Annotated in this window: 58 protein-coding genes and 3 tRNA genes (1 of these 61 running past the window's edge); 34 read left to right on the top strand and 27 right to left on the bottom strand. The window is 63.0% G+C overall.

Going from position 1 to position 55187, the window contains the following annotated elements; translation table 11 throughout:
- Both CFR80_RS07440 and CFR80_RS07435 read left to right on the top strand, forming a co-directional pair.
- A protein-coding gene (locus CFR80_RS07440) for an AsmA family protein (RefSeq protein ID WP_010514626.1) crosses the window boundary here: on the top strand, positions 1-1434 show its 3' portion. It extends 696 nt beyond the left edge of the window; the window shows 1434 of its 2130 coding nt (coding positions 697-2130); its start codon lies beyond the left edge, outside the window; its stop codon occupies positions 1432-1434.
- Positions 1435-1531: 97 nt separating this feature from the next.
- Positions 1532-1606: transfer RNA gene (locus tag CFR80_RS07435), tRNA-Thr, on the top strand.
- 211 nt (positions 1607-1817) lie between these two features.
- Here the strand turns inward: CFR80_RS07435 and CFR80_RS07430 are convergent.
- Complete coding sequence (locus tag CFR80_RS07430) at positions 1818-2381, bottom strand: DsbA family protein (protein ID WP_042658872.1); 564 nt, start codon at positions 2379-2381, stop codon at positions 1818-1820.
- 223 nt (positions 2382-2604) lie between these two features.
- Here CFR80_RS07430 and CFR80_RS07425 point away from each other — a divergent pair, with 223 nt between their 5' ends.
- On the top strand, positions 2605-3972 hold the full coding sequence (locus tag CFR80_RS07425) for an 8-oxoguanine deaminase (protein ID WP_010514630.1): 1368 nt from the start codon (positions 2605-2607) through the stop codon (positions 3970-3972).
- Positions 3973-4130: 158 nt separating this feature from the next.
- Here the strand turns inward: CFR80_RS07425 and CFR80_RS07420 are convergent, their stop codons facing one another.
- The 5 genes from CFR80_RS07420 to CFR80_RS07400 all read right to left on the bottom strand — a co-directional run bounded on the left by CFR80_RS07420 (position 4131) and on the right by CFR80_RS07400 (position 8515).
- A complete protein-coding gene (locus tag CFR80_RS07420) occupies positions 4131-4955 on the bottom strand; it encodes an SDR family NAD(P)-dependent oxidoreductase (protein WP_042658870.1) in 825 nt (274 codons plus the stop codon).
- Positions 4956-5504: 549 nt separating this feature from the next.
- Positions 5505-5595, bottom strand: a tRNA-Ser gene (locus CFR80_RS07415).
- A gap of 143 nt (positions 5596-5738) precedes the next feature.
- Positions 5739-7544 carry a translation elongation factor 4 gene (gene lepA, locus CFR80_RS07410; RefSeq protein WP_010514632.1) on the bottom strand — a complete coding sequence of 602 codons (1806 nt, stop codon included), beginning with the start codon at positions 7542-7544 and terminating at the stop codon, positions 5739-5741.
- Between the two features lie 84 nt (positions 7545-7628).
- Positions 7629-8300 carry a helix-turn-helix transcriptional regulator gene (locus CFR80_RS07405; protein ID WP_010514633.1) on the bottom strand — a complete coding sequence of 224 codons (672 nt, stop codon included), beginning with the start codon at positions 8298-8300 and terminating at the stop codon, positions 7629-7631.
- The gene (locus CFR80_RS07400) at positions 8297-8515 is read right to left on the bottom strand and encodes a hypothetical protein (RefSeq protein ID WP_010514634.1); all 219 of its coding nucleotides are present in this window, start codon (positions 8513-8515) and stop codon (positions 8297-8299) included. The genes CFR80_RS07405 and CFR80_RS07400 overlap by 4 nt, the downstream gene beginning before the upstream one ends.
- A gap of 302 nt (positions 8516-8817) precedes the next feature.
- Here CFR80_RS07400 and CFR80_RS07395 point away from each other — a divergent pair, with 302 nt between their 5' ends.
- Positions 8818-9327: a hypothetical protein gene (locus tag CFR80_RS07395; protein ID WP_010514635.1), complete on the top strand. Its 510-nt coding sequence runs from the start codon at positions 8818-8820 to the stop codon at positions 9325-9327.
- A gap of 395 nt (positions 9328-9722) precedes the next feature.
- Here the strand turns inward: CFR80_RS07395 and CFR80_RS07385 are convergent, their stop codons facing one another.
- From CFR80_RS07385 to CFR80_RS07365, 5 genes are all read right to left on the bottom strand, one after another.
- A complete protein-coding gene (locus tag CFR80_RS07385) occupies positions 9723-11486 on the bottom strand; it encodes a DEAD/DEAH box helicase (protein ID WP_010514638.1) in 1764 nt (587 codons plus the stop codon).
- A gap of 461 nt (positions 11487-11947) precedes the next feature.
- Positions 11948-12934: a zinc-dependent alcohol dehydrogenase family protein gene (locus CFR80_RS07380; RefSeq protein ID WP_010514639.1), complete on the bottom strand. Its 987-nt coding sequence runs from the start codon at positions 12932-12934 to the stop codon at positions 11948-11950.
- A gap of 106 nt (positions 12935-13040) precedes the next feature.
- Complete coding sequence (locus tag CFR80_RS07375; protein ID WP_010514640.1) at positions 13041-14195, bottom strand: GNAT family N-acetyltransferase; 1155 nt, start codon at positions 14193-14195, stop codon at positions 13041-13043.
- A gap of 77 nt (positions 14196-14272) precedes the next feature.
- Positions 14273-14740: a RidA family protein gene (locus CFR80_RS07370; RefSeq protein ID WP_010514641.1), complete on the bottom strand. Its 468-nt coding sequence runs from the start codon at positions 14738-14740 to the stop codon at positions 14273-14275.
- Positions 14741-14792: 52 nt separating this feature from the next.
- A complete protein-coding gene (locus tag CFR80_RS07365) occupies positions 14793-16388 on the bottom strand; it encodes a TSCPD domain-containing protein (RefSeq protein WP_029329504.1) in 1596 nt (531 codons plus the stop codon).
- Between the two features lie 316 nt (positions 16389-16704).
- On the opposite strand from CFR80_RS07365, the gene CFR80_RS07360 reads away from it, so the two are divergent.
- The 7 genes from CFR80_RS07360 to CFR80_RS07330 all read left to right on the top strand — a co-directional run bounded on the left by CFR80_RS07360 (position 16705) and on the right by CFR80_RS07330 (position 21257).
- A complete protein-coding gene (locus tag CFR80_RS07360) occupies positions 16705-17073 on the top strand; it encodes an NADH-ubiquinone oxidoreductase subunit NDUFA12 family protein (protein ID WP_010514643.1) in 369 nt (122 codons plus the stop codon).
- A 59-nt stretch (positions 17074-17132) separates the two neighbouring features.
- Entirely contained in the window at positions 17133-17675 is a 543-nt protein-coding gene (gene mlaD, locus CFR80_RS07355; protein ID WP_010514644.1) for an outer membrane lipid asymmetry maintenance protein MlaD, read from the top strand.
- On the top strand, positions 17672-17902 hold the full coding sequence (locus tag CFR80_RS07350; protein WP_010514645.1) for a hypothetical protein: 231 nt from the start codon (positions 17672-17674) through the stop codon (positions 17900-17902). Before mlaD ends, CFR80_RS07350 begins: the two co-directional genes overlap by 4 nt.
- A complete protein-coding gene (locus tag CFR80_RS07345; protein WP_110507196.1) occupies positions 17899-18549 on the top strand; it encodes a DUF2155 domain-containing protein in 651 nt (216 codons plus the stop codon). The genes CFR80_RS07350 and CFR80_RS07345 overlap by 4 nt, the downstream gene beginning before the upstream one ends.
- Before the next feature lie 96 nt (positions 18550-18645).
- Positions 18646-19401, top strand: a complete 756-nt coding sequence (gene otsB / locus CFR80_RS07340) for a trehalose-phosphatase (RefSeq protein ID WP_010514647.1) — start codon at positions 18646-18648, stop codon at positions 19399-19401.
- Positions 19389-20741: an alpha,alpha-trehalose-phosphate synthase (UDP-forming) gene (locus CFR80_RS07335; RefSeq protein WP_010514649.1), complete on the top strand. Its 1353-nt coding sequence runs from the start codon at positions 19389-19391 to the stop codon at positions 20739-20741. Before otsB ends, CFR80_RS07335 begins: the two co-directional genes overlap by 13 nt.
- 6 nt (positions 20742-20747) lie before the next feature.
- Complete coding sequence (locus CFR80_RS07330; RefSeq protein WP_082071071.1) at positions 20748-21257, top strand: disulfide bond formation protein B; 510 nt, start codon at positions 20748-20750, stop codon at positions 21255-21257.
- Here the strand turns inward: CFR80_RS07330 and CFR80_RS07325 are convergent.
- On the bottom strand, positions 21211-21387 hold the full coding sequence (locus tag CFR80_RS07325; protein ID WP_010508831.1) for a DUF1328 domain-containing protein: 177 nt from the start codon (positions 21385-21387) through the stop codon (positions 21211-21213). The two genes, CFR80_RS07330 and CFR80_RS07325, sit on opposite strands and share 47 nt — an antisense overlap.
- A gap of 126 nt (positions 21388-21513) precedes the next feature.
- Between CFR80_RS07325 and CFR80_RS07320 the strand changes: the two genes are divergently transcribed.
- The 3 genes from CFR80_RS07320 to CFR80_RS07310 all read left to right on the top strand — a co-directional run bounded on the left by CFR80_RS07320 (position 21514) and on the right by CFR80_RS07310 (position 25781).
- Positions 21514-23574 carry an NAD(+) synthase gene (locus CFR80_RS07320; protein ID WP_010514651.1) on the top strand — a complete coding sequence of 687 codons (2061 nt, stop codon included), beginning with the start codon at positions 21514-21516 and terminating at the stop codon, positions 23572-23574.
- A 167-nt stretch (positions 23575-23741) separates the two neighbouring features.
- Entirely contained in the window at positions 23742-25157 is a 1416-nt protein-coding gene (locus CFR80_RS07315) for a hypothetical protein (RefSeq protein WP_110507195.1), read from the top strand.
- A 354-nt stretch (positions 25158-25511) separates the two neighbouring features.
- Positions 25512-25781, top strand: a complete 270-nt coding sequence (locus CFR80_RS07310) for an HU family DNA-binding protein (protein WP_010514654.1) — start codon at positions 25512-25514, stop codon at positions 25779-25781.
- 56 nt (positions 25782-25837) lie between these two features.
- Here CFR80_RS07310 and CFR80_RS07305 read toward each other — a convergent pair whose 3' ends face one another.
- From CFR80_RS07305 to CFR80_RS07295, 3 genes are read right to left on the bottom strand one after another with little or no spacing between them, the layout of a single operon-like run.
- Complete coding sequence (locus CFR80_RS07305) at positions 25838-26425, bottom strand: LutC/YkgG family protein (protein ID WP_010514655.1); 588 nt, start codon at positions 26423-26425, stop codon at positions 25838-25840.
- Positions 26422-27834: a lactate utilization protein B gene (locus tag CFR80_RS07300; RefSeq protein ID WP_010514656.1), complete on the bottom strand. Its 1413-nt coding sequence runs from the start codon at positions 27832-27834 to the stop codon at positions 26422-26424. The genes CFR80_RS07305 and CFR80_RS07300 overlap by 4 nt, the downstream gene beginning before the upstream one ends.
- The gene (locus CFR80_RS07295; RefSeq protein ID WP_010514657.1) at positions 27831-28574 is read right to left on the bottom strand and encodes a (Fe-S)-binding protein; all 744 of its coding nucleotides are present in this window, start codon (positions 28572-28574) and stop codon (positions 27831-27833) included. The genes CFR80_RS07300 and CFR80_RS07295 overlap by 4 nt, the downstream gene beginning before the upstream one ends.
- A gap of 106 nt (positions 28575-28680) precedes the next feature.
- On the opposite strand from CFR80_RS07295, the gene CFR80_RS07290 reads away from it, so the two are divergent.
- A complete protein-coding gene (locus CFR80_RS07290) occupies positions 28681-29625 on the top strand; it encodes a LysR family transcriptional regulator (RefSeq protein WP_029329506.1) in 945 nt (314 codons plus the stop codon).
- A 109-nt stretch (positions 29626-29734) separates the two neighbouring features.
- Here the strand turns inward: CFR80_RS07290 and CFR80_RS07285 are convergent, their stop codons facing one another.
- From CFR80_RS07285 to CFR80_RS18870, 3 genes are read right to left on the bottom strand one after another with little or no spacing between them, the layout of a single operon-like run.
- Complete coding sequence (locus tag CFR80_RS07285; protein ID WP_010514659.1) at positions 29735-30811, bottom strand: zinc-binding metallopeptidase family protein; 1077 nt, start codon at positions 30809-30811, stop codon at positions 29735-29737.
- Complete coding sequence (locus tag CFR80_RS07280) at positions 30808-31719, bottom strand: transglutaminase family protein (protein ID WP_010514660.1); 912 nt, start codon at positions 31717-31719, stop codon at positions 30808-30810. Before CFR80_RS07280 ends, CFR80_RS07285 begins: the two co-directional genes overlap by 4 nt.
- A 5-nt stretch (positions 31720-31724) precedes the next feature.
- On the bottom strand, positions 31725-31958 hold the full coding sequence (locus CFR80_RS18870) for a hypothetical protein (RefSeq protein ID WP_146221615.1): 234 nt from the start codon (positions 31956-31958) through the stop codon (positions 31725-31727).
- Positions 31959-32003: 45 nt separating this feature from the next.
- Here CFR80_RS18870 and CFR80_RS07275 point away from each other — a divergent pair, with 45 nt between their 5' ends.
- Together CFR80_RS07275 and CFR80_RS07270 are read left to right on the top strand one after the other, a co-directional pair.
- A complete protein-coding gene (locus CFR80_RS07275; RefSeq protein ID WP_010514661.1) occupies positions 32004-33470 on the top strand; it encodes a circularly permuted type 2 ATP-grasp protein in 1467 nt (488 codons plus the stop codon).
- Positions 33452-34507: an alpha-E domain-containing protein gene (locus tag CFR80_RS07270; RefSeq protein ID WP_010514662.1), complete on the top strand. Its 1056-nt coding sequence runs from the start codon at positions 33452-33454 to the stop codon at positions 34505-34507. Before CFR80_RS07275 ends, CFR80_RS07270 begins: the two co-directional genes overlap by 19 nt.
- Before the next feature lie 205 nt (positions 34508-34712).
- On the opposite strand, the gene CFR80_RS07265 is transcribed toward CFR80_RS07270, so the two are convergent.
- The 5 genes from CFR80_RS07265 to CFR80_RS07245 form a co-directional block, all read right to left on the bottom strand.
- Positions 34713-34787 (bottom strand) — tRNA-Gln (locus CFR80_RS07265).
- A gap of 93 nt (positions 34788-34880) precedes the next feature.
- Positions 34881-35522: a TetR family transcriptional regulator gene (locus tag CFR80_RS07260; RefSeq protein ID WP_029329507.1), complete on the bottom strand. Its 642-nt coding sequence runs from the start codon at positions 35520-35522 to the stop codon at positions 34881-34883.
- Positions 35523-35579: 57 nt separating this feature from the next.
- Positions 35580-36416 carry a pyrroline-5-carboxylate reductase gene (gene proC, locus CFR80_RS07255; protein WP_110507194.1) on the bottom strand — a complete coding sequence of 279 codons (837 nt, stop codon included), beginning with the start codon at positions 36414-36416 and terminating at the stop codon, positions 35580-35582.
- Entirely contained in the window at positions 36416-36919 is a 504-nt protein-coding gene (locus tag CFR80_RS07250) for a type III secretion system chaperone family protein (RefSeq protein ID WP_010514666.1), read from the bottom strand. The genes proC and CFR80_RS07250 overlap by 1 nt, the downstream gene beginning before the upstream one ends.
- Positions 36920-37069: 150 nt before the next feature.
- Positions 37070-37366 (bottom strand): accessory factor UbiK family protein, encoded by a 297-nt coding sequence (locus CFR80_RS07245; protein ID WP_010514667.1) that lies wholly within the window; start codon positions 37364-37366, stop codon positions 37070-37072.
- A gap of 165 nt (positions 37367-37531) precedes the next feature.
- Here CFR80_RS07245 and rfaD point away from each other — a divergent pair, with 165 nt between their 5' ends.
- The 14 genes from rfaD to CFR80_RS07175 all read left to right on the top strand — a co-directional run bounded on the left by rfaD (position 37532) and on the right by CFR80_RS07175 (position 50000).
- Positions 37532-38512 carry an ADP-glyceromanno-heptose 6-epimerase gene (rfaD, locus tag CFR80_RS07240; RefSeq protein WP_010514668.1) on the top strand — a complete coding sequence of 327 codons (981 nt, stop codon included), beginning with the start codon at positions 37532-37534 and terminating at the stop codon, positions 38510-38512.
- Between the two features lie 39 nt (positions 38513-38551).
- Positions 38552-39415 carry a prolipoprotein diacylglyceryl transferase gene (gene lgt / locus CFR80_RS07235; protein WP_010514669.1) on the top strand — a complete coding sequence of 288 codons (864 nt, stop codon included), beginning with the start codon at positions 38552-38554 and terminating at the stop codon, positions 39413-39415.
- A gap of 29 nt (positions 39416-39444) precedes the next feature.
- Positions 39445-40434, top strand: coding sequence for a class I SAM-dependent methyltransferase (locus CFR80_RS07230; protein ID WP_042658874.1), 990 nt, complete (start codon positions 39445-39447; stop codon positions 40432-40434).
- A gap of 23 nt (positions 40435-40457) precedes the next feature.
- Positions 40458-41249 (top strand): peptidoglycan editing factor PgeF, encoded by a 792-nt coding sequence (pgeF, locus tag CFR80_RS07225; protein WP_010514671.1) that lies wholly within the window; start codon positions 40458-40460, stop codon positions 41247-41249.
- An 8-nt stretch (positions 41250-41257) separates the two neighbouring features.
- Positions 41258-42760 (top strand): hypothetical protein, encoded by a 1503-nt coding sequence (locus tag CFR80_RS07220; protein WP_258367743.1) that lies wholly within the window; start codon positions 41258-41260, stop codon positions 42758-42760.
- Positions 42761-42914: 154 nt separating this feature from the next.
- A complete protein-coding gene (locus CFR80_RS07215) occupies positions 42915-43904 on the top strand; it encodes a ribose-phosphate pyrophosphokinase (RefSeq protein WP_010514675.1) in 990 nt (329 codons plus the stop codon).
- 67 nt (positions 43905-43971) lie between these two features.
- A complete protein-coding gene (locus tag CFR80_RS07210; protein ID WP_010514676.1) occupies positions 43972-44562 on the top strand; it encodes a histidine phosphatase family protein in 591 nt (196 codons plus the stop codon).
- A gap of 115 nt (positions 44563-44677) precedes the next feature.
- Positions 44678-45298: a 50S ribosomal protein L25/general stress protein Ctc gene (locus tag CFR80_RS07205; protein WP_010514677.1), complete on the top strand. Its 621-nt coding sequence runs from the start codon at positions 44678-44680 to the stop codon at positions 45296-45298.
- A 42-nt stretch (positions 45299-45340) separates the two neighbouring features.
- Positions 45341-45913: an aminoacyl-tRNA hydrolase gene (gene pth / locus CFR80_RS07200; RefSeq protein ID WP_010514678.1), complete on the top strand. Its 573-nt coding sequence runs from the start codon at positions 45341-45343 to the stop codon at positions 45911-45913.
- 6 nt (positions 45914-45919) lie between these two features.
- A complete protein-coding gene (ychF, locus tag CFR80_RS07195; RefSeq protein ID WP_010514679.1) occupies positions 45920-47014 on the top strand; it encodes a redox-regulated ATPase YchF in 1095 nt (364 codons plus the stop codon).
- A gap of 47 nt (positions 47015-47061) precedes the next feature.
- Positions 47062-48345 carry a glutamate-5-semialdehyde dehydrogenase gene (locus CFR80_RS07190; protein WP_010514680.1) on the top strand — a complete coding sequence of 428 codons (1284 nt, stop codon included), beginning with the start codon at positions 47062-47064 and terminating at the stop codon, positions 48343-48345.
- A 54-nt stretch (positions 48346-48399) separates the two neighbouring features.
- Positions 48400-48993 (top strand): nicotinate-nucleotide adenylyltransferase, encoded by a 594-nt coding sequence (locus CFR80_RS07185; RefSeq protein WP_010514681.1) that lies wholly within the window; start codon positions 48400-48402, stop codon positions 48991-48993.
- 95 nt (positions 48994-49088) lie between these two features.
- Complete coding sequence (gene rsfS / locus CFR80_RS07180) at positions 49089-49538, top strand: ribosome silencing factor (protein ID WP_010514682.1); 450 nt, start codon at positions 49089-49091, stop codon at positions 49536-49538.
- 3 nt (positions 49539-49541) lie between these two features.
- A complete protein-coding gene (locus tag CFR80_RS07175) occupies positions 49542-50000 on the top strand; it encodes a 23S rRNA (pseudouridine(1915)-N(3))-methyltransferase RlmH (RefSeq protein WP_010514683.1) in 459 nt (152 codons plus the stop codon).
- Between the two features lie 30 nt (positions 50001-50030).
- Here the strand turns inward: CFR80_RS07175 and CFR80_RS07170 are convergent, their stop codons facing one another.
- From CFR80_RS07170 to CFR80_RS07155, 4 genes are all read right to left on the bottom strand, one after another.
- A complete protein-coding gene (locus CFR80_RS07170; protein WP_010514684.1) occupies positions 50031-50777 on the bottom strand; it encodes a CHAP domain-containing protein in 747 nt (248 codons plus the stop codon).
- Positions 50778-51098: 321 nt separating this feature from the next.
- Positions 51099-51449, bottom strand: coding sequence for a RidA family protein (locus CFR80_RS07165; protein WP_010514685.1), 351 nt, complete (start codon positions 51447-51449; stop codon positions 51099-51101).
- Between the two features lie 79 nt (positions 51450-51528).
- The gene (locus CFR80_RS07160; protein ID WP_010514686.1) at positions 51529-52167 is read right to left on the bottom strand and encodes a nucleotidyltransferase family protein; all 639 of its coding nucleotides are present in this window, start codon (positions 52165-52167) and stop codon (positions 51529-51531) included.
- Entirely contained in the window at positions 52164-53252 is a 1089-nt protein-coding gene (locus CFR80_RS07155; RefSeq protein WP_010514687.1) for an XdhC family protein, read from the bottom strand. Before CFR80_RS07155 ends, CFR80_RS07160 begins: the two co-directional genes overlap by 4 nt.
- Before the next feature lie 129 nt (positions 53253-53381).
- Here CFR80_RS07155 and CFR80_RS07150 point away from each other — a divergent pair, with 129 nt between their 5' ends.
- The 3 genes from CFR80_RS07150 (at position 53382) to CFR80_RS07140 (ending at position 55040) form a co-directional block, all read left to right on the top strand.
- On the top strand, positions 53382-53762 hold the full coding sequence (locus CFR80_RS07150; protein ID WP_010514688.1) for a host attachment protein: 381 nt from the start codon (positions 53382-53384) through the stop codon (positions 53760-53762).
- A gap of 69 nt (positions 53763-53831) precedes the next feature.
- Positions 53832-54491, top strand: a complete 660-nt coding sequence (locus tag CFR80_RS07145; RefSeq protein WP_010514689.1) for an MBL fold metallo-hydrolase — start codon at positions 53832-53834, stop codon at positions 54489-54491.
- Positions 54492-54527: 36 nt separating this feature from the next.
- Positions 54528-55040, top strand: coding sequence for a DUF192 domain-containing protein (locus CFR80_RS07140; RefSeq protein WP_010514690.1), 513 nt, complete (start codon positions 54528-54530; stop codon positions 55038-55040).
- Positions 55041-55187: the final 147 nt, after the last annotated feature.

Genomic DNA, 55187 nt, shown 5'->3' with positions numbered 1-55187 from the left:
CATCACGGTCCCACGCGCCTGACGCTGGTGGGATCGGTGGATGACCCGATATCGTTCCGGGGCGCGCGCCTGCGGCTGACGCTGGCGGGGCCGGACATGTCGCTGCTGTATCCGCTGACCGGCGTGGTGATTCCGCAGACGCCTGCCTACCATGTGGCGGGCAGCCTTGATTACCATGACCGGCGCGTGCGTTTTCATGATTTCGAGGGCATGGTCGGTTCCAGCGACCTTGGCGGCACGTTGAGCGTCGATCCCCATCAGGTCGTGACATTCGTGGATGCCGAACTGCATTCGCGCCATGTGGACCTGGCGGACCTTGGCGGTTTTTTCGGGGCCACGCCGGGGGACCGTCCCTCCACCGCGCAGCAGGCGGCGGAACAGAAGGCGCATGAGGCCAGTGGTGCCGTCCTGCCCACCACGCCCATCAACATGCCCAAGCTGAAGGCCACCAACGTGCATCTGGCCTATCATGGGGACCATATCGAAAACCGGCATGTGCCGCTGGATAACATTGATGCGCTGGTCGATATCCAGGACGGGACGATCGATGTCCACCATCTGAGCTTTGGCGTGGGCAAGGGCCGGCTTGCCAGCAGCGGCACCTTCGTGCCGCAGGGAAATGGCGTTGACGCGCGCATCCGTATCGACATGGAGCAGATCGACCTTTCCCGCCTCATGCAGGCATTGGGCAATTATCAGGGGCAGGGAACGATCGGCGGTCATATCATGGTCCATGGCCATGGGCAGTCGCTGGCCCAGATCGTGGGCGATGGCAATGGCGGCGTGACCATGGCGCTGGATGAAGGCGGGGATATTTCCGCCATCCTGCCTGACCTGCTGGGGCTGGAACTGGGCAAGGCGCTGCTGTCCGCCCTTGGCCTGCCGGCGAAGACCGACCTGAAATGCCTGATCGCGGACATGCCGCTGCGTGACGGGGTGTTCCATACCAAGACCATGCTGATGGAAACGGGCGATACGTCCACGGTGGGCAAGGGGGACATCAACTTCAGTGACAACACCATCAAATATGCCCTGCTGACACGCTCGCGCCATTTCGCCATCGCGTCCTTCCCCGGTCCGCTGCACATTACCGGTCCGCTGAAGCATCCCAGCATCATGCCCGGGGCGGAGGTGATCGGCCGCGCCGTGGCATCCGTGCTGACAGGCTTCGTCTTCTCCCCCGTGGGGCTTCTGCCCACGATCGAGGCAGGCGTGGGCAAGCAGTCGTCCTGCGCCGAGGCGATCAGGGAGGTAAACGAAAACCCCGCAGCAGGCATCGCGCCCCATGCCTCCCGCCCCATGCGTCGCGCTGCGCGCGCACACAGGGCTGCTGCGGCGGCACGACCGGCGGACACAGCGGTATCCGGTGGGCTGAGCCGTGCGGAGCGCGAGCGGATCCGTGCCGTGTGGGCACACCGGATGGCCGCGCATTAAAGGGCGGAATCCCTGCTTGACCATATGGGGCATTTCGGCAAAAAGGGGAAACAGGTGCAGTGAACCGTCGGCATGCCCGACGGGGTTCCGCTGCCATGCCGGGTTAGCACAGTGGTAGTGCAGCGGTTTTGTAAACCGAAGGCCGGGGGTTCAAATCCCTCACCCGGCACCATCTTTCCTTATAAAACAGTGATTTAGAAAAAGCGCACGGGGCGCATGCGACGCATGTTCCGTACACGACCCCGGCAAAAAAGACAGCGTGGGCCAGGCTGTCAGATCAGCCAGACCTGGCGGTGCCGCCTCTGTCTGGAAAGGCGGCGGTGCTGGCGTGCTCTGAAAAAGGCTTCACCGGAAATTTTGATATTCAGGCTGGCGACAGTCCCTCACGCGAAAATACGGTCCATCCAGGCCTCGACCGTATCGCCACTGCTGATGGCGGGATCGATCAGTCCGTCCACCATGAAGGTCGGGGAGACGTGGATACCGTTCTGACGGCTGTATTTGCACTGCCATTTGATGGCTTTCTGCAATTCCGGCACGGCAAAGGCCTTCGCCAGTTGCAGGCCGCTGTAGCGCTCGATCCGTTTGATGATGTCGTTTGGCGTCGCATCCATGTTGGGACCGGCGCAGTGATCGGTAAATTCGAATTCCTCGCGGTGCGCAGCCACCGCCCCCATGACGGTGCGGGCGGCTTCCTTGCCCCCTTCCAGCGTGGAGGCCGCAAGGATGCACCTTACGATGACGCCCGAAAACATGTGCCATGGCTGGGATTGCAGGCGGATCCTGATGGTGATCCGGTCCGCGCCAGCCTTTTCCAGCAGGTCGGGCAGTTTGCTGAAGGCCCGGCACGAGAACGGGCAGGTCGGTTCAAGGAAGGCTTCAAAATTACGCGGGCCATGTCCCCATGCAAGTGGATCGACATGCAGGGGAGCAGGGGTTGCTGGCATGGTGCTGGTTCCTTCATGCTGTGGTGGCGACAGGATTGTCCCGATCAATGGAACATGGGGGAAGCCTGCCGGTTCATCCACTGTCTTTCTACCCTGTGGACCGGATGCATCCATCATGCAGGCAGCGCCTGATTCCGCCATGTGGACATGTTCTTCCATATGGTCAGTATGCGTAAAAACCGGCATATACGGAACGTTTTCCCTTCCCGTATGGTGGTATTGCATGGTCCGCACCCTTTTGCTCAAGAATGCGCTGCGTCTGGTCACGATGGATGCCGCAAGGCGCGAAATCGAAGGGGGATGGGTACTGGTGCGGGACCGGCAGGTCGCAGCTATTGGCACGCCAGCGGACCCGTTGCCCGCCGCGGATGATGTCATGGACATGACGGGGCATGTGGTGATGCCGGGCATGGTCAATACCCACCACCATATGTACCAGACCCTGACTCGTGTCATTCCCGCAGCACAGGATGCGTCCCTGTTCGGGTGGCTGCAGGCGCTCTATCCCATATGGGCGGGCCTGACGCCGGAGATGATCCGTGTGTCCGCCTGTACCGCCATGACGGAACTGCTGTGGTCGGGATGCACCACCACCAGCGATCACCTGTACCTGTTTCCCAATGGCGCGCGCCTGGATGATGAAATTGAGGCGGCAGGGCAGATGGGCATACGGTTCCATGCCGCCCGTGGCGCGATGAGTGTCGGGGAAAGCAAGGGCGGCCTGCCACCAGACCGGGTTGTGGAAGATGAGGACGCCATCCTGTCGGACATGCAGCGCGTGATCGAAACCTACCATGACCCGGCACCGCTTGCGATGCTGCGGGTGGCGGTGGCCCCCTGTTCGCCCTTTTCCGTCAGTCGCGACCTTATGCGCAATGCCGCCGCCCTTGCCCGTGCAACAGGGACGATGCTGCATACCCATCTGGCGGAAAACGCCAGCGACATTGCCTACAGCCGCGAGAAATTCAACATGACCCCCGCCGAATATGCCGAGGACACCGGCTGGATCGGCAGCGATGTCTGGCATGCCCATTGCGTGCAGCTGGATGATGCGGGCATTCACCGTTTTGGCGCGACCCATACCGGCATGGCGCATTGTCCGTGTTCCAACATGCGGTTGGGCTCAGGCATTGCCCCCGTGCGCCGTATGGTGGCGGCGGGCATGCGGGTCGGGCTGGGGGTGGATGGTTCGGCCTCCAACGATGGCAGCCATATGCTGGGGGAGGCCCGTCAGGCCATGCTGCTGGGGCGTCTGCTGCCCACGGCTGACAACCGGCCCATGATGCAGGCGCGTGAGGTGCTGGAACTGGCAACCCGTGGTGGTGCCGCCGTGCTGGGGCGTCATGATGTCGGCTATCTGGCCCCCGGCATGGCCGCCGATATCGTGGCGTTCGACATGCGCGGAATCGACCATGCGGGCGCGCAGTCTGACCCGGTGGCGGCACTGGTGTTCTGTACGCCGGGCAGGGTGTCATGCAGCATTGTCAATGGCCGGGTGCTGATCCGCGATGGCCAGTTCACGGCGCATGACCCGGCCGCACTGGCGCGCCAGCATAATGCGCTGGCCCGCGAACTGCTGGAGAAATCCTGATACGTCGCTGACCGGAAATGAACAAAGGTTTCCATCTGCCGCCTTTTTTTCAAAAAGGCGGTGTTCTTCGAAGCGTTTTGAAAACAGCTTCATTCGAAACGTCTGTTTAATCTGTACGACGATTCATGAACCGGCAGGTTGAAGCAATCCCTGATCCGTCACATGCGTGAGGTGCGTCGTTTATAGGTGCGGTAGCCCATCCGGCCCAGAATCTTCATGACCGGCAGGCTGAGGTTGAGCAGCCCCTGCGACGCCAGGCAGGCATGTGTGAACAGTTTGTCAAAGACGGAACTGAAAATTTCCCGGCTGTTGCGTTCACAGCATTCCAGTATCCGCTGCGCCGTAACATCGGGTTCCTGCGGCTGGTCGATGAAATTGTATATCGACCCGCCAGCATCCATTTCACGGCGCAGCATCGGCGTATTGACGCTGGCGGGATAGATGGATGACACCTGTATGCGCCGGGGCCGCAGTTCCTGTTCCAGCGCACGGGCGAAACCGCGCAGGCCGAATTTGGCGGCCGTATAGACACTGCTGCCTGCCAGCGGGAAAACTGCCGCCATGGAATTGACGAACACGATATGCCCCCCGCGCCGCATGGCGGGCAACAGGGTATTGGTCAGTTCAATCGGCGCGGCCAGGTCAACCGCGATCTGGTCGGCAATTTCCTGCGTGTCCATTTCGCCAACTGCCCGGGGCGTGATGATTCCCGCGCAATGTACGATCACATCCAGCTGCGGGGCATGGGTGAGGATTGTTTCGGCAGCCGTGCGTATGCTGTCCATATCGGTCAGGTCACAGGCAATCGATGTGACGCCGGGCATGTCCGCCTGTACCTGTCGGGATAATATGACAACGCGGTAGCCACTCCCGAGCATGCGGCGCACCAGTGCCTGTCCAATACCGCCGGTAGCCCCTGTTACGACGGCGATCCTGCCTGTTGCTGGCGTACCGGTCCTGTCCTTTAAATTACTATTTTCCAACGAACTACTTACTTCCCTGACCGCAATGCCCTGTCGTAGCGCCTGATACGCGTCCGACCCGGCATTCCGCAAGGGCTTTTCCCTGCGATGAAAGGGAATGTCTACCCCCTGCCTGATCATGTCCATGGTATCTGTCATAAAATGATACGTCGAGAACCGGATCGCTCTCGTCTGATCCATAGTCTCGATGACATTAATTCATAATGCGAACAATTCCCGGACCGGACAGGGGATGTGTCTATCTCATTGCGTATCTTTTCAGGTGCCAATGTGCGGCGGCCCACCGCTTCCTTGCAGTCGGTCGTGCCCAGCAGTTTTGACTGCTTCCGCCTTGTGCCCGCTTCTGGCACCAAAAGCCCTGCCTATGTCCTGGCAGCACTTACGCGGCACATGAAAGCGCATGCTCCATGTCCGTGCACCGGCACGTCGGAAGATGGTGTGCATATCGTTCATATCTTACGATATATAACGATGCACATGTCACGATACCATGCACAACTGCAACGTCGGCAGTATCTAACTGACTGATTTTATAGGGGAAAAGGGACGTGGCGGAGAGAGTGGGATTCGAACCCACGGTACGCTATTAACGTACACACGCTTTCCAAGCGTGCGCCTTAAGCCGCTCGGCCATCTCTCCAGCCGGTACCGGACTGCATGCCCCCATGTCTGGTGGCGGTGTCCGATGCGGCGGAACATATCACCAATTTTCATTGGCGCAAGTAGAAAACGCCATGCCCGCCCGGCCTGTCGCGATTGTGGCGCGGCAGGCCGGGCAGGGGGTTACTGGTCCATCTTCAGTGCGGCGAGGAACGCACTCTGCGGGATTTCGACCTTGCCGAACTGACGCATGCGCTTCTTGCCTTCCTTCTGCTTTTCCAGAAGTTTGCGCTTACGTGAAATGTCACCGCCATAACATTTTGCCGTCACGTCCTTGGACATGGCGCCAATGGTCTCACGCGCGATGATCCGGCTGCCAATGGCCGCCTGCACCGCAATCTTGAACAACTGGCGGGGGATCAGCTCCTTCAGCTTGGCGCAGATGGACCGCCCGCGCGTTTCCGCGGCGGAGCGGTGGGCGATAAACGACAGCGCATCCACCGGTTCCTGATTGACGAGGATGGAGATGCGCACGAGATCGCTCTCCTCATACCCGTCCATCTGGTAGTCGAAACTGGCGTAGCCGCGCGTGACCGATTTCAGGCGATCGTAGAAGTCGAACACGACCTCGTTCAGCGGCAGGCGGTAGACCGCCATGGCCCGGTTGCCGACATAGGTCAGGTCCGCCTGTATGCCACGGCGTTCACTGCACAGGGTCAGTACCGCGCCAAGGTATTCGTCCGGCACCATGATGGTGGCCTTGATCCATGGCTCCTCGATCTTCTCGATCAGGGACAGGTCAGGCATGTCGGCGGGGTTGTGCAGTTCCTCCGTCTCGCCATTCGTCAGCAGCATCTTGTAGACGACGGAGGGGGCAGTGGCGATCAGGTCGAGGTTGAACTCGCGGCTCAGGCGTTCCTGAATGATCTCAAGATGCAGCAGCCCAAGGAACCCGCACCGGAAACCGAAGCCAAGGGCGGCGGAGGTTTCGGCCTCGTAGTGGAAGGATGCATCGTTCAGCCGCAGCTTGGACAGGCTGTCGCGCAGCTTTTCAAAATCATCGGCCACGACCGGGTACAGGCCGCACCACACCACGGGGATGGAGGGCTTGAAGCCCGCCAGCGGTTCACTGGCCGGGCGGCGGTCATCGGTAATGGTGTCGCCCACGTTGGTATCGGCCACGGTCTTGATGGCGGCGTTGATGTAGCCGATTTCACCCGGGCCCAGTTCGTCCACGTTGGTCATGCGCGGGGCGAATACGCCTACCTGATCGACCTGATGCACCACGCCGGTAGACATCATGCGGATGCGCATGCCGCGTTTCAGGCGCCCTTCCTTCACGCGCACCAGCGTGATGACGCCCAGGTACGGGTCGTACCAGCTATCGACCAGCAGTGCCTTCAGCGGGGCTTCGGCATCGCCGGTGGGCGGCGGCAGGCGCTTGACCAGTGCTTCCAGAACGGCCTCGATGTTCAGACCGGTCTTGGCCGACACCTCCACCGCGTCATCCGCCGGGATGCCGACCACTTCCTCAATCTGTTCCTTCACCCGTGCGCAGTCGGCGGCGGGCAGGTCGACCTTGTTCAGGACCGGTACGATTTCATGGTTGGCGTCGATGGCCTGGTACACGTTGGCCAGTGTCTGCGCCTCGACCCCCTGTGACGCATCGACCACCAGCAGCGACCCCTCGCACGCGGCAAGCGAACGGCTGACCTCATACGCGAAGTCCACGTGGCCCGGCGTGTCCATAAGGTTCAGGACATAGGTCCTGCCATCTTCCGCGGGGTAGGACAGGCGCACGGTCTGCGCCTTGATGGTGATGCCACGTTCACGTTCCAGATCCATGTTGTCCAGAACCTGATTGGTCATTTCCCGCTGTGTCAGCGCGCCGCAGGCCTGGATCAGGCGGTCGGCCAGGGTGGATTTCCCATGGTCGATATGCGCGATGATCGAGAAATTGCGGATCAGGGAGAGGGGCGTGTCGGTCATGGGCGAGACATAGTGTAAATCGGGGAGAAAGTCAGCCGCTACCTGTCATGGTAGCACGGAAAATATCACCGCCTGCGCGCAATGTTACATACAGGCCATCGTGATGCGGTGAATGCGGGTCGCGCCATCAACGATGATTTCCTCCCCCTCGATCGCGGCCAGTCCCTTTATGCGCACCAGTTCATGCAGGGGGGCGGTCACGGGGGCGTCGTGCCAGCGTTCCGTCACCAGCCCGCAGCATGAGGTGCCCTGCGGCGTGTGAAGCAGGACACGGTCATTTACCCGGATCGCGGCGGTGGGGGAGACGACCAGCGTCCCCCCCTTGCGGAAGATCGGCTCCATGGTGTCGCAATCCACATGTACGGCATAGGAATGGTGATCGGCCATGCCGTGGAATTCCCACTTTTCCCACCGTTCCCCATCCGGCAGGCCGGTTTCGTCAAACAGTTCAGGGTGGGCAAGCTGTGAGAATGGGGCGATCTTCAGGTGGGAATGATGGGCTTTTGCCATGGCGTCGGGGTCATGGTGCCCGGACAGCAGCCGGCTGAAGCCTTCAAACGAAATGCCCGTGGCCGACAGCGTGCGCGCCAGGCTTTCGGTCCCGGGCCAGCGGGGCCGCCCCGAGGATGTGATGCGCTTGGACGGGTTGAAGGTCGTGCTGTCCAGTCCCGCCGCCCGCGCAAGGCCGGAGGGGGTCAGCCCCCGTTCCGCGGCCAGCCGGTCGATGGCGCGCCAGATGTCGTCATGGCTGATCATGCGGGCAGTTTCAGTATTTCGGTCCGGTGGCGGGCATCGCCCGCCCCGGTCAGGGTGAAGCGGTCGGCCCCAGTGCTGCGGGCCAGTCCCATCTCGTTCAGCCTGCGCAGGCAGGGCCCGTCGGGCACGTTGGCCGGACGGCCGTCATTCCCGCTCAGTTTCAGGCGGTGCAGGGCCGAACGGCAGCATGTTTCAAGATAAGGTTCATTCCACATGGGACAGGGACCGCCAAGGAACAGGAACAGGCACCGCCACCTTTTTACGACGGTTTGTTACCGGGATTTCAGGCAGACGTGCTTTCCCCTGTTCACATAGTGGCATTATTGCGGCATGTCCACCATGCGGGGCGGCCTTCCCTGCGCCTGCAGGAACAGAGGTATGTGCTGCATGCGCTACGCATTGGGGAATTGGTTACTATATCTAGGCATAGAGTGGGCGCATCGTCATATTCCTGACCGATATATGACCTATGCTTGTATAAAGTGCTGTAGAAAACAATCGATCCAAGGTTCTGTTGATGAAATTCCATACGTATCTTCTTGCCCTGTCCGTGGCTGGTGCAACTGTTGCCGGGTCGGTGGGGGCCATGGCGGCTGACTGTAACAACAGCCAGAATACCCCGAAATGGGATGTGCTGGGCCGTGTGGCGCAGCAGAGCGATTGCGCGGATAACCGTCTGCAGTCCTACCGGAACAACCTGAGCCAGCGTGAACAGGCGCTTAAGAATGGTCCGCAGAACCTGAAGCAGGACTACGACAACAAGATGAACAGCCTGCATGACAGCACGGTTGGCCGTTGGGATAGCGCGCGCGATGCCGAAAAGCAGAAGCTGACGGATGAACGCGACCGCGTTGACCAGAAGATCCAGAATGGTCGTGACCGTCTGGATGCGATTCGCAATACCCCGAAAAACCGTCTGGACAGCCTGCGCAATGCCGGGAGCGAAGAGCGCCAGCGCTGGGATAACCTGAAAAGCCAGACCGGTTCCGATGTCAGCAACTTCCTTGGTGGCAGCAACAGCCAGTAAGGCTGTGCTGCAGGGTTCCGTGCCGATGGTAGGGGACCCGCCCGTCAGGGTGTCGCAGGGTCCGTTCCCCTTGGGGACGGGCCCTTTTTCGTAAGGGCTGGCTGAAAAGCTGGCTTATGAAACATCCTGTAAATGTACTGAATGTTCTGGGTGATGCTTTTTTCAGAAAGCTTCGGTGAACGCCGCTTTTTTGGGAAAAGGCGGCACCCACAAACTTTTATTAACGATTTGTTTTTGAATAGTTTTCAAGGACTGTTGTGCCGGGGCGGCAGGTCTGCAAGGCAGCACAGGCAGGGTATGGCAATCCGCTCCTGTCCGGAGGCCGAAAACAGACATGCCCGGCTGGGCCGGGCATGAAAGCAACACGTCGTGTTTTATCGGGGCATGTCCCGCGTTTATGAACGCGGACGCTTGCGTGAGGACGCACCACTGCGTGGCGGTCCGCCAAACCCGCCACCGGGACGGCCCCCGCCGGGCTTGCGCCCGAACGGACGTCCGCCACGCGGCGGTCCGCTACGGCGGGGTGCGCCGCCAGCCGGTGCGCTGGCAGGTGAGATCTGCACTTCGTCATTCTCGATCGCGGCAATGCACGAACGGAATTTCTCGGTCGAATCCGGGGTAATCTCGAACAGGGTCTGGGTATCGTTGATGCGGATCGCACCGATATCCGCCTTGCGCACGCCACCAAGGCGGCAGATCAGCGGAATCAGCCACTTGGGATCAGCCTTTTCCTGCCGGCCCACGTTCATGGCGAACCAGGCACCCGGTTCGGCGCTGGCGTAGCTGTCGCGCGTGGGGCGGGTGCCGTCACGCTCGCTGCGTTCGCGCGGGGGACGCGGGGCGTCAGGGGTGATGTGACGCACGTTTTCCGGCGCAGGCAGGCGGGCGCGGTACATCTGCAGCAGGGCAGCGGCCAGCTGTTCGCTGGTGCGGCCTTCAACCAGCTGGCCAACCAGTTCCTTGTCCGCTTCGGCCACGTCCTCGTTCAGGACGGGATCGGCCAGCAGGCGCTTGGCGTCGTTGGCGCGGATTTCGGCGGCTGTCGGCACGCCGGACCATGTTGCCGTGATCTTTGCACCCTGCATCAGGCGTTCGGCACGGCGACGCTGTGACATGGGCACCATCAGCACGCACACGCCCTTGCGCCCCGCGCGGCCCGTGCGGCCCGAACGGTGCAGCAGGGTGGCGGGATCGGTCGGCAGGGTTGCATGGATCACCAGCGCCAGTGCGGGGATGTCGATGCCACGGGCGGCAACGTCAGTTGCAACGCACACATTGGCCTGACCCTTGCGCAGGCTGTCGATGGCGCGCGTACGCTCGTTCTGCCCCAGTTCACCAGACAGCGCGACGGAGGAGAAGCCGCGTTCCACCAGCGCGGCCTGCATGTGACGCACCATTTCACGGGTTGCGCAGAACACCATGGTGGTCTGGCTGTCGGTGTAGCGCAGTACGTTCACAACGGCGGGGATCAGTTCGCGCGCATCGGCCACGATGGCGCGGTATTCGATATCGGCATGCTGCTTGGCGCCCGATAGGGTGTCGATACGCACGGCGTCGTTCTGGTAACGCCGCGCCAGCGATGCGATTTCCTTGGCGATGGTGGCCGAGAACAGCAGCGTACGCCGTGTCTTGGGCATGGCGTCAAGCAGCTGCTCCAGTTCGTCCCGGAAGCCGAGGTCGAGCATCTCGTCCGCTTCATCCAGCACGACCACGCGCAGCTGTGACATGTCCAGACGGCCACGCGACTGATGATCGCACAGTCGCCCCGGCGTACCGACCACGATATGCGCGCCCATCTGCAGGGCGCGGGCTTCACGCCGTGCGTCCATGCCGCCGATGCACGATACGATACGCCCGCCAGCAGGCGCATACAGCCACGTCAGTTCACGCGTGACCTGCATGGCCAGTTCGCGTGTCGGCGCAATGATGACGGCCAGCGGCGGACCCGCCGGGCCAAAGCGTTCGGCTCCACCCAGCAGGGTATCGGCCATGGCCAGGCCGAAGGCGACGGTCTTGCCCGATCCGGTCTGGGCGGAAACAAGCAGGTCGCGCCCTTCGGCGGCGACATCCAGTACGGCTGTCTGGACGGGGGTGGGGTTATCGTACCCACGCTCGTCCAGCGCGCGTTGCAGGGCGGGGTGGGTTTCGGGAAACGGCATGTATCGGGCAATCCGGACAAAAACATGAAGAACACAGGCGACGCAGGAAGGAAACTGGCCGCCGGCCGTGTTCATGCGTCAGGGGAGAAGGCCGGTGCATAAAGAATGATTGCCCCAAAAGCCAGAATTAATAATGGCCGGGCCGTTTTTGCGACGCTTCCCGATCCCTTTCGGGGGATATTTTCCGCATGGGTGACACCCGCCCCCTTCAGCCTACCTGCGCTGCTATGTGCCGCAGGCTGCCTGAAAAGCCTGCCCGGGGCACATCGGGCAGTCATGGGGAAACTTCCTGCACATTGCTTCAGGGAGCGTTGCCTTTCTGGGCAAAGGCGACGCCTGAAACATTTTAATATTATTTATCAATAAGTTATTTTCAGGTTTCCTGAAAACATGCAGGCGGTTCCAAGGTGGAAAAATACCCGCTCCGGCCATGGCCCCGCCCGCCGGGTTGCGGCGTCCGGTCAGGGTACCAGCACCGCGGCCCCTTCAAACCGGCCATGGCGCAGGTCATCCAGCGCCCTGTTGGCCTCTTTCAGCGGATAGGGGGTTGTCGTGGTGCGTATGCCCACGCGCGGCACCAGTTCAAGGAAATCGATGCCATCCTGCCGTGTGAGGTTCGCGACCGAGACGATCTGCCGTTCCTCCCACAGCAGGTCATAGGAAAAGGCGGGGATCTCACTCATGTGGATGCCCGCGCACACCACACGACCGGCCTTGTGCACGGCCTTCAGCGCCGCAGGCACCAGCGCGCCCACCGGGGCGAAGATGATGGTGGCATCCAGCTGTTCAGGCGGCATCTCGTCCGATCCACCTGCCCAGACACACCCCAGCGACCGGGCGAATTCCTGCGTTTTCGTATCGCCCGGACGGGTAAAGGCATAGACCGAGCGCCCCTGCCACACCGCCACCTGCGCAATGATGTGGGCCGCAGCCCCGAAACCGTACAGCCCGATACTGCGCGCCTCCTTGCCCGCCATGACCAGCGACCGCCAGCCGATCAGCCCCGCGCAGAGCAGCGGGGCCGTTGCCACGTCGTCATCGCCATCGGGCAGGGGGAAGGTGAAATGCGCATCCGCCACCGCCATGGTGGCATACCCGCCATCGCGCGTGTAGCCGGTGAATAGCGGGTGGTCGCACAGGTTTTCGTGGTCGGTTTCACAGTAATGGCAGCAGCCACAGGTATGGCCCAGCCACGGAATGCCCACGCGCTGGCCCATGTGCAGACCTTCCACATTCGGGCCGATGGCATCGATCCGGCCCACGATTTCGTGCCCCGGCGTCAGCGCATGGCCGGGAAAGGGCAGGTCCGCATCCACCACATGCAGGTCCGTGCGGCACACGCCACACGCCCCCACCTTCACGCGGATCTGCCCCGGTCCCGGCATGGGATCGGGCAGTTCGGTCCATTGCAGGGGGGTATGGGGGGCAAGCAGTCGCATTGCGTACATGGGGTCCGCTCCTTGGCTGTCAGGGTGCGGCCTGCGGGCCGCCGATCAATGCGCTACGCTATCACGCCCGCCGTTCAATGCGGCATGACATGCATCATCACATCCATCACAACCCGGAGCGGTATGGGGTCATGGCATCCAGCGCGGGCAGTTCGGCCTGGATGGCGGCGCGTTCATGGTGCAGGAATCCGGCAACCGCCTCGCGCAGGCCGGGATGGCTGATCCAGTGGACTGAATGGGTCAGGCACGGACGGTAGCCGCGCTGCAGCTTGTGGTCGCCCTGTGCGCCTGCCTCCACCCGTTTCAGCCCATGGGCGATGGCGAAGTCGATGGCGCGGTAATAACACAGTTCAAAATGCAGGAAGGGCCAGTCCCCCTCCACCCGTCCCCAGTTGCGGCCATACAGGGTGGTGCGTCCTATGAGGTTGAGCGCACCCGCCACCGGCACACCATCACGTTTTGCGATCATCAGCACCACCCGGTCCCCCAGCCGTTGTGACAGCAGCGGAAAAAAGCCGGGCTGCAGGTAGGCGCTGCCCCATTTGCGGTCCACGGTGGACAGGTAGAACTGATAGAAATCATGCCACAGGGCATCGGTGATGTCCGTGCCGCGACAGGTATGGAACGTCAGGCCACAGGCATTGGCGTCGCGCCGTTCCCGGCGGATGGCCTTGCGCTTGCGCGAGGCAAGCGTGTCCAGGAAATCGTCAAAACTGGTATAGTCGCAGTTGTCCCAGTGGTACTGCACCCCAAGGCGCTGCAACCATCCGGTCTGTCCCAGCAGGTCATATTCATGCTGCGTGCAGAACGTGACATGGACCGAAGACAGGTCCAGTTCCCCACAGGCCTGACGTAACGCACGGCCCGCAAGCTGGCGCAGGACATCGGCATCCGGTGCGTCCCTGTGCACCAGCAGGCGCGGCCCCGGCACGGGGGAGAACGGGACAGCCACCTGCAGCTTTGGGTAATACTGCCCGCCCGCCTGCATGAAGGCCTGCGCCCATTGCTGGTCGAATACATATTCGCCGTAGGAATGACCCTTGGCATATAGCGGGGCGACCGCCAGCAGGCGGCCTGTCCCGTCGCGCAGGGCAAGGTGCTGGGGCATCCAGCCGGTCTGTGGCCCGGTGGACCCGCTGTCTTCCAGCGCGGACAGGAAGGCATGGCTGACAAACGGGTTGTCATCCCCGGCGCAGGCATCCCATTCCTGTGCCGGGATTTCGGCAATCCTGCGGTGCAGGATCATGGTGGTGCCGGTCATGACGGGCGCGCCAGTGGACAAACCGCGTGGGGCGTTGGGGTCATGACAGGCTCCCTTTTATGTTGTGGGGCTTTGTCTCAGCCTATTTCGAACAGGCCTTCCACTTCAACAGCCGAATCGAGCGGCAGCGACGGCACGCCCACGGTGGAGCGCGCATGACGGCCCGCATCACCAAACACCGCCACCGCCAGGTCGGACGCGCCATTCATCACGGCGGCATGCTGCGTAAAGTCCGGCGTGCAGGCAATGAACCCGCCCAGACGCACCACGCGCTTCACGCGCGACAGGTCGCCAATCGTGGCCTTCACCTGCGCGATCACGTTGATCATGCTGTAGCGCGCGGCTTCGACCGCCAGTTCAACGGCGACACTGTCGCCCAGCTTGCCCGTGGTCAGCAGCTTGCCATCCACCAGCGGCAGCTGCCCCGATACCACAAGCGAGGACCCGCTGAGGACGGCCGCGACATAATTCGCCACCGGGGCGGCAGGGGTGGGCAGGACAATGCCAAGCTGCTTCAGGCGCTGTTCGGGGGTGATGTCAGGCATATCGGGTTCATCCTTACGTTGTCAGGGGCGACAGGGCGCACGGGCCGGTGCGTCAGCCGACCAGTCGCAGCCCGCGCCGCCGTGGGGGTGTGTCATCGCCATCGTCATTGCCGGATTCAGGCAGGTCAAGCGGCAGCATGGGGGCGGGGGTGTCCACCATCATGTCCTCATGCGGGGCATCGGGCAGCCTGCGTCCCAGATAGGCATCTGAAAGCGCCCGGAAGGCATAGTCCAGCATGGATGTCGCGTAGGACGCAACCGGGTCGCCTTCCACCGTGCCGGCCGGGCCGAAATGGGTATAGGCGAAGGCCTCGACATAGCTTTCCAGCGGTGCGCCGTATTGCAGGCCGATACTGACAGCCTGCCCCAGCGTATCCATAAGGCCACGTACCATCGGGCTTTCGCGCGTGGGGGTCAGGCTGATTTCCCCCAGCGACCCGTCGGCATATTCCCCCGTGCGCAGGAACAGCCGGTGGCCGCCCACGCTGGCCTTCTGGGTAAAGCCGCCATGGCGTGCGGGCAGGGGACGGCGCACGCCGCGTTCCAGACCTGCGCGGGTGGCCAGTGTGTCGCGCGTGGCGTCGGGGCGTGCGGGCACGCGGTCCACGAACCCGCTGAGCGCGCGGTGCATGGCCTGATGCGACGCGGCACCGGGTAATGGCAGCACGGTCTCCCCCGCCAGTGTCGCGGCAAAGGCGGCCTCCAGCGTCAGCCCCCGGCACGCAAGCCGCGCCAGCGTGCTGGTGGCCAGCCGCCCGTCGGCGCGCAGCGGGGAGAAAACGGGGGCAAGCCCGCACGATTCCACCCCCAGCAGCGCATCGATCGGGCCGGGCGTGGAAAAACCGGTTTCAACGCGCGCGGCAGGGTGGTCGGTCTCGACCGCGGCTTCCTGCCACACCGCGCGGGCGATCTGGCTGACGCCGGGCAGGATGCTGCGCACGGGCGGCAGCGGCATGGCGTCCGCGCCCTCGCCGGAATGGGCGACAAGGGTGGCAAGGGCCACGATGCTGCATGCCGCGTCTCGCCCGGCTTCGCTGTCATAATCCAGCCCCAGCCCGGCCAGGCAGGCATCAAGGTTGGTCAGCAGGATGGCGCCAGCCACCGGCGGACGTTCATGCAGGTCGGCCACGACGGGGGCGGGGACGGCGCGCAGGTGGGGCGTGGCCCCGCCTGACGGGTCGGGCAGTGGCAGTTCGCCATTGCGCATATGCTGCTTCTGTCGCGACACCGCGCGCAGCACGCGGGCCAGCAGGCGCAGGGCCGCGACGAAATCGGTGGCCATGAACCCGTTATCGGCTTCGACAAAGGCCGCAAGGTTGACCACGAAGGCGGGCCTGCGGTCATGGTGCCCGTGCCACAGGCTGTCCGCTGGCGCGGCCTGCCGCATCAGCAGCAGGCACGACAGCGTGCGCGCGACGGGCTGGACCGTGGGGCCGGATATTTCACCGGTACACAGGTCGTCTATCCATCGCGCGGCCTCGACCGGCAGGCTGGCGGGGCCATGGCCGGGGGCCAGCTGGGCCAAGGCCTCGGCTGCCGTGTCATCCCAGTCGGCGGGCAGGGTAATGGAACGTGGCGCGTCGTCGGGGTCCGCTGCGGCCTCTACGGTACGCATGCGCACGCCATTCCAGTGGCTTCGTGCTGTCATGCCTTCTGTTTTACCGGCACGGACAGGGCGCGCGGAACCCGTCTGGACCGGAGTCGCAACTATACATTCCACTGGATACCGTGGATATGGGGGATAAGTACGGACGGGCCGGAAGGGGGGCGAAATCCCACGGTCCCGACAGGGTGATGGCTGTGATCGAGTCCCGCTGTGTCACGCGCATCCCGTCCGTCACGGCGGGGCAGGTGACGTAGGAGGGGGCTGTCGCCCTGCCCGTTTTGCCTGATCGTGCAGATGTGACGGCCGCTCGCGCATATGCGCGTGGACCGCGCGCGGGCAGGCGGACTAGGCTTCGGTCATGGCAAATCTAGGCACCCGTATCTATACCCGTTTCAAGGGGCGGCTGGTCGGCAGGGACGCCGATGGCCGACCCTATTATGAGGCCCGGACCCCCAACCGCACCGGTGGCGGGGAAAAGCGTCATGAACGCTGGGTCATCTATCACCGGGGGGAAGACGCATCCGCCGTCCCGCCCGAATGGTGGGGCTGGCTGCACCATATGGATGATGCCCCCCTGCCCGAAAGCGCGCGCCAGCCATGGCAGCGGCCGTGGCAGCCCAACCAGACCGGAACGGCGGCCGCGTATCACCCCCCCGGCAGCGACGTGCGTGGTGGGCAGCGGGCTTCAACTACCAGCGATTATGAGGCATGGTACCCCGAGGGATGAAACCGGTGGCGTAACCTGCTAGGGTGCGCGCCACTGGATATTGGGGAAGCATTGCCAACATGGTTGCTGCTGTTTCAGGGCGAGCGGGCCGTCAGCCAGCGGAACTTCTTGCCGGATTTGCCGTGCTGGCCGTGCTGGCGGGCATGCTGGCCTATGCCGTGCTGGACAAGGGGCGGCCGCATGAAAGCGGCTACCGGCTGAACGCGGGTTTTGCCCACATAGATGGCCTGTCGGTCGGTTCGGATGTCAGGCTGGCCGGAATCACGGTGGGCCAGGTGGTTGATGAACATGTCGATCCCAAAACCTTTGAAGCCCAGGTCACCTTTACCGTGCGGCCCGATATCAAACTGCCGGATGATACGGCGGCGATCATTACCAGCGACAGCCTGTTGGGCGGTAAATACATCGCGCTGTCCCCCGGTGGGGATGAGAAGATGCTGGCCCCCGGCGGCACGATCGGCCAGACGCAGGGCGCGATCAGCCTTGAACAGTTGCTGAGCAAGTTCATCTTTTCCGTCACCGATACGCTGACCAAGGCCCGGCAGGACAAGGCACAGGCTTCCCGGCCTGCGCAGCCCCCTGCGGACGGAGACACCCCATGAGCCATGATGCGGACGCCAGCGCGGGGATGCCGAAGGTCTGGCCGCAATCCGATGGCACGCCGGTGTCATGCCGGGATAAATTGCTGATATTGCAGGAAAATTATACGGAATTGCAGGGTATTCTACGTGACGCGTTCGAAGATGCGATCCTGATGGGCGTGGATGAGGCGGCAATGCGCCAGATCCTGCTTGACCTTGTGGGTGGATTGCGGAGCCCCAAGGCATGAGGCGTCTCCTGCGCTGCCTGCCCGCCGTCCTGCTGTCCGGACTGCCCGCCTGCGCCCATGCGGTCGAATGGCTGGCCCCGCCCGCGATGTATCCGCCCGATACGTGGCAGGGGCGGTCCATCGCCACGGTGCGGGTGCTGGACAAGCTGGATGCCCATATCCAGATGCTCGACATCCCCACGGGACAGGACGTCACCTATAAAAGCCTGACGCTGCATGCCACGTCATGCCTGCAGCGGCCGCCCACCCTGCCTGCGGACAGCGCCGCATGGATGGAAGTGCACGACGCGCATGAAGGCATGGCGGCCTTTCAGGGATGGATGGCGATCGACGAACCCGCGACCGGCGTGTTCCAGAACCCGCTTTATGATGTACAGCTTGCGGGATGCAGCGGCGATGCGGTAGCCCCCGTGCCACCCCCGCTTGCAACCGTGGCGGCCCCCGGCGTGGGGGCTGATGGCAGCCCGGTCCCGGCGGCTGGCGGCACGGCCCCGTCGCCCGCGCCGGGCACGGCCGTGCCGGATGCGCCGCAGCCGATGTCGCCCACGCAGGCCCCGACCGTGGCGCCCCCGGCCTCGCCGCCGCTGCCCACGCCGCCTGCCCCTGATCCGGGGGATGAGGGGGCAGCCCCGCTAATGCTGCATTAGATAATAGTTTAATTTGTATCGTATCAATGCTGTCCGCCTGTCCGGTATGGTTCCGGGCTTGCGTATTCCCCAGCTTTGCCGGAGGCTAGACCCATCATGAGCAAGATACCTTCCTTTCCTTCGCTCGATCGGCTGCCTCCGCCTGCACGCGCGGCATTCCTGCTGGATTTTGATGGTACGCTGGTTGATATCGCCCCCACGCCTGAATCCGTGGTGGTGGCGCCCGGCCTGCTCGATACGCTCAGGCGCCTGCGTGACAGGTGCGGCAATGCACTGGCCGTGATTTCGGGACGGCCCATTGACCAGATCGACCATTTTCTGGGTGACGTGCCCTATGCCGTGGCGGGTGAACATGGCATCGCCATCCGTCATGCGCCGGGGCAGGCCATTGAACGTGCGCCTTTGCCGCCGGTGCCTGCCGCATGGATCGAACAGGCTGACAGGCTGGCCCATGCCCATCCCGGCGTGCGGATCGAACGCAAGAAGGCGGGGCTGGTGCTGCATTACCGGGGCGCGCCAGATGCGGGTCCGGAACTGGGCAAAATCGCGGATGACTGGGTCGCTGCGACCAATGGCGCCTTTCACGTGCAGGCGGCCAAGATGGCGTGGGAAATCCGCCCCGCGGGCATAGACAAGGGTCATGCGGTGGAAGTGCTGATGAAAAGCGCGCCATTTGCCGGGCGGGCCCCGATTTTCGTGGGCGATGATGTGACGGATGAAGACGGCATCCGCATGGCGGTGCATCTGGGCGGGGTCGGTTTCCGTATCCCGGCTGATTTCCCTGATCCCGCGGCCTTCCGTGGCTGGCTTGCGCAACTGGCACAGGGGGGCGGGGACACATGGGGCGACTGATTATTGTATCCAACCGCGTCCCGTCCCCGCGTGAACGCAGCCAGCCCGCAGGCGGTCTGGCCGTCGGGCTGAAAGATGCGCTGCGCGAAGGGGAATCGCTGTGGTTCGGCTGGTCAGGCAAGCAGGTGCAGCTGCATGGCGGTGATCCGGTGCCCCGGCTGGACCGGGTTGATAACGTCACCTACGCCACCATTGACCTGACCCCGCTGCAGTATGAGGGGTTTTACCAGAATTTCTCCAACGGCATCCTGTGGCCGCTGTTTCACTACCGCGTGGGGCTGATGAACTATTCCCGCACGGACTGGGAAACCTACCTTGCGGTCAACGCCATGTTCGCGCGCACCCTGCTGCCGCTGCTGCGGCCCGATGACGTGATATGGGTGCATGATTACCACCTGTTCCCGCTGGGGCAGGCGCTGCGGGATCTGGGGGTGAAATGCCGGATCGGGTTCTTCCTGCATATTCCCTTTCCGCCATGGAGCCTCGTGCGCTCCCTGCCAGGCGCGGAGCTGCTGCTTGAGGATATGCAGAGCTATGACCTGGTGGGCGTGCAGACCCCCGAGGATGCCGAGAACCTGAATCACTCGCTGGAAGTCAACGGCCTGCCGCCGCGTGGGGAGGCATTTCCCATTGGCATTGATCCCGATGAGTTCCGCGCGCAGGCGGAAAAAAGCATGCAGGGACCGGAGGTCGAGCGCCTGGAAGGCAGCCTGCGCGGTGCCAAGCTGGTGCTGGGCGTGGACCGGCTGGACTATTCCAAGGGCCTGCCCGAACGCTTTCGTGGTTATGAGGCGCTGCTGGCCCGCTATCCCGAACATCGTGGCAAGGTGACGTTTCTGCAGGTCGCTCCCATTTCCCGGGGCAGTGTGGAGGAATACCGCCAGCTGCGCCGCCAGCTTGACGAACTGACCGGGCGGATCAACGGTGCGTATTCCGAATTCGATTGGACGCCCATCCGCTACATCACCCGCCCGCTTCCGCGTGAGGTTCTGGCCGGGTTCTACCGCCGGGCGGAAGCCGCCCTGATCACGCCCCTGCGCGATGGCATGAATCTTGTTGCCAAGGAATACGTGGCGGCGCAGGACCCGGCCAATCCGGGCGTGCTGATCCTGTCGCATTTCGCGGGTGCCGCGCCGGAAATGGACGAAGGCATCCTGGTCAATCCGTATGATCCCGATGAGATCGCCGATGCCCTGCATGAGGCGCTGACGATGGGCCTTGCGGAACGCCGCACGCGCTGGCAGGCGCTGGAGCGCGAGGTCAGCAGCACGACAGCCGTAAGCTGGGCCGCTGATTTCATGCGCGCGTTGCAGGCAGCGCCCGTCGTGGACCGATCGTAGCCAGCCATGCGTTCAACTGCTTTATTGATGGTGCTGGCAGGGTTTGCCGCACTTGGTGTCGCGTGGTGGAGCCAGTACACACTCGGCCACGTCCCCTGCGGGCTGTGCCTGTGGGAACGCTGGCCCTACCGTATCCTGATCGTGCTGGGGGCATTCGCCACCATATTGCCGCGCGACATGGCCCGTGGTGTGCTGTGGCTGTGCATGCCGGTGCTGCTGTGCGCCTTCGGGCTGTCGGTTGTGCATGTGGGGGTGGAACAGGGCTGGTGGGCCAGCCCGCTGCCTGAATGCCGTGCACCCACATTCCACGGCGGCAGTTTTGCCGAGCGCCTGGCCTCCATGCCGCGCCGTCCGGCCAAGCCGTGCGACGCGGCGACCTATCTTGTGCCCGGCGTGCCATTGTCCATGGCCATGATGGACGGGATCTATGCCCTTGCGCTGATTCCGCTTGTACGCCGGGGATTGCGGATCAAGGCGAAGTTCCGCGGCCGCGGCCGAAAAACAATCCAAGGATAAACAGGACGATGAAGACAAAAAAGAGTACCTTGCCAAAATAGGCAAAGGTGTCCGAGATGCCGCCGAAGCCAAAGACCGCGGCGATCAGGGCCAGGACAAGGAATGTGATGGTCCAGCGTAACAGGTCCATGATCCGGTTCCTTCCGATCGTTGTTGTGACAGACGCGGGCATGCCATCCGCTCTATAACAATGCGCCAGACGGCACCCGGTTCATCGGGCGGCATGATTTTGGTTTTCGGGGCGGGAAGGCAGGATATGACAGCACGCGACAGCACGGCCGGATTTTACGCTATGTACACGCACGGGTTTGCGCGCGTGGCGGCATGTACGTTGCCGGTGGTTCTGGCAGACCCGATGGAAAACGCGCGCCGCACCAGTGAAGCAATCCGTGCCTGTCATGATGCAGGGGCCGTGGTTGCGGTTTTTCCTGAACTGGGCCTGTCGGGTTATGCCATCGAGGACCTGCGCCAGCAGGACGTGCTGCTTGACCGCGTGGGCGATGCCATAACGTGGCTTGCAGCGCAGACGGCGGGCTTGCGGCCGCTGGTGCTGGTGGGGGCACCGGTCGTGTGGGGGGATGCGCTGTACAACTGCGCCATTGCCCTGCATGACGGGCGTATTGCTGGCGTCATTCCCAAGTCCTACCTGCCCAATTACCGCGAGTTTTACGAGGCACGGCAGTTTACTGCCGGTGCGGGGCTGCGGGGCGGCCATGTCACGCTGGGTGGTCATGACGTGCCGTTTGGCACCGACCTGCTGTTCCGTGCCCGCGATGTGCCGGGGCTGGTGGTGGCCGCCGAAATCTGTGAAGACATGTGGGTGCCCCAGCCGCCGGGCATTCAGGCCGCCCTTGCCGGGGCCACGGTCATTGCCAACCTGTCGGCATCCAACATCACGGTGGGCAAGGCGCGTACGCGCACGCTGCTGTGCCAGTCCCATTCCGCGCGCTGTATCTGTGCCTATCTGTATGCTGCGGCGGGGGAGGGGGAATCAACCACCGACGTGGCGTGGGACGGGCAGGCTTCCATTTTTGAAAATGGCACGCTTCTTGCGCAAAGTGCGCGTTTTCCATCCGGCCTTGTCACGCTGACGGCGGATGTGGACCTTGATCTGCTGCGGCAGGAACGCCTGCGCATGGGCACCTTTGCCGACAACCGGGCGCATGAAGGTGTGCGGGACTGGCGCTGGATCGATCTGACCATGGCCCCGCCCATGGAAAATATCGGCCTGCAGCGCGCCATTCCCCGCTTTCCCTTCGTGCCCAGTGACCCTGCGGTGCTGGATCAGGACTGTTACGAAGCCTTTACCATACAGGTCACGGCCCTGAAGCGGCGGCTGCTGGCGTCACGGGTGAAAACGCTGGTCATTGGTGTTTCGGGTGGTCTTGATTCCACCCATGCGCTGCTGGTCGCGGCCCGGGCGGCGGATGAAAGCGGGCTGGGGCGGCAGGCGGTGCTGGGCTATACCATGCCCGGCTTTGGCACCAGCAGCGACACGCGTGGCAATGCGCATGAACTGATGGCGGCACTGGGTATACAGGCGCGTGAAATCGACATCCGCCCGGCGGCACGGCTCATGCTGGAACAGATGGGACATCCCTTTGCCGCGGGGGAGGACGTGTACGACGTCACGTTCGAAAATGTGCAGGCGGGGCTGCGGACCGATTTCCTGTTCCGGCTGGCCAACCAGTCGGGCGGGATCGTCATTGGCACCGGCGACCTGTCGGAACTGGCGCTGGGCTGGTGCACTTACGGCGTGGGCGACCAGATGGCGCATTACAATGTCAATTCCGGCCTGCCGAAAACACTGATCCAGCACCTGATCCGCTGGGTCATGGCCAGCGGGCAGGAACAGGCACGGACCTGCGCGGTGCTGGATGCCATCCTGTCCACCGAAATCTCGCCCGAACTGGTGCCCGCCACGGCGGGACAGGCGGTGCAGAGCACGGAATCGCTGATCGGCCCGTATGCATTGCAGGATTTTACCCTGTTCCATGTGCTGCGGTATGGCTTCCGCCCGTCCAGAATCGCATTCATGGCACTGCATGCATGGGGTGATGCCGCAGTCGGGGCGTGGCCGCCGGGTTTCCCCGCTGGTAGCCAGCGGAGCTATGATCTGCCCGAAATCCGTCACTGGCTGGGTGTTTTTCTTAACCGATTCTTTGGTTTCAGCCAGTTCAAGCGTTCGGCCATGCCCAACGGGCCGAAGGTTGTTGCCGGGGGCGCACTGTCACCGCGCGGGGACTGGCGTGCGCCGTCTGATGGCAATGCCCGCATATGGCTGGAGGAACTGGAAAAACAGGTTCCGTCAAACTGAACCGATTTGACCCTGATTCCGAATTTCTTAACCCATTGCTGTCAATTAGCGTCGTGAAAGCATCCCCTTCCCGGTCGTGACGATCATGGCGGCGCGGGTGGCGGGTCATCTGTAGCGACGTCGGGAGACATGCATGTTCCCGCAATGCGTGAAAAGGAACGGAATGCATGGGTGTGACCGTAACCGGGGCCACGGGCCAGACGCTGGGGATCAATCCGGACAGCAGCGTCATAGCGGGACTGCAGCAGGCGGGTGAGGCGGCGGCCCTGCAATCGCTGATCGGCGGCATTCCCGGTGCCGACATCACCGCATTGACGCAGGCCTATGGCGGGGACATCACCAACGTTCCGGCGCAGTCCCTGCGCATGCTGGGCGTGGCCGGGATCGACCGGTCGATCGCGCAGCAGATTGGCGGGACGGCACAGGAGATCACGTCCGACGGGTATTATGACACGACCGCCAGCAAGGTTGTGATTGGCAGTACAACGCCCGCGCCGCTGGATGGCACCGTCGTCCTGGACAGTGGCAGCCAGGCTGTGACCGCCGTGGACGGCGACATGGGCGAGGTGGATTTCATCGCCGGATCGGGCGACGTAAATTATTACGCGGCTGGCGGCAATACCGAGTTCGTCAGTGGCGGCGGGCAGGATGTCATGCATGTCATGGGCGGGACCGACACGGTCTATGCCTTTGACGGCACGCCCACCGTGACCGGAGACTGGAACGCCCCCGGTGGGACGACGGCGTTTGACGGTGGCAATGCACAGTTGCAGGTATTTGATGGTGTCGTAGTGCAGGATGTCAGCAATTCGGGCATCGTTACCTATGCAACCGATGATTATTTTGAAGAACCTGCCCCTGCGCAGGATACCGCAACCATTGATGGGGGCGTGTCCGACACCATTTACGGCAGCAATGACCTTGTTATCAATTCCACCAGCGACAGTACCATCCACGGCGATGACAGCCTGACCGTAAGCGGGGGCGACAGCGATACGATTTCGGCCAGCTATTCCACCCTGCTTGATAATGTCGATGCCAGTTCGATTTCGGTCAGCGTGCCGGGCACACTGACATTCATTGATGGCAGTAAGGGCATTTCCGACACCGTAACCGGAAGCAACGCCACCATTTTCGGCACTGCCGGACTGGACCTGAGCGCGAATACAGCCGGGAACATCACCTATTACGCCAGCGGCGGGAATGAAACGCTTGATGGCGGGCTGTCAACGAATGCGCTCTACGCCGTGGCGGGTAACGGAAACGACACCCTGATCGGCGGGCAGGGTGCTGACACCCTGCAGGCCGGTCTGGGCAATGACCTGCTGCAGGCAGGGAACGGCACGACAGAATTCGATTTCATCAAGGGGCAGGATGGTGGCAACGACATCATTCAGGACTTTGGCAGGTCGGCAGGCAATGCCGTCAAGCTGTCCGGTTATGATGCGAGTGCGGGTGCCATCCAGTCCATGCTGGACAACGCCACCATTGCCGGCGGAAATACGACCGTAAGCCTGGATGACGCGACCCGGATTACTTTTGTCGGCGTGACGGACCTGAAGGCGCAGAATTTCAAAAGCTGAGGCTGGCGGCCCATAACCCGCGCCAGATACTGCTGTCATGTGGATGGGGTGTCTGGCGCGGGAAATATTTTTTCAGGACCAGTTTTTTTTAGCCAGAATGATACGATTTCGATATAAACAATCTGTTATCGCACAGATGGGCCAATATAACTACCGTTTTCGCAAAGGCTTCGGTTCTTGCTGACCACAACAGCAGGAATTTTTATGTGATAACAAAAAATTGCTGGTGTAACCCCATTCATCGGGTTAAAAGCCGCGACCGTTCGGCCCGGATGGGCGGCAATACCCCGTCTGGTTACGCGAACAGGATACTTACGACATTCATTTTTAGCCCGAAAGGAGCAGGCCGTTACGATGAGTAAAGCCTTTATTGCAGCAGTTATTCAGGATTCGATTGATTGCACGGGTGTCGCGGCCAATCAGGCTGCTTCCGACCTGATCGCGGCGATTGTCAAGGAACTGAAGCGTGAGGGTGGCTTTACCCTGCCGTCTTTCGGCACGTTTACGGTCAAGAAAACCAAGGCCCGCAAGGCGCTCAATCCCCGCACCGGCGAACCGGTGAAGGTCAAGGCGGGCAAGACGGTCCGCTTCAAGGCCAGTCCCAACCTGAAGAAAGCTGTCTGATACCCGGCAGCTTCGCGCCATTTCGGGAAAATGGCGCGAAGGGCTGCCTGTCACATTCAGGCAAACCAGACCGAAAGGGATCGCACACCCTGTGCGCCCCGGATCAGCACGCCCTGAATATCCGCCGTGGCGGACGGGCCGCTCATTAGCACGCCATAATTGGCGGATTTGAATTCCGGCCGTTCCTGATAGGCGGTGTGCATGTTCGCCGTAATCGAGTCGGGCGACAGCACCACCACGATGTGCTGCCCCAAGTGGGCGAAGGAATTGATCGGCAGCTGCGACTCGCTCAGGAAGATTGACCCCATTTCCGCAATGCCGAAGGGTGCACGCACCACGGTCACGTCAATGGTCGCCGCGTCCTGCGGGGTCTTGACCTTTTCCACCGGCAGCGTGCCCTTCGCTTCCGGCACATTGGAACAGATCACCTTCGCATCCGGGTGACGGCGCATGATGGCCTGATCCAGTGTTTCGCCTTCAACCGGCTCCAGCACATCGCCGCCCAGTATCTTCAGGCTGGCGATGAAGCGTTCCCGGCTGGCATCCAGATCACCCAGTGTCCTGACCGGCGGCAGCGGATGGTTTTCCGGCGTGGGACGGTTATTGCGCAGGGCCTGCAGGATCTCGTCGCGTGCGGCGCTCATTTCTTGGTCTCCGATGCGGCGGCAGGCTTGGCCTTCTCGCGGTTCTTGCGATACCAGTCATTGAATGTCTGCTTGACCGGATGCGGGTTTTCGCGGTGCTTGCCCCACGGGTTCAGCCAGTTATACAGCACGAAGCGCGGCATGGAGCCCAGCGAGACCTCGGTCATCTTGATGGCGGCGCGGTACATCTTGGGCTGACCCATAAGCTTGCCCGCCATGTGCATGATCTCACGCTTGACGAAGGGCATTTCATGGTGCTGCACCAGTACGCGGCGCCATTTGTACAGCTGTTCGTGGATGTTGATCTTGACCGGACAGACATTGGTGCAGCTTCCGTTCAGCGTCGAGGCATAGGGAAGCGTGCTGTATTTGCGCTCGTTGAAGGTCGGGTCGATGATCGCACCGATCGGGCCGGAATACACCGCGCCATAGGACAGCCCGCCTGAACGGCGGTACACCGGGCAGGTGTTCATGCAGGCGCCACAGCGGATGCATTTGAGCGACGTCCAGAAATCTTCCATGCCCAGACGCGCGGACCGGCCGTTATCGACCAGCACCACATGCATTTCGCCCCCCTTCTGCGGGCCACGGAAATGGGTGGTGTACTGTGTGATCGGCGATCCCAGTGCGCTGCGTGACAGCAGGCGGATGAAAACGCCAAGGTCGGCCATGCGCGGGACAAGGCGTTCGATCCCGATGGTTGCGATGTGCAGGTTGGGCACGGTCGCGCTCAGGTCCGCATTGCCTTCATTGGTGCAGACCACGAACGTGCCGGTTTCCGCCACCACGAAATTGCCGCCCGTCATGCCCGCATCCGCATGCAGGATCACGGGGCGGGCCGCCTGGCGCTGTGCTTCGGCCAGCAGGTGCGGGTCACGGATGTTGGGGTCGGTGTGGTAATCCTTGGCGAAGATCTTGGCCACGTCTGATGTCAGCTTGTGCACTGCCGGCACCACGATGTGACTGGGCAGTTGGTCATCAAGCTGCTGGATGCGTTCGCCCAGGTCCGTCTCGGTTACGGTAACGCCCTGTTTTTCAAGATAGGGCCGCATGTCACATTCTTCGGTGACCATGGACTTGCTCTTGATCAGGTTGCGCGCGTTATGGGCCTTCAGGATCTCGCCCACGATGCGGTTATGTTCCGCCCCATCGCGCGCCCAGTGGACGTGAATGCCATTCTTTTTCGCGTTTTCCTCGAACTGCTCCAGATATTCGGGCAGGCGGGACAGCGTATGTTCCTTGATGCGGGACGCCTCTTCACGCAGATCCTGCCATTCTGGCAGCATATGCATCTGGCCGTCACGCTTCTGGCGCATGTCCCACAGGCGTTCGTCATGGAACTGCAGGTGGGGCGCATCCTCAAGGAAATGCTCGGCTGCGCGGGCGTGGTTGACGGGCTTGTTGCTCATTCTGCTGCTCCGTTAAGGATCTGCGCGATATGAATGAAGCGGATGGGGACGCCCGCGCGTTCGGCACAGCCCTGCTGGTGCATTACGCATGAAGAGTCGGCCGAGACGATGTAATCCGCGCCCGCCTGATAATGGTCACGCACCTTGTCCACGCCCATTTTGGCTGACACGGCTTCTTCCGTGACGGAAAAGGTGCCACCGAACCCGCAGCATTCATCGGGCCGCTTGGGGGTGACAAAACGGATGCCCTTCACTTTCGACAGCAGGTCCATCGGCTTGGAAAACGGCTTTTCCCCCAGTTCGGACATGCTGGCCGTGCGCAGGGCGCGCAGTGTGCCGCAGCTGTTGTGCAGGCCCACGGTGTGGTTGAATTCCGCCCATGGGAAGGCATCGACCTTCAGGATGTCATGCAGGAATTCCACCAGTTCATAGGTGTTTTCACGTACATGGCGGACTTCGTCGGTCTGTGGAATCGCATCGAAATTGTCGCGGACATGATGCGTGCAGCTGCCCGATGGCATGACGATCTTGTCGTATTTGGCGAAGTTGCGAACAAACAGGGCTTCCGCGGCGGCGGCGTCCGAATTGCAGCCGGAATTGCCCATGGGCTGGCCACAGCAGGTCTGGTCCAGCGGATATTCGACATCCTGTCCCAGTTTTTCCAGCAGTTCCAGCGTGGCAATCCCTGCCTCAGGGTAGAACGCGTCGATATAACACGGAATGAACAGGCCAATTTTCATTATGGGATACTCATCCTCAGCACGATTGGCGCGAAACGTGGCGCAAGCCATGTTATTTCGTCAAATATATATTGAAAGACATTCCCATATATAATTTATATGGAACATGGATTTAAGGCATTTACGATATTTTGTAGCCGTTGCCGAGAACGGGAGCTTTACCCGTGCTGCAGAGCAGCTAGGCATAGAACAGCCACCTTTGAGCCAGCAGATCAAGCAGCTTGAAAATGAACTGGGTGTTCTTTTGTTCCAGCGCCTGACGCGTGGGGTCAGGCTGACGGATATCGGTCTGGTCCTGCTGGATCAGGCGCGCGCCCTGCTGGGCATGCAGCAGCAGTTCCTGGCTACGGCACAGGGGCTGGCGCGGGGTGAGAAGGGGCATATCCGCGTGGGGCTGGCGGGTGCGGTCTCGCTACTGCCGATGATTCCGCTGACGGTACGGCGTTTTCGGGAATTGTGGCCCGATGTCACGATCTATCTGGAGGAAAGCAATACCCCCGCCCTGCGCAAAAGCCTGCATGACCGAGCCATAGACATCGCCATTGTCCGCCCTCCGGTGCCCGACGGGGCCGGCCTGCTGGTGTCCCCCCTGCTGGAGGAGGAAACGGTCGTGGCCCTGCCCAAGGGGCACCCGCTTGCCATTCACCGCCACCTTGAGCTGGAAATGCTGGTGGATGAACCCTTCATCATCTTCCCGCGAGAACTGGGGCCGGGGTTTCATGACGCGATCCTGTCTGCCTGCCACAATGCCGGTTTCACGCCACGTATGGGCCAGCAGGCCCCGCAGATCGCGTCCACCGTGCCGCTGGTGGCCGCGGGGCTTGGGGTATCGGTCGTGCCCCGGTCGCTGCACCAGATCCATTCGGGGGGCGTGACCTATCATTCGCTGGGTGCGAAGGCGCCGCGTGCGGAACTGGCCATTGCCATGCGGGCGGGGCAGCATGTGCCGCTGCTGGCCAATTTCATTTCCACCCTGCGGGCATGCTGCCGCGACATGAACGACAGCGCCATTTCCATTGCCCCCCTCACGGGGGAGGAAGAAACGGTCTGACGTATCGACCCGCAGCGCGGTCCGAAAATGCAGGATGTCGCTGGTGGGACTCTGTTCAGGAAGCTCTGCCTGTGTGAAACAGGGCGATACCGGGAAAATTTATTTTATATCATGCCGTTATATTATCCACGCGGCTGTCGCGGATCAGTTCGTGGATGAAGGACAGCTTGCGCAGGATCTCTGGCGCCAGCACGAAGGGGTAGAAATCCGGCAGCCCCATGGAACGGTTGAGGCTGTTGGCGGCATAGGTCAGGGGCAGCCAGCCATCCGTGATTTCGGCAAAGGACATCTCGGTATAGGGATCGCGTTGTATGCTGGCGCGCAGCGGGGGGGCGTGGGCGCCTGACGCGTCAATGGACATGCCGTAGGCCCATGCGGTCTCGAGCGTCGAGATGATGTGCAGGTAATGCGCCCATGTCTCGGCGAAGTCCTCCCACGGGTGGGACGTGGCGTAATGGCTGACATACTGCCCGCGCCACGTATCGGTGGTGGGGGTGGCGTAATGTGCCTTCAGGCTGTCGGCATAATCGCGCCGGTCATCGCCAAACACGTCCCGGCAGGCGGCCAGGCGGTCAGGGCCTGCGTCCCGGATCAGGACATTCCAGTAATAATGTCCGATTTCATGGCGGAAATGGCCCAGCAGGGTGCGGTAGTATTCCCCCATCTCCAGCCGCATCTGTTCGCGTCGTGCATCGTCCGTCTCGTTCAGGGCAATGGTGATGACGCCATTCGTGTGCCCGGTCATGGCGGGGGGGCCGTCGGGCAGGCTGTCGAGGAAGTCGAACGCCAGGCCGCCCTCAGGGTCCTGTCGCCGGTTGCGCAGTGGCAGCCCGAGCCGCAGCAGGCTGTAGAACAGCCGGTGCTTGGCGATCTCGAGCTTCTGCCACCGCGCGATATTGCCCGGTACCGACAGGTTGGGAATGGTGCGGTTGAAACTGCACGCAAGGCAGTATGGCTGTCCCGGCTCGACCAGCCAGTTGCATGCGCTGTAGGCATTGTTGGCACATAGCGCGCGCGGTGGCGCATCCGGTGTCGCCAGCGGCTGCCATAGCCCGTCCCCCATGGCGTCCAGCGCGGACAGCACGGTGCGTTCGGGCACATAACCCAGCGTATGGCCACAGCGTTCGCAGGCCGTATTTTCAAAAAACAGGACCTGCTGGCATGACTGGCAGAAAAACAGTTTCATAAGGGGTGTATCGCCCGGTGCGGCTGGGACGCCATGTCCGCGATCGGGGGCATGGGCACGGTTTCCATTATGGCTTCAAAGGTGGCGACGCACTGGTCCAGCAGGCCACTGACGGGGGCCGCCTGCTGTGGCGTGGGGGCGACGGCAAGCGGGATATGTCCCTGTGTCGCCAGTAGCCCCGATGTCGTATCCAGCCCGATCCATCCTGCGCCGGGTACATGCACCTGCGTCCAGGCATGCAGGTCGCACCCCAGCCGGTCCGGTGCGTTCAGGTCCGGCTGGAACAGGTAGCCCGATACAAACCGGGCGGCAAAGCCCAGACGGCGCAGCACGGCAATCAGCAGCCATGCGCTGTCCCGGCATGATCCGGCGGCATTGCGCAGGGTATCCTCTGGCGACCAGACGCCAGCTTCGGTCCGGATGCGGTAGGTGATGCGCGTGGCGATGGTCCGTGTCAGGTTCACCAGCAGGTCCAGCGTCGGGCAGGGCAGCAGGGCGCGCCATTCCTGCACGAATGCATCAAGTAGCGGGGTTGGGGCGCCGGCTTCGTCTGCTGCCTGCATGTAAGGGCCAAGGGCAGGGTCATTGCATGCCCCGTCCGCAGGCCAGCGGCATGCCGACTTGGCCATGGTGAAGCGGAACGGGTTGACGGGCGTCTGGTCGGTGGCAAGTCGGACGGTAATGTCGAAATGCGTGACACGTTCGGGAAACGTGATGCGTGCGGCATGATTGCCAAACGCATCCAGCCCCCATGTGCGCGTGCAGGGCTGCGGGGCGATGTCCATGCTGTGGGAGAGGATATTCCTGCATGCCGCCACCGGCCGCAGCCGGACGGTCTGCGGGCCGAGGTGAACGGGCCGGTCGTATCGGTACCGTGTGTGGTGGACCAGCATGGCATGCGCGTTCATGTAATCTAAAGCCCCGGAAAACTGTCCCGCATGCCTGCCATCGTGATCCGGCGATGGTGCGGTTCGGACGTGGTGTCTGTATGCCTGTTTACGGTATCAGGATTGGTGGTGGCGGCAATATCGTATTTTTCAGTCATTTGGGTGCGAATGGAAGGGGAATGCAGATTCGTTCTTGGCAAGAGACGATTTTCTTGCTCCGCTAGAAACGGATCGAAACGAAATTGCAGGTGGGCGGACATGATTCCTTCGCGCCTGATCCACCTCCACGCCAGCGGGGGTAGGGCATGAATGATATGAAAACGGCAGTACAGGCCGCCGGGCTGTTCGCGACGTACGACATTCCGGATTATTTCTGTGAACTGCTCAATCGCGGCGACAGCCCGCCCCCGGACCTGCAGCGGGTGCGCGACCGACTGGCCCGTTTCGACCTGGCGGAACTGCGGCGCAGGGCCGCCGCGGTGGAGGCGCAGTTCTACCGCCTTGGCATTACCTTTACCGTCTATTCCGACCGCGAGGCGATCGACCGTGTCCTGCCGTTCGATGTCATTCCCCGCGTGCTGACTGCGGCGGAATGGGATCATGTCGAACGCGGCGTGCAGCAGCGCGTGCGCGCCATCAACCTGTTCCTGCATGACATCTACCACGACCGGCATATCCTCAATGACGGCGTGGTGCCGCGGGATCTGGTGCTGGGCAATGCCAATTACTGTCAGGCCATGGTCGGGCTGGACGTGCCCGGCGGGGTGTACGTGCATATCAACGGCACCGACCTGGTGCGTGACCGCGATGGCCGTTTCCTGGTGCTGGAAGACAATGCCCGCACGCCGTCAGGCGTGTCGTACGTGCTGGAGGACCGGCAGATGATGCTGCGCCTCATGCCCGATCTGGCACGGGGGCTGAACATCCGTCCGGTCGATGAATACGGCCCGCGCCTGCACCGCGCGCTGGCGGAGGTCGCACCCGCGGGCGTGGATAACCCGCAGGTGGTCCTGCTTTCGCCGGGTATCTATAACGCCGCGTATTTCGAACATGTGTTCCTGGCGCGTGAAATGGGTATCCCGCTGGTCGAGGGACGTGACCTGATGGTGGAGGACGGGCGCGTCTACATGCGCACCGTGGCCGGTCCCCGCCCGGTCCATTCCATCTACCGCCGGCTGAATGACGATTTCCTTGACCCGCTGGTGTTCAATCCCGACAGCATGCTGGGCGTGCCGGGACTGGTGGATGCCTATCGTCAGGGGAATGTGACGCTGGCCAATGCCATTGGCACCGGCGTTGCGGATGACAAGGCCGTTTACGCCTACATGCCGCGCATCATCCGCTATTATCTGGATGAGGAGCCGATCCTGACCAATGTGGAAACCCATATCTGTGCCGAGCGCGAGGGGCTGGAGTACACCCTGGCCAACATCGAACGGCTGGTGGTCAAGCCGGTGGGCGAATCCGGTGGGTACGGACTGCTGATCGGGCCCCACGCCACGCAGGCCGAACTGGATGAATTCCGCGCCCTGCTGCGCGCCAACCCGGCCAATTACATAAGCCAGCCGGTCATAAGCCTGTCGGTTTCGCCCACATTATGCCCCGCGGGGGTCGAGGCGCGACATGTGGACCTGCGTCCCTTTGCCGTGACAGGGCGCGATACGTGGGTGCTGCCGGGTGGCCTGTCACGCGTGGCGCTGCGCAAGGGTTCGCTGGTGGTCAATTCCTCGCAGGGTGGTGGGTCAAAGGATACATGGGTGCTGGCATCATGACACAGGCTTCGGTCTTTCCCGCCCCGGTCGTGCCGGGGCTGCGCAACCTGCTTTCGCGCTATGCCGAAAGCACGATGTGGCTGGCGCGCTATATGGAGCGTATCGAGAATCTTGCCCGCCTGATCGAGGTGACCAGCACATCGGTTTCCGCCACCAACATGGATGCGGGATGGGACAGCGTCATACGGATCAACGCGGATGAAGGCCTGTTCTTCCAGCATCATGAGACCGCGACCGAACGCAGCGTGGTGGCTTTTTACATCATCGACGCCAACAATCCGGATTCCATCGTGTCCATGGCCCGTTATGCGCGGGAAAATGCGCGGGTGCTGCGTCCCCTGATCTCGACCGAGATGTGGATGCACCTGAACGTCTTTACGCGCTGGGTCATGGAACTGGGACCCAATGACGTCGGCGCGGGCTATCTGTCCAGCCTGTGCACGCGGCTGAAACAGGATTGCCAGACGCATTTTGGCATAACGGAGGGCACGCTGTACCGCGATCAGGCGTGGCTGTTCTATATCCTTGGCAAGAACCTTGAACGCGCGGATCAGATCACGCGGCTGATCGACATAAAATACCATACCCTGCTGCCCAGCGAGGTCGGAATCGGGTCGGATATCGACATGAGCCAGTGGACATCCGTACTGCGCTCGGCTGCGGCATATCATGCGTTCCGCCGCGTCCTGCCCGAAGGGATGACGCCTGCCAATATCGTGGGGTTCCTGCTGAAAAATGACGGTTTCCCCCGGTCGCTGTCCACCAGCCTGCGCAGTGTCTACAGCGTGCTGGGATCACTGGCGGGGGAATACCGCCTGCGCCACTGCGCCCCGATCATTGAACGGGTGGAGGAACTGCGCGTAACACTGGCGGAACAGACAGTGGAAGACATCATCATGCGGGGCCTGCATGAATACATGGACTGGATCCAGCGCGAACTGCGGCAGATCCAGAATGAAATCGCCCATGCCTTCTGGCCGCCCGTCCTTTCGATCCACTCTACCGGTACGGGCCGGATGGAGCAGGTCCAGAACTGATATTTTGAAATAACGTCGAGATCAGAAACGGATAAACGGTTCTGGATGCCGCCTTCTTTGCAAAAAGGCGGCGTTCCCTGACGCTTTGTTTAAAAAGCCTTGCCAGAAACATCGTCCGGATCTGCGGGATATGCCTTTCCTGACTGGCCGATCTGGCCCGCTGACACACGGCAGGTCGCGATATGATACGATTTTCAGGAATGACTGGCTGGGGCGGGAGGGTTCGAACCTCCGCATGGCGGAATCAAAATCCGCTGCCTTACCACTTGGCTACGCCCCAATAAGCCGACAACCGCACGAATCGTGCGTCAGGGTGATCTTCTAATGTCTAAAGGGCTGTCCCGTAAAGGGGGGACAGCCCGAACCCGTTCATTCAGAAAGATGGTTCCAGCGGCAGGTCCACCAACGGGTCGGTCCCCGCGTCATAGCCACCGCCGGGCGCGGGCGTCTGCGGGGCTGCCGGCGCCAGGCCGATCACGCGCGCGGCACGGTCCAGCGCCTGATCAAGTGCTGCCATGGTGGTGCCCATGTCCTGACTGTCATCCTTGTCCCATGCGCGCAGGGTCATGGTCCATACGCCCAGCAGGGCCTGCAGGCGCAGGCCGCCGACCAGACCGTTCGTTTCCAGTCCCGCCGCGTTGGCGATCCATTTCATGCTTTCAAGCGTCGCCCCCCCCAGCAGGATGGCCAGCGGCGGGTCCATGGGCACCGCGCGCAGCACGCTGCGCACGCCTTCGCGGTACTGCTGGAACACATCCAGCCGGCGCATGAGCATGTCGAACAGCTTTTCGCGCACGCTGCCTTCGGATTCGTCCTCCACCAGTGCCGCTTCATCCGCCAGCCGGCCCAGCGTCAGCAGGATCATCGCCTTGCATGGCGCGCGCCTGCGGGCGGTTTCCAGGCTCAGCCCGGCGTCCCGCGCGGCATCAACGACCGTCATGCGTCGCCATCCGTGCGAGGCGGCACGTTCCAACGCTGAGCGGAGAAGGGTGGCGTCAAACAGGTCGTTATCCATGGAGGGCATAATCTTCCGGGTTAAGGGTATTGGTGGAGGCCACGCAGCACCACGTGGTCATGAAACGGGTTGCGGGCCCGACAGTTCGCGTGCCCGTTCTGCCCCCGCCTTCAGGGCTGCGGCAAGGGTCGCGGGCCATGCATCATCCGCCATCAGCACCTCCAGCGCCTTTTGTGTGGTGCCGTTGGGGCTGGTCACGTTGCGGCGCAGGGTGGCGGCGTCAATGCCGCTCTGCTGCATCAGCGCGCCAGATCCCGCAACCGTCTGGCGCGCGATCTGGCGGGCCAGTTCAGGCGGCAGGCCATCAGCCACGCCCAGCTGTTCCATCAGTTCGGCCAGCAGGAAGACATAGGCCGGTCCGCTGCCGGAAATGGCGGTGACGATGTCGATCTGGTCTTCATGCTCGACCCAGGCGACTTCCCCCACCGCGCGCAGCAGGCGCGTGCACAGCCTGCGCTGCGCGGGGGTTGCGGCGGGCGGGGCATAGCATACCGTCATGCCCTGCCCGATGGCGCAGGGCGTATTGGGCATGGTGCGGATGACGATGGGTGCCGGGCTGCCCGGCGGCTGGTGTGCCGCCAGCGCGTCCGTCAGGCTTCTGACCGTCCGGCCCGCCAGTACGGATATGACGGGCGCATGGGCGGCAAAGGGCGCCACCGCAGGCAGGACGCTGTCCACTTTCTGCGGTTTGGTGGCCAGTATGATCATGCCCGGCCGGAAATCGGCCGGGACATCATCAGGGCTGCGCACGAGGTGGTGCGGGGCTGGCACGGATTCCCGGTGGCGGTCGATGATGAAGGAAGGGGCAAGCCCTTCCTTCAGCCAGCCATCCAGCATGGCCCCCCCCATCTTGCCACAACCGACCAGCAGCAGGGGCGGAAGACTGTCGGACATCAGGCCATCCCCGCGCAGTCAAGCATCGCGGCTTCCAGCGCTTCGGCCGGTTTCCTGCCGCCCCACAGCACGAACTGGAAGGCGGGGTAAAAACGTTCGCATTCTGTCAGCGCGATGTCGATCATGTCCTCCAGGCTTTCCACCGATGCGCCCCGGGACCCGCGCAGCAGGACGGCATGGCGGAAAACCGGCGTGCCATGGTCAAGGTCCATGCCGAAATGGCCGATCCACAACCGTTCATTGGCCAGCGCCACAAGTTCGAACAGGTTGCGGCGCTGTTCCGCCGGAACCTTCAGGTCGAACGTGCAGGTGAAGTGCATGGCGTTCACCTCTTCCGACCAGCAGAAGAACAGGCCGTAATCGCACCATTTGCCCGGTGCCTCGGCGGCCATTTCCGAATCGCTGCGGCGTTCGAAATTCCAGTCATATCCGCCCACGATCCGTTCCATCAGATCGAGTGGATTCGTATTGCGTGCGGTTGCTGTTTCAGTCAGAGCTGGCATGTGGCACTCCCCGAAGCCGTCGTGGAGGAAATCCGGGCATGATCCCGGATTCCGTATCTCTGCATCCGGTCCGTGGCCTGTTGCGGGGAATCAGGGCATGGACCGTCCTGTTACCCTATGACCGGCAGGCACGCGCTGCAAGCGTTGTGCTTACAGGCCCGAACGGGGGGCGGACGGGGGCGCGGTCAGGCTGGCTTCCAGGTCGGATACGCGTTCTTCCAGCCGGCTGATCCGGTTTTCCAGTTCGCCCTGCGCCAGGCGGGCGCGGGTCGCGACTTCGCGCACGACCTCGAATTCATCGCGGCGGACAAGGTTCAGGCTGCCCAGTGTTTCATCCACGCGGGCGCGGACGATAGCGCCTATTTCCTCGCGCACGCCGGCCAGTGCCGAAAACGCGCCTCCGGCCACACCAGCCAGGTCATCAAAAATGCGGGGCCTGTCGGACATAGTGGATACTCCATGACGTTCCGCGCCGCGTCCTGTGCAGTCCACGCGCGTGATGAAAGCGCCTACTATAGACACATTGCCGCCTCAGGGCTATCCGCACGATTGTGGTGGCCGTGGCGACGTCGCAATATCGACTTCCATGCAACAGGAGCGGGGTGCGGGACAGTGATCGTTATTACCGGGGGTGCGGGTTTCATCGGGTCATGCATGCAGCAGGCGCTGCACGCGCGCGGGATCGGGACAGTCGTGGTGGACTGGCTGGGCACTGCAGGCAAGTGGCGTAACCTGCGTCACCATACGCCCACGCGCATCATCGCCCCCGAGGCGCTGGACGCATGGCTTGATACCCGCCCGGACATATCCGCCGTGATCCATCTGGGGGCGATCAGCGAGACGACGGCAACCGATGGCGACCTGGTCTGGCGTACCAATGTGGACCTGTCCGAACGGCTGCTCTCGTGGTGCGCGCATGAAGGGGTGCGGTTCATCTACGCCTCTTCTGCTGCGACATACGGGGCGGCGGACCGGCCGGAGCAGTTCAGTGACGATCCCGCGTTGCTGGACAGGCTGAAGCCGCTCAATCTGTACGGCTGGTCCAAGCAGGCGTTTGACCTCTCGATGCTGCGCCGGGTTGCGGGCGGGGCGATGTCCGGCCTGTCGTGGGCAGGGCTGAAGTTCTTCAATGTCTATGGCCCCAATGAATACCACAAGGGACGCATGATCTCGGTGGTGAAGGTCAAGTATGACGAAGCCCGTGCGGGCCGGCCGCTGCGCCTGTTCCGCTCCGACGTGCCGGGACTGGCGGATGGGGCGCAGGCGCGTGATTTCATCTGGGTGGGGGATGTGGTCGATGTCATGATGTGGCTGCTGGACCACGGCACCGTGTGCGGGCTGTTTAACTGTGGCACCGGGGTCGCGCGCACCTATACTGATCTGGCCCATGCCGTGTGTGATGCGGCGAACGTGCCGCGCCGGATCGAATTCATTGACATGCCCGAAGCCCTGCGCGGGCAGTACCAGTCCTTTACCTGTGCCGACATGCGCAGGCTGCGTGCGGCGGGTTACAGCCGCCCCTTCACGACGCTGGAAGACGGCGTGCGCCGTTATGTCCATGATTATCTCACGACCCCTGATCCCTACCTGTAATCACGCCGCCACGACCACCATGACAATGAAAGTGGGCTGATGCTGCCTGTCCTGATCTTCCCGCAGTTCGATCCGGTAATGGTCCATTTCGGGCCGTTCGCCATCCGTTGGTATGCCATGGCCTATATCGTGGCCCTTGTGGCGGGGTGGCGTATCGCGCGCCATCTGGTGGCGTTGCCGCCGCGGGCCGCCACCGCGCTGCAGGTGGATGATTTCCTGACATGGGCGACGCTGGGCGTGGTGCTGGGGGGACGGCTGGGCTACATCCTGTTCTATCAGCCGGGATATTACCTGACGCATCCGCTGGCGATCCTTCAGGTCTGGCGTGGCGGCATGTCGTTCCATGGCGGGGCGGCGGGCGTGATCATCGCGCTGATCGTGTTCACGCGCCTGAACGGGTTGAGCTTCCTTGCCTTTTCGGATCGCATCACCATGGTCGTGCCCATCGGGCTGGGGCTGGGGCGGATCGCCAATTTCATCAATGGGGAACTGTGGGGGCGACCGGCCCCGTCGTCGCTGCCATGGGCCATGATCTTTCCCGATGCGGGGCCGGAACCGCGTCATCCATCCGAACTGTATGAGGCGTTTGCAGAAGGGCTGCTGCTGTTCACGCTGCTGTGGTGCGTGTCGCGTAGCCTGCGCGTGCGCCAGCACCCGGGATTCATCGCGGGGCTGTTCCTGTTCGGGTACGCGGTGGCGCGGACGGTGTGCGAATGTTTCCGGGAACCGGATGCGTTTATCGGCTTCCTGCCCTTTGGCGTAACAATGGGGCAGGTGCTGTGCGTGCCCATGGCGATTGGCGGGGCGGGGCTTATGCTCAACGCCTGCCTGCGCCCCGCGCGCACATCCGTCATGGCGGAAGAACCAGACGAACCCGCAGGCGACGGCGGACCCGCCCGGTGAGCGTGCACGGCGAACGCCTGGACCATTTCATGGCCCGGGCGAATGCCGCCTATTACGCGGGGCGCGACCCGTTTGCCGATTTCATTACGTCGCCTGAAATATCGCAGGTGTTTGGTGAACTGCTGGGCGCGTGGGTGGCGGTGGTGTGGGAGCAGCTTGGCCGTCCCGACCCCTTCATGCTGGTGGAAGCCGGGCCGGGCCGGGGCACGCTCATGGCGGATGCGCAGCGTCTGCTGCGCCGTGTCGCCCCCGCCTGCCACCAGGCCATGAGCGTCCACCTGATTGAAACATCACCCCGCCTGCGCGCGGTGCAGGCGCATGCGCTGCGGGACGCCACGGCGGCACCGGCCTGCTGGCATGACGGACTGGATGGCGTGCCCGATGGGCCGATGGTGCTGCTGGCCAATGAATTTCTTGATGCCCTGCCCATCCGGCAGTTCATCAGGTGCGGGCAGGGATGGGCGGAACGCTTCGTGCGCGATGGTGCATTCGTGCAGGTTCCGGCCCGGTTTCCGGCGCATCATCCGGCCCGCACGCGCCCGGTGCCGGAAGGGGGCGTGCTGGAAACCTGCCAGCCCGCGCTGGATTTTGTCCATGCGGTCGCCACACGCCTGCTGCGCTGCTCCGGGGCGGCGGTGTTGGTTGATTATGGGTATGATGCCCCGACGGCTGGCGACAGCCTGCAGGCATTGCGTGATGGGAAGCCTGCGGACCCGCTGCGTGATCCGGGTACGGCGGACCTGACCGCGCATGTTGATTTCCGCGCCATTGCCGATCATGTCCCTGCAGATGTGGGGGTATGGGGCAGCGTTACGCAGGGCAGCTTTCTGGCGGCTCTCGGGCTTGCAGCGCGGACCGAACGACTTGCCCGCGCTGCTCCGGCGCAGGCGCGTGACATCAGGGCCGCGGCCATGCGGCTGGCGGCGCCCGGGCACATGGGCCAGCTTTTTCGTGTAATGGGCCTGTCATCGGGGCTTGCGGGCGATCTGCCGGGTTTTGCGGGGCCGCGCCGGGCATGACGGGGCACAGGGGGGAGAAGATCATGATGGATGATGCGATTACGGACGTGCAGGTGCTGCGTAGCCCGGTCTTCGCCGGAACCCGGCATGGGTTCTTTACCCGGCAGGGCGGCGTGTCCACCGGGCCGTATGCCAGTCTCAACTGCTCGACCCGTTCGGCGGATGACCCCGCTGCGCTGCAGGAAAACCGGCGGCGCGTGGCACGGTATGTTGGCGTGCGTCCCGACCATCTGCTGGGGCTGACACAGGTGCATGGGGATCGCACCATTACGGTCACGGGGCCATGGGAGATCGGCCAGGGACCGGAGGGCGACGGCATGGTGACAGATCGTCCCGGCCTTGCGCTGGGGGTCATCACGGCGGACTGTGCGCCGGTGCTGTTCAGCAACGCGCAGGGCACCGTGGTCGGGGCGGCCCATGCGGGCTGGCGTGGGGCATGTGGCGGCATTGTGGAATCGGTAGTGGCGGCCATGGGCGCGCTGGGCTGTGCGGCAGGTGACATCCGTGCCGAAGTCGGTCCCTGCATCGCGCGGGACAGTTACGAGGTCGGGCCGGACATGCGCGACGCGGCGCTGGCGCATGACGGGGCGGCGGCGGCCTTTTTCACCCCTGCGGCGTGGCCGGGACATTTCATGTTCGACCTGCCGGGATACTGCGTCATGCGGCTCCGGCGGTGCGGGGTAGGGCAGGCCGGGGCGCTGGGGGTCGATACCCTGCATGACGAGGCACGCTTTTTCAGTCATCGCCGTCGTACGCTGGCCGGTGGCGGGGTTATCGGACATCAGATTTCCGTTATTGCCTGCCGGACGATATAGATAGGGACATGATGTCAGAAGTTTTTGCCCGGCGGCTGCTTACGGGATCAGCCATTGCAGTCCTCTGTATGCTGGGGGGGTGTGTCGATGTGCCGCATCCCTTCCGTCATGGGACAACGACGGCCGAGGCACCGGCGGCGCGGCTGGCGGTGCCGGTCTCGACGGCACCGAGCACGGATTCTGCCGGTGCGCAGGGCTGGCAGCATGCCATGGTCGATGCCCTGCTGGCGCAGTCGGTGCCCGCCATGGGCCAGCCGGTCCGCACGGGTGACTGGTGGTTGAAAATGACGGCAGACGCCCGGAATGGCGCGATTGTCCCCACCTATGCCGTCATGACCCCGAAAGGGGAGGAACGCGGCCATATGGATGGCGCGCCCGTCCCTTCGGCAAAGTGGCAGGCGGCGGATGGGCAGGCCATTGCCCGTTCTGCGCAGGAAGCAGCCCCCGGCGTTGCCGAACTGCTGACGGGGATACAGGCCGCGCAGATGCAGAAAGATCCCAACAGCCTCAAGAACCGTCCCGCCCATGTCTATTTTGCGGGCGTGCAGGGCGCACCGGGTGATGGGGACCGTGCCCTGGCGCGGGCCTTTGTCGCGGCATTCCCTGATGCGCATGAAGATATCCGCCATACCGCGACCGGGGCGGACTACACGGTGCGCTGCACGGTCGTGCTGAATGACGCGGTCACCACGACCTCCACCACGAAGCAGCAGCATATCGTGCTGACCTGGCAGGTGCTGGATGCACAGGGCAAGGAAGCGGGCGCCGCCACACAGATCCATGACATCGCGGCCCACTCCCTTGACGCGAAATGGGGGGATGTCGCTGTCGCCGCAGCGGATGAGGCCGCAGGTGCCGCGCGTCAGATCATCACGCGTTACTCGGGGCGGACGAATGTCCCGCTGGCGGCGGACGGCGTGCTGCCTGCCCGTTCGGTGTCTCCTGCCTCGCAGCCTGTGGCTGACAGCGCGGCCGTAGCCGGAACGGCAGCCACGGCTGCTGCCGCCTCGTCGGCCGTGGCCGGGTCCGCCCCTGCGACTGCAGGCATGCCGGTGACGAAAGCCGTGGCCGCTGTTCCCCCTGGTCCCGGTATGGTGGATGGCGGGCTGGCGATACAGGCGCCCGCTGCGGCACGTGCTGCATCCGTCCCGACGGTTTCCAGCGCGCCGATCGTTGCACCCACGCCATCACCTGTGGCGGCAGATGTCACGCATACGGTCGCGCCTGCCGCGCCCACCAGCCCGGTTGTGCCCACCCGTCCCGTTTCCCCGGTTGCCACACCGGCGCCTGCGGTCCATGCCCCCGACCCGGTATCGACGCCCCGGCCCGTAACGGCCACCGTATCCCATCCTGCTCCCCCGGCGGCGCAGAAGCCCGATGAATGGCCCCCCATGCCCAAGGCCGTGCCGGCAGGGGATACGGCCCCGCACGAGATTACCGGCAAACCCGTGCCGGTCCCGCCGCCCCGACCCTTTCCCGGCGTGACGCTGCCGCCCCGCCGCCCGGTGTGACGGATCAGCAACGAAGGGCAGGCGTGCAGGTTTCGCCCTCCTTAGACAGGTGACAGGGTATGTGCCGGTTGCTAGAACGCCGCACATAAACAAGGGGGGTGGCACCGCAAAAGCCACCCTGATCGCCTGTACCGCCGCCCGGGAGCGTCACACGATGAAGATTGTCGCCTGTAACAGCAACCTGCCCCTTGCTGAAAAAGTCGCGGCGGAACTGGGGCTGCCGCTTTGTAATGCGACCGTGCGGCGGTTCGCCGATATGGAAATCTTCGTCGAGATCCATGAAAACGTGCGTGGCGAGGATGTGTTCGTTATCCAGAGCACCTGCTCCCCCACCAATGACAACCTCATGGAACTGCTGATCATGCTTGACGCCCTGCGTCGCGGGTCGGCACGGCGCATTACGGCGGTCATGCCGTATTTCGGGTATGCCCGGCAGGATCGCAAATCCGGTCCCCGCACGCCGATCAGCGCCAAGCTGGTGGCCAATATCCTGGTTGAGGCCGGGGCCAACCGCGTCCTGACCATGGACCTGCATGCCATGCAGATACAGGGCTTCTTCGATATTCCGGTGGATAACCTGTATGCGGCCCCCCTGTTCACGCGCGACATCCGGGGACGCATGAAGCTCGATGGTGAGCCGCCGCTGCCCTATGACGCCCCGCCCATGGATATTCCCGGTGGTCCGCACAACCTCATGATCGTCTCGCCCGACGTGGGGGGCGTAGTCCGTGCCCGCCAGCTGGCGCAGCGCCTGAACGTGGACCTTGCCATCATTGACAAGCGGCGCGAGCGTGCCGGCGTGTCGGAAGTCATGAACGTCATTGGCGATGTGCGTGGCCGGTACTGCGTCCTGGTTGATGATATTGTCGATAGCGGCGGTTCGCTGTGCAATGCGGCGGAAGCGCTGATGAAGCATGGCGCCGTGGCGGTCGAGGCATATGTGACCCATGGCGTGCTGACCGGCAGCGCGGTCAGCCGCATCGGCCAGTCGCCGCTGGGTATGCTGACCCTGACCGACAGCATCAAGGCGACCGAGGCGGTAAAGGACTCGGCCAATATCCGCCAGATCAGCACGGCGGCCCTGATCTCGCGCGCCATGCAGGCCATATCGGATGAAAGCTCGGTCTCGTCGCTGTTTGACTGAGGGACGGGATTGACCCTTTCGCCGTCCCGGCGTTACCCCCAAAAGGTGTAGCAAGAAGGAACGACCCATGACTGACCTGATTACCCGGCCTTACTGGTATCTGCGCCATGGGGAAACGGACTGGAATGCACAGGGGCGTTCACAGGGACGGACCGATATCCCGCTGAACCAGAACGGCATACGGCAGGCCGAGGCCGCGGGCCTGCTGCTGGCGCGTCACTGGCATGACCATGCGCCGATCGTGCGGATCGTGTCGTCACCGCTGATCCGCGCGCGCCGCACGGCGGAAATCGTGGCTGACCAGCTGGCCGCCCATGGCGCGCCCCGGCTGGACATCGCGCTGGATGACGGGCTGAAGGAAGTCTGCTTCGGTGATGAGGAAGGCAAGCCCATGGGGTCGTGGTACGACAGCTGGATTGCCGGTGACTATACGCCCCCCAACGGCGAAAGCTTCGCCGACCTGCGTGAACGCGCCGTATCGGCGGTGAACCGGGCGCTGGAAAAGGATGGCGTGCCGCTGATCGTCTGCCATGGCGCGATGTTCCGCGCCCTGCGCTCGGCCATGCATCTCAAGCCCAATGTGCGCCTGCCCAACGCCACCCCCATGTGGGCCGAGCCGGGGCCGACGCCGGTGTGGAACCTGACTGCACTTTCCTGAAAAACCGGGCACAGGGCACCCTTGGGTGATTGCATCGGGCGCGGTTTTCCGTTAAACGCCGCGCACGCGCTGGCACCCCTGGAGGCCCGCGCGCTTGTGTTTCAGGAGCAAACAAGTGACCAAATTCACGAAAATCGAAGTCTCTTCGCGCGCGAAGGCTGGTAAGGGGGCAGCGCGTGCAACGAGGCGTGCCGGCCACGTGCCCGGCGTTATCTATGGCGGCGGCCAGGAGCCCATTCTGATCGCGCTGGACCCCCGTATCGTGAACCGTGAGCTGCATAAGGCCGGCTGGCGTTCGCGTATCTATGACATCTCCGTTGAAGGGGGCGCATCCGTGCACGCCCTGCTGCGTGAGATCCAGCTGCATCCGGTGACCGATGCGCCGCTGCATGTCGACTACCAGCGCCTGGCCGCCGGCCACAAGGTGCACGTGGAAGTTGAAGTCCGCTTCACGGGTGAAGACGTCTCCCCCGGCGTCAAGCGCGGTGGCGTGATGAACATTGTCCGTCACACGGTGGATGTGGTGGTTGATCCGGCCAACATTCCGGAATTCTTCACCGCCGACCTGTCCAAGCTCGACTTCCACGACAACGTGCGCTGGAACGACCTGAAGGGCACGGAAAACGTGACCCCGGTGCTGCAGGACAACAACTTCGTCATCGCCAACGTCGCACCGCCGAGTGTTGACGAAGATGCCGAAGCTGCCGAAGCCGCCGAAGGCGAAGCCGAGGGCTGATCCCTTACCCACCGTCACGCAGACCTGACAGGAGAATGAACGATGCTGCTCTGGACCGGTCTTGGTAATCCCGAGACGGGGATGAGCCGGAATCGTCACAATGTCGGGTTCATGGCGGTGGACAGGATTGCCGACCGCCACGGGTTTTCCCCGTGGCGGAAGCGCTTCCGCGGCGAGATTGCCGAAGGGATGATCGGGCGGCACAAGGTGCTGCTGCTCAAGCCCATGACGTACATGAACCTCTCGGGTGAGAGCGTTCAGCAGGCAGCCGCCTTCTACAAGCTGCCGGCCGATGCCATTACGGCATTCCATGATGAACTGGACCTTGAACCCGGACGCATCCGCGTAAAGCGTGGCGGCGGGGCGGCAGGGCATAACGGCCTGCGGTCGATGGACCGTATGCTGGGTACGAAAGAATACTGGCGCGTGCGGCTGGGCATCGGGCATCCCGGCAGCCGTGAGCGTGTGACAGGCCATGTGCTGGGTGATTTTTCCCGCACGGACCGCGAGTGGCTGGACCCCATGCTGGATACGCTGGCTGATGAAGCCGTGCTGCTGGCGGACGGGAAGCCGGAACTGTTCATGACAAGAATGGCCGCGCAGGCCGGGGAGTAAGGGCGTATGGGCTTTAACTGTGGCATCGTGGGCCTGCCGAATGTGGGTAAATCCACGCTGTTCAACGCCCTGACCGAAACGGCGTCGGCACAGGCCGCGAACTATCCCTTCTGCACGATCGAACCGAATGTGGGGCGTGTTGCGGTACCTGATGCGCGCCTTGCGGAACTGGCGCGCATTGGCAAGTCGCAGAAGATCCTGCCTACCAGCCTGGAATTCGTCGATATCGCGGGCCTTGTGCGTGGTGCGTCGCGCGGCGAGGGGCTGGGGAACCAGTTCCTGGCCAATATCCGCGAGGTGGATGCGATCATCCACGTCCTGCGCTGTTTCGAAGATGACGACATCACCCATGTGGAGGGCGGCGTTGATCCCATCCGTGATGCGGAAATCATCGAAACCGAACTGATGCTGGCCGACCTCGACTCGCTGGAAAAGCGGATCGTGGCATTGCAGAAAAAGGCGCGCGGCAACGACCGGGAGGCCGCAGCCCAGGTCGAGCTGATGGAACCGCTGATCGAAGCCCTGCGTGAAGGCAGGCCCGCGCGCAAGGCCATTCCCGAAGGGCAGGAGGAAGCGGTGCGCCGCCTCCAGCTCATGACCACCAAGCCCGTGCTGTATGTGTGCAACGTGGATGAAGGGTCGGCTGCGACGGGGAACGAGTTTTCCGAACGCGTCCGCGCCCGCGCGGAGGAGGAAGGGGCCGCCATGGTCGTGGTGTCCGCCGCGATCGAGGCCGAGGTCAGCCAGCTTGGCGCGGAAGACCGGGTGGAGTTCCTCGAAGGGCTTGGCCTGAAGGATAGCGGGCTGGACCGCGTGATTGCGGCCGGCTACCGCCTGCTGGGCCTGAACACCTACTTTACCGTGGGGCCCAAGGAAACGCGGGCCTGGACCATTACCGAAGGCACGAAAGCCCCGCAGGCCGCCGCCGTCATTCACAATGATTTCGAACGTGGCTTCATTGCCTGCGAAACCATTGCGTATGATGATTACATTGCCTGCAATGGTGAAGCCGGTGCGCGTGAGGCAGGCAAGCTGCGGATCGAAGGGCGGGATTACGTGGTGCAGGACGGTGATGTCCTGCTGTTCCGCTTTAACGTCTGATACGGGCACATCGCCCGTTCAGGGACAGGATGAAGGAGTTACGGATCATGGATCAGGCTGTTGCAACCCCCATGCGGGCTGATGCACCGCAGCCGGACGTGATCCGCGCCATGGCCATCGCCGCACGCGCGGCAGGCCGCATGCTGGCCCGCAGCACGACGGAAACCCGCAATAAGGCCCTGACTGCCGCGGCATCCGCCCTGCGCGCCGCGCAGGCAGAACTGCTGGCCGCCAACGCGCGTGATGTGGCGGCCTTTACCGGGGCTGCGGCATTCCGTGACCGGCTGACCCTCAATCCTGACCGGGTGGAGGCAATGGCGCAGGGGCTGGAACAGGTTGCCAGCCTGCCGGATCCGGTTGGCCACGTCATGGCCGAATGGGACCGGCCCAATGGCCTGCGTATCCGCCGTGTCGCGACCCCGGTGGGCGTGATTGGCATGATTTACGAAAGCCGCCCCAATGTGGGGGCCGATGCCGCCGCCCTGTGCATCAAGTCCGGCAATGCCGTGATCCTGCGCGGTGGGTCGGACAGCCTGAACAGTGCGCGCGTCATCCATGCCGCCATGCAGGCCGGATTGAAGGCGGCCGGCCTGCCGGTCGAATGCGTACAGATCCCGCCCGATGCAGACCGCGCCCATGTGGCGTCCATGCTGGGGGCGGCTGGCCTGATCGACCTGATCATTCCCCGTGGGGGCAAGTCGCTGGTTGAACGTGTCTGTGCCGAGGCGCGTGTACCGGTTCTGGCCCATGCCGAAGGGCTGTGTCACACGTATGTCCATGCGGCGGCGGATCTGGAAATGGCACGGCGTATCGTGCTGAACGCCAAGCTGCGCCGTCCGGGTATCTGTGGCGCCACGGAAACGTTGCTGGTGGATCAGGCGATTGCGCCAAAGATCCTGCCCGGCCTGATCGAGGATCTGGCCACGCGTGGTTGCACTTTCCGTGCCGACGCCCGTGCGCGTGACATCGTGCCCGACCTGCCTGCCGCAACGGAAGATGATTTTGCCACCGAATGGCTGGATGCGGTCCTGTCTGTTGGTGTGGTGGATGGCGTGGAAGATGCGCTGGCCCATATCGCGCGGTATGGCAGCGCCCATACCGAAGCGATCGTGACGGAAGACGAAGCGGCGGCGGTGACCTTCCTGAACGGGACGGACAGCGCGGTGGTCATGTGGAATGCCTCTACCCAGTTCTGCGATGGGGGCGAGTTCGGATTCGGTGCTGAAATCGGTATCGCCACCGGGCGTTTCCATGCCCGTGGCCCTGTCGGGCTGGAGCAGTTGACAACGTACCGGTACGAGGTGATCGGCACCGGACAGGTCCGGCCCTGATCCTTGCCGACGGACGTGGGTGATGTCCTGCCGGTGTGCGGGGATGGGCGACGGATGCGGGTCGGCCTGCTGGGGGGGTCATTCAACCCGGTGCATGAAGGCCACATCCAGCTTGCCTGCCGGGCCCTGCGCCAGCTTGAACTGGATCAGGTGTGGTTCCTTGTCTCGCCGGGGAATCCGCTCAAGCCGGTGGCGGGCATGGCCCCGCTGTCGCAACGGCTGGCGCTGGTGTGGCAGCGTATCCGTGGTGTGCGGGGACGCAGGCTGCTGGCCACCGATATCGAAAGCCGCATCGGCACGCGCTATACCGTCGATACGCTGCGGCGCCTGAAGCGGCTTTTCCCGCATGTGCATTTTGTCTGGCTGATGGGCGCGGACGGGCTGGCACAGATGGGGCGGTGGCGGCGGTGGCAGGATATCGTGCGTATGGTTCCGCTCGCGATTCTGCCGCGACCCGGCTATAATCCTGCCGCATTGCATGGGCAGATTGCCCGCAGACTTGCGCGCTGGCGGCGTCCGGCGCGGCAGGCGGGAATACTGGCAACGTGCAGGCCACCGGCATGGGTCTTTCTTCCCGCGCCGCAGAACGCTATATCAGCAACACAAATACGTGCATTGCAGGCCGGTTCCGGCCGCCGACGGGAGTAACAGCCATAACCAGAAAGCCTTCAGCCGAGAGTGGCGCCACGCGCCGGACCGGCAGCACCCTTTCCGCGGGACAGCCACGCGTCAACGCGGCGTCATTGGGCAGTGCCGTCCAGGTGCCGGGCACGCCGCGCAAGAAGGCCGCCGTGGCTGGCCCGGTATCCACCGAAACACGGGAGGCCGATCCCCGTGTGGAACAGTTTCTGGACATCATTACGACCAGTCTGGAAGATGACAAGGCCGAAGATATCGTGGTCATCGACCTGACGGGCCGCGCGTCCTTCGCGGACCGGATGGTTATCGCGACAGGCATAGCGGATCGGCAGATCGCGGCCATGGCCGCCCATATCGACCGCAAGCTGGGCGAAGTCGGGCATAAGCGCGTGCGCACCGAAGGGGCGAGCGGGTCCGACTGGGTACTGCTGGATGCCGGGGATATTGTCGTCCATCTGTTCAAGGCGGAAGCGCGTGCGCTGTATGGTCTGGAACGGATGTGGGGGGCGGATCTGGATGTCCCGCCGGAGGCGCCAGCGACACCGGTGGAATGAGCGGTGTTTCATCTGATTGCCGTCGGACGCATGAAGGACCGGGTGGAACGCGATCTGTTTGACCGTTATGCCAACCGGCTTTCGCCGCGTATCAAGCTGGTGGAACTGCCCGAAGGGCGCGGCGCCCCCAATGAAATCAAGCGCCGGGAAGGACAGGCCATTCTGGCCACCCTGCCTGATCGTGCGATTGTCGTGGCGATGGATGAGGGGGGCCGGACGTATGACAGTCTGGCTTTCTCACGTGCAGTGGAGCGGTGGGTCGAAACCCCGCGTCCCCTGTGTTTTGTCATTGGTGGGGCGGAAGGGCTGGATGCTGCCGTGGTGCAGCGTGCCGACCATACGCTTTCACTGGGGAAAATGACGTGGCCGCACATGCTGGTGCGTGGCATGTTGGCGGAACAGCTGTACCGTGCCCGCGCCATTTCGGCGGGCCATCCCTACCATCGTGCCGGACGGCCCTGATCATAGGGGGCCAGCACGGCTGTTATCTGATTACCGCACGGAACGGTTCGGCGCGTCATCCGTATACGCAAGGGAGGAAGATGCGCGACCGGCAATGCCTTCGGGTGCTTCCGCAACTTCGGTGCTGTTGTGGCGTGCACGGCCAAAGGGCTGGACCTGCGACATGACCGGCGGGTTACGCACGGCCTTCTGGTATGCGCTCAGCATCATGTTTGATGTCGTGTCCGGCCGGGCATAGATGAAGCCGTAGGTCGGATAAATGCTGCCAAACGCGCCGTTATGGCTGTTCAGCGCCACGCGCACGGCCGACCAGTCATTGTTGGGAGAGACGTCGATCACCGGAACATCCCGGCTGATCCCACGCTGGCCCCAGTGGGACTGATCAATGACAATGGTGCGGCTGTTGACGACCTGACGCACCACGGCCACATGACCCAGTGGCATGCGGCGGGTGCCACGGAAATTCAGGACACTGCCTTCTTCCGGCGCGTTGCCACGGGCATACCGTCCGGCAGCCTTGTACCACCAGTCAACCGCGTTGCCGCGGATTTCGACATCCGATGCCGCCTTGGCGAAGGCCACGCACTGAATGACGTGTCCGCGTTCGTGCGTGGTGTGGCGGGAACTGACGTGGTGGCTTACGGTATGATGCGCGACAGGATGCACATGGCTGACAGTGCGCCTGGTTGCTGCATTGCCCTGTTCTGAAAACATGAATCCGAACGTAGCACTGAGAACGGAAAGCAAAACGCCACGCTTCAGGTTTCTGATCCACATTTTCCGCAATCTCTCCACCACCTTGGGGTGATTCCTTGATGACCCGCTCACATCGTGTTCATCGGAGTAGCAAGCCCTCTGCAACTCTGACAAGCCTGAGCTGTGACGGATGAACAGCAACACCGCATATTTCAATTAAAAACTTAATCTCAAATAAAAAATAGGAATATATTCTCTAACCGGACCGGTCAGCCCCTCTTTTTCAGCCGCTTAGGTGAGGAAAACCGGGAGGGGGAACAGAAGCAGAATGATTCTCGGGAAGCGGGAAAGTTGCAAAAATGTGACATGTTTATCGACATGCTTTCCCGCTTGCCGGTCGCCTTATTTGGTGGCGATCACCATGATCTCGACCAGTACGTCAGGGTGGGCCATCTTGGCTTCGATGCAGGCGCGCGCGGGTGCGCCACCCTTGGGCAGCCACGGCCCCCAGACGGCGTTCAGCGCGTCACGGTCGTTGATGTCCTTCAGCCAGATCTGGGCCTGCAGCAGGCGGGTATTGTCGGTGCCATGCAGTTCCAGTGCTTCGTCGATCTGGGCCAGGATGTCCTTGGTCTGTGCCGTGATGTCGGCGGACAGGTCGCGGGCCACGAATCCCTGCGTGAACAGGAAACCATGATATTCCACCACCTTGGACAGGATGGCGTTGGGCTCGGTGCGGATAATCTTGCTCATGTCTTGATCCTGGTTGGTTGGCAGGCATGCGGATGGCCGCATGTCCTGCACTCTCTCTTTGCGCCGGTGGGGGCTGAGGTCAACCGTCTGTAAAACACCGTGCGAAGTCCGCCAGTCGGGCCGGGGTGTCGAAGTCCGCCGCGATTTCCGGCCCGGCCGCCACCTGCAGCATCGTGGTTTCATGCCGGTGCAGCAGATGGCGTGCTCCCTGATCTCCCGTAAGGGCCAGAAGGGCAGGGAACAGGGCCCGGCTCCACAGTATGGGGTTGCCGCGCCTGCCGTCATGCATGGGCATGACGCCAGGACGGTCGGGGTGAGCGAGGAAGGTTTCGATCATGCGGTCAATCAGGGCCGTGTCGATCAGTGGCATGTCCCCCAGGCAGACCAGCGCGCCTGCAACACCCGGATGGGCGCTGGCTGCGCGGACGCCCGCGGCCAGTGTCCGCGACAGGCCGCATGCATGATCCGGCGCGGTGACGAACCGGGGTGTGCAGCCGGCCTGCCTATCCGTTAATGCCGCGGTCCTGATCTCGGCTGCGCGGTGTCCCAGGACGACAGTCAATGGGCTGGCCCGACTTGCGGTTACGGCACGCAGGGTACGGGCGATCATGGGCAGGCCGGTGGCATCCGGCGCCAGCAGCTTGTGCATGGGGTATGTGCGGCTGGAACTGCCCGCCGCCAGCACGATGGCCGCGACGGACGGTCCGTCCTGCGTCATGACCAGCCCGAAACCCGCCCCAGCGGCCTGTTGTGCCGCACGGCCACGATTTCAGCCAGAATCGACAGAGCGATTTCCGCAGCTCCTACGGCCCCGATGGCCAGACCCACGGGGCCATGGATGCGGGCGATCTGCGCTTCCGAAAATCCGGCCTCGCGCAGTCGCTCCACGCGGGATGCCTGTGTTTTGCGTGATCCCAGCGCACCTATATAGAAGGCGTCGCCATTCAGGGCGTAATGCAGGGTGGGATCATCCAGCTTGGCATCATGGGTCAGGGTCACGATGGCGGTCTGGTTATCCACCCCCAGCCGCGCCAGTGTCTCATCCGGCCAGTCGGTTTCCAGCGTGATGCCGGGAAAGCGTTCGGGTGTCGCCAGCTGCGTCCGGGGATCGATCACGGTCACGCTGAATCCCGTGGTCTGCGCCATGGGGGCCAGCACCTGCGCGATATGCACGGCCCCCGCAATCAGCAGGCGTGGTGGCATGGGAATAAGGTGCAGGAACCACAGGGCCTGCCCGTTCGCATCTTCCAGCCGCAGGCTGCGGCCCGTTTCAAAGACTTCCTGCGCACGGGCGGCAAGACGGGCGTCCAGATCGCACGACGTGTCGCCACCCGGTGCGGCATCCGTGCGGTACAGCAGGCGTGACGCGCCTGTCGCCATATCCGTCGCTACTATGACCGGCACACGGGCGCGGCGTTTTTCCGCCACGGTTTCCAGCATGGCCAGATCCAGCGTGCCCTGCGGGTGGGCCGGTGTGCGCACGGCGGCGACATACACATCCAGCAGACCGCCACAGGCAAGCCCGACCGCCCATGCATCGTCACTTGATACGCCATAGGACAGGGCTGCGGGATGTCCCGTATCCATGACCCCCCTTGCTTCCTCGATCACCGCGCCTTCAACGCAGCCGCCGCTGACCGATCCCTCGATGCGGCCATTGGCGCAGACCGCCATCATGCTGCCGGCGGGTCGGGGGGAACTGCCCCATGTCGAGGTGACGGTCGCCAGAGCGCAGGGCTGGCCCGCCCGCGCCCATTCGATCAGGAGATCCAGGGGATCCCGCGTGGATGAAACCTGTGTCATAGCAGGACTACTCTATCAGCACGCATACATACGCACCAGCCGGTGGACATGCGTGGGCGGCCCCCCCATATATTGTCACAACATTGGGGCACCCCGACGTGGGGCGCGCATGAATGGAGTAATATATAAATGAGTTATGTCGATCCTGCCTGGTATGTTGTTGCCGATAACATTCATGCCCGTATCCTGAAGCATGGCGAACATGGACTTGCGACGTTCGAACACCTCAAGAGCGACGATGCAAAGGGCATGGACGCCCCGCGCAATGGCGCTTACGGCAAGGTCATCGCCGAATTCCTGAACACGGCCGTGCGCCAGCAGAAGGCACCGGCCATTGCGATCGCGGCCCCCGGTGATGTCATGCACCAGATCCGCACGCATCTGGACGTGCATGTCCGTCCGCTGGTGGTCAAGGAGCTGGAGCGAGACCTGACCAACACCCCCGACCACGAACTGGCCGGGCATTTCGACATTCCGGCTACCGGCTGGCGCCTGCCCAACGCGGGCTGAGCGGCGACTGGTCGTCTGATGCGCCCCGCGGTAACGTGGGGCGCTTTTTTTATATGTAGGGTTCCGCGCATGCCGACACCTCTTTCCCTTGAAATCGTGCCCGTCACCGCCTTCGGTCAGAACTGTTCCATTTTATGGAACCCGGACACGCGTCATGCGGTCGTGGTCGATCCCGGTGGTGACGTGCCGCGCATCATGGCGTTTATTACGGAGAAGGGACTGTCGGTTGACGCTATCTGGCTGACCCATGGCCATCTGGATCATGCGGGCGGGGCGGATGCGCTGCGGCGCGACCTGTCCGCGCGGCAGGATGCCCCGGTGCCGGTGATCGGGCCGGATCGGGCGGATGACGCGCTGCTGTCCTCCATCACCCGGCAGGCCGCCCTGTTTGGCCTGAGCGGGTTGGAAAACGTGCGCCCGGACAGGTTTGTGGAACATGGCGAGATACTGGACGCGCTGGGACATCGGTTCGAGGTGCGCCATGTCCCCGGCCATACCCCCGGCCATGTCATTTTCCATGATCCTGAATCCCGCTTCGCCTTCGTGGGTGATACCCTGTTCCGGGGCGGGGTGGGGCGCACGGATTTTCCTTATGGAAATCATGACCAGCTGATCGAAGCCATACGGCGGGAATTGCTTCCGCTGGGTGATGATGTCACGATCCTGCCCGGTCATGGTCCCGCTACGACAATCGGCGCGGAACGGAAGGGCAATCCCTTCCTGAACTGACAGGTAGATATTAAGGGTGCAGGAGAGAATTCGCTTATGATGTCCTTCAAGGCAGGCCGGTGGCTGGCCCTGGCCGCATGTATGGCCGCCGTATCCGTTCCCGTCATGGCAGCGGAAGAAACGGGGGAACCGACCCACGCGCAGGCCGCGCTGCCAACGGTGCCGCTGACCATTACATCAGCTGATGGCGTCAGGCATGTGTTCACCGTGGAAAAGGCCATGACCCCGCGGGAGCAGCAGGTGGGCGAGATGTACCGTCCGTCCGTTCCCGCTGATGGCGGCATGATCTTTGTCTGGCCCTTCCCGCGTCAGAGCGACATGTGGATGCAGCATACGCAGGCGTCGCTCGATATCGTTTTTATCGGCCCGGATAACCGCGTGTCTTCGATCGTGGAAAATGCCGTGCCGCTCAGCCTCGCGCGCATCAGCAGCCATGGCCGCGTGCGCGCTACGCTGGAACTGCAGGCGGGTATTACCGAAAAATTGGGAATCGTCGTGGGTGACCGCGTGGATTCGGTTGTTCTGAATACCGGGTCGTCCCCTAAGTGAAACCCGAAATTGCCGGTTTTCTGTGGTTTTTGGGTTTTGGCGTGTGATGGTTTTCGTTTTTTTGCATTTTTATGATTGACGGTATGGGGAGTGGGACCTATATCCCCATTCACCGGCGGCGCTGAGGAAACTTCTTGAGGTGCTTCG

The sequence above is a fragment of the Komagataeibacter oboediens genome (assembly GCF_003207815.1).
In the GTDB taxonomy this organism is placed as follows: domain Bacteria; phylum Pseudomonadota; class Alphaproteobacteria; order Acetobacterales; family Acetobacteraceae; genus Komagataeibacter; species Komagataeibacter oboediens.
The sequence above is the reverse complement of the archived record's forward strand: the minus strand, read 5'-3'. Positions and strand labels throughout refer to the sequence as shown.

Coding starts and splice junctions, on each gene's coding strand:
- CFR80_RS07370 (WP_010514641.1), bottom strand. CDS start 14,740: ATGCCTGACATCACCCCCGAACAGCGCCTGAAGCAGCTTGGCATTGTC.
- pth (WP_010514678.1), top strand. CDS start 45,341: ATGCTGCTCTGGACCGGTCTTGGTAATCCCGAGACGGGGATGAGCCGG.
- CFR80_RS07250 (WP_010514666.1), bottom strand. CDS start 36,919: ATGCCAGCTCTGACTGAAACAGCAACCGCACGCAATACGAATCCACTC.
- CFR80_RS07380 (WP_010514639.1), bottom strand. CDS start 12,934: ATGTACGCAATGCGACTGCTTGCCCCCCATACCCCCCTGCAATGGACC.
- CFR80_RS07325 (WP_010508831.1), bottom strand. CDS start 21,387: ATGGACCTGTTACGCTGGACCATCACATTCCTTGTCCTGGCCCTGATC.
- CFR80_RS07165 (WP_010514685.1), bottom strand. CDS start 51,449: ATGAGCAAGATTATCCGCACCGAGCCCAACGCCATCCTGTCCAAGGTG.
- CFR80_RS07160 (WP_010514686.1), bottom strand. CDS start 52,167: ATGACGCAGGACGGACCGTCCGTCGCGGCCATCGTGCTGGCGGCGGGC.
- CFR80_RS07245 (WP_010514667.1), bottom strand. CDS start 37,366: ATGTCCGACAGGCCCCGCATTTTTGATGACCTGGCTGGTGTGGCCGGA.
- CFR80_RS07430 (WP_042658872.1), bottom strand. CDS start 2,381: ATGCCAGCAACCCCTGCTCCCCTGCATGTCGATCCACTTGCATGGGGA.
- CFR80_RS07140 (WP_010514690.1), top strand. CDS start 54,528: ATGATGTCCTTCAAGGCAGGCCGGTGGCTGGCCCTGGCCGCATGTATG.
- CFR80_RS07360 (WP_010514643.1), top strand. CDS start 16,705: ATGGCAAATCTAGGCACCCGTATCTATACCCGTTTCAAGGGGCGGCTG.
- CFR80_RS07230 (WP_042658874.1), top strand. CDS start 39,445: ATGGCCCGGGCGAATGCCGCCTATTACGCGGGGCGCGACCCGTTTGCC.
- CFR80_RS07295 (WP_010514657.1), bottom strand. CDS start 28,574: ATGAAAATTGGCCTGTTCATTCCGTGTTATATCGACGCGTTCTACCCT.
- CFR80_RS07350 (WP_010514645.1), top strand. CDS start 17,672: ATGAGCCATGATGCGGACGCCAGCGCGGGGATGCCGAAGGTCTGGCCG.
- CFR80_RS07375 (WP_010514640.1), bottom strand. CDS start 14,195: ATGACCGGCACCACCATGATCCTGCACCGCAGGATTGCCGAAATCCCG.
- CFR80_RS07145 (WP_010514689.1), top strand. CDS start 53,832: ATGCCGACACCTCTTTCCCTTGAAATCGTGCCCGTCACCGCCTTCGGT.
- CFR80_RS07270 (WP_010514662.1), top strand. CDS start 33,452: ATGGGTGCTGGCATCATGACACAGGCTTCGGTCTTTCCCGCCCCGGTC.
- CFR80_RS07280 (WP_010514660.1), bottom strand. CDS start 31,719: ATGAACGCGCATGCCATGCTGGTCCACCACACACGGTACCGATACGAC.
- CFR80_RS07190 (WP_010514680.1), top strand. CDS start 47,062: ATGGATCAGGCTGTTGCAACCCCCATGCGGGCTGATGCACCGCAGCCG.
- CFR80_RS07385 (WP_010514638.1), bottom strand. CDS start 11,486: ATGCCGTTTCCCGAAACCCACCCCGCCCTGCAACGCGCGCTGGACGAG.
- CFR80_RS07320 (WP_010514651.1), top strand. CDS start 21,514: ATGACAGCACGCGACAGCACGGCCGGATTTTACGCTATGTACACGCAC.
- CFR80_RS07290 (WP_029329506.1), top strand. CDS start 28,681: ATGGATTTAAGGCATTTACGATATTTTGTAGCCGTTGCCGAGAACGGG.
- CFR80_RS07335 (WP_010514649.1), top strand. CDS start 19,389: ATGGGGCGACTGATTATTGTATCCAACCGCGTCCCGTCCCCGCGTGAA.
- ychF (WP_010514679.1), top strand. CDS start 45,920: ATGGGCTTTAACTGTGGCATCGTGGGCCTGCCGAATGTGGGTAAATCC.
- otsB (WP_010514647.1), top strand. CDS start 18,646: ATGAGCAAGATACCTTCCTTTCCTTCGCTCGATCGGCTGCCTCCGCCT.
- CFR80_RS07315 (WP_110507195.1), top strand. CDS start 23,742: ATGGGTGTGACCGTAACCGGGGCCACGGGCCAGACGCTGGGGATCAAT.
- CFR80_RS07275 (WP_010514661.1), top strand. CDS start 32,004: ATGAATGATATGAAAACGGCAGTACAGGCCGCCGGGCTGTTCGCGACG.
- CFR80_RS07425 (WP_010514630.1), top strand. CDS start 2,605: ATGGTCCGCACCCTTTTGCTCAAGAATGCGCTGCGTCTGGTCACGATG.
- CFR80_RS07220 (WP_258367743.1), top strand. CDS start 41,258: ATGATGTCAGAAGTTTTTGCCCGGCGGCTGCTTACGGGATCAGCCATT.
- CFR80_RS07260 (WP_029329507.1), bottom strand. CDS start 35,522: ATGGATAACGACCTGTTTGACGCCACCCTTCTCCGCTCAGCGTTGGAA.
- CFR80_RS07365 (WP_029329504.1), bottom strand. CDS start 16,388: ATGACAGCACGAAGCCACTGGAATGGCGTGCGCATGCGTACCGTAGAG.
- CFR80_RS07405 (WP_010514633.1), bottom strand. CDS start 8,300: ATGATCAGCCATGACGACATCTGGCGCGCCATCGACCGGCTGGCCGCG.
- CFR80_RS07155 (WP_010514687.1), bottom strand. CDS start 53,252: ATGACACAGGTTTCATCCACGCGGGATCCCCTGGATCTCCTGATCGAA.
- pgeF (WP_010514671.1), top strand. CDS start 40,458: ATGATGGATGATGCGATTACGGACGTGCAGGTGCTGCGTAGCCCGGTC.
- mlaD (WP_010514644.1), top strand. CDS start 17,133: ATGGTTGCTGCTGTTTCAGGGCGAGCGGGCCGTCAGCCAGCGGAACTT.
- CFR80_RS07305 (WP_010514655.1), bottom strand. CDS start 26,425: ATGAGCGCCGCACGCGACGAGATCCTGCAGGCCCTGCGCAATAACCGT.
- CFR80_RS07170 (WP_010514684.1), bottom strand. CDS start 50,777: ATGTGGATCAGAAACCTGAAGCGTGGCGTTTTGCTTTCCGTTCTCAGT.
- CFR80_RS07310 (WP_010514654.1), top strand. CDS start 25,512: ATGAGTAAAGCCTTTATTGCAGCAGTTATTCAGGATTCGATTGATTGC.
- CFR80_RS07400 (WP_010514634.1), bottom strand. CDS start 8,515: ATGTGGAATGAACCTTATCTTGAAACATGCTGCCGTTCGGCCCTGCAC.
- CFR80_RS07185 (WP_010514681.1), top strand. CDS start 48,400: ATGCGGGTCGGCCTGCTGGGGGGGTCATTCAACCCGGTGCATGAAGGC.
- lepA (WP_010514632.1), bottom strand. CDS start 7,544: ATGACCGACACGCCCCTCTCCCTGATCCGCAATTTCTCGATCATCGCG.
- CFR80_RS18870 (WP_146221615.1), bottom strand. CDS start 31,958: ATGTCCGCCCACCTGCAATTTCGTTTCGATCCGTTTCTAGCGGAGCAA.
- CFR80_RS07215 (WP_010514675.1), top strand. CDS start 42,915: ATGAAGATTGTCGCCTGTAACAGCAACCTGCCCCTTGCTGAAAAAGTC.
- CFR80_RS07150 (WP_010514688.1), top strand. CDS start 53,382: ATGAGTTATGTCGATCCTGCCTGGTATGTTGTTGCCGATAACATTCAT.
- CFR80_RS07395 (WP_010514635.1), top strand. CDS start 8,818: ATGAAATTCCATACGTATCTTCTTGCCCTGTCCGTGGCTGGTGCAACT.
- CFR80_RS07285 (WP_010514659.1), bottom strand. CDS start 30,811: ATGAAACTGTTTTTCTGCCAGTCATGCCAGCAGGTCCTGTTTTTTGAA.
- CFR80_RS07330 (WP_082071071.1), top strand. CDS start 20,748: ATGCGTTCAACTGCTTTATTGATGGTGCTGGCAGGGTTTGCCGCACTT.
- CFR80_RS07210 (WP_010514676.1), top strand. CDS start 43,972: ATGACTGACCTGATTACCCGGCCTTACTGGTATCTGCGCCATGGGGAA.
- CFR80_RS07300 (WP_010514656.1), bottom strand. CDS start 27,834: ATGAGCAACAAGCCCGTCAACCACGCCCGCGCAGCCGAGCATTTCCTT.
- proC (WP_110507194.1), bottom strand. CDS start 36,416: ATGTCCGACAGTCTTCCGCCCCTGCTGCTGGTCGGTTGTGGCAAGATG.
- lgt (WP_010514669.1), top strand. CDS start 38,552: ATGCTGCCTGTCCTGATCTTCCCGCAGTTCGATCCGGTAATGGTCCAT.
- CFR80_RS07345 (WP_110507196.1), top strand. CDS start 17,899: ATGAGGCGTCTCCTGCGCTGCCTGCCCGCCGTCCTGCTGTCCGGACTG.